Annotated in this window: 53 protein-coding genes (1 of these 53 running past the window's edge); 23 read left to right on the top strand and 30 right to left on the bottom strand. The window is 54.9% G+C overall.

All coding sequences use genetic code 11. The features are described 5' to 3' along the window. Positions 1-433, top strand: partial view of a peptidase T gene (pepT, locus tag EPE01S_RS04220; RefSeq protein ID WP_062743344.1) — the final stretch only. Its footprint begins 800 nt before the window's first position; 433 of the gene's 1,233 nt are visible here — the last part of the coding sequence; its start codon lies off the left edge, out of view; its stop codon occupies positions 431-433. A 388-nt stretch (positions 434-821) separates the two neighbouring features. Here the strand turns inward: pepT and EPE01S_RS04225 are convergent, their stop codons facing one another. From EPE01S_RS04225 to EPE01S_RS04260, 8 genes are all read right to left on the bottom strand, one after another. Then, positions 822-1,190: a VOC family protein gene (locus EPE01S_RS04225; protein ID WP_062743345.1), complete on the bottom strand. Its 369-nt coding sequence runs from the start codon at positions 1,188-1,190 to the stop codon at positions 822-824. Positions 1,191-1,407: 217 nt separating this feature from the next. Next, positions 1,408-1,728, bottom strand: coding sequence for a hypothetical protein (locus EPE01S_RS04230; RefSeq protein WP_062743346.1), 321 nt, complete (start codon positions 1,726-1,728; stop codon positions 1,408-1,410). Positions 1,729-2,037: 309 nt separating this feature from the next. Continuing rightward, entirely contained in the window at positions 2,038-3,285 is a 1,248-nt protein-coding gene (locus EPE01S_RS04235; protein WP_062743347.1) for a hypothetical protein, read from the bottom strand. 2 nt (positions 3,286-3,287) lie between these two features. Continuing rightward, positions 3,288-4,427 carry a hypothetical protein gene (locus EPE01S_RS04240; protein ID WP_062743348.1) on the bottom strand — a complete coding sequence of 380 codons (1,140 nt, stop codon included), beginning with the start codon at positions 4,425-4,427 and terminating at the stop codon, positions 3,288-3,290. 372 nt (positions 4,428-4,799) lie between these two features. After that, on the bottom strand, positions 4,800-5,093 hold the full coding sequence (locus EPE01S_RS04245) for a Y-family DNA polymerase (RefSeq protein ID WP_167550577.1): 294 nt from the start codon (positions 5,091-5,093) through the stop codon (positions 4,800-4,802). 29 nt (positions 5,094-5,122) lie between these two features. Next, entirely contained in the window at positions 5,123-5,824 is a 702-nt protein-coding gene (locus EPE01S_RS04250; RefSeq protein ID WP_062743350.1) for a helix-turn-helix transcriptional regulator, read from the bottom strand. Positions 5,825-5,894: 70 nt separating this feature from the next. Then, the gene (locus EPE01S_RS04255) at positions 5,895-6,671 is read right to left on the bottom strand and encodes a transporter substrate-binding domain-containing protein (protein WP_062743351.1); all 777 of its coding nucleotides are present in this window, start codon (positions 6,669-6,671) and stop codon (positions 5,895-5,897) included. 24 nt (positions 6,672-6,695) lie between these two features. Further along, entirely contained in the window at positions 6,696-7,865 is a 1,170-nt protein-coding gene (locus tag EPE01S_RS04260) for a methionine aminotransferase (protein WP_062743352.1), read from the bottom strand. A gap of 115 nt (positions 7,866-7,980) precedes the next feature. On the opposite strand from EPE01S_RS04260, the gene EPE01S_RS04265 reads away from it, so the two are divergent. Next, entirely contained in the window at positions 7,981-8,829 is an 849-nt protein-coding gene (locus EPE01S_RS04265; protein ID WP_062743353.1) for a LysR family transcriptional regulator, read from the top strand. Here EPE01S_RS04265 and EPE01S_RS04270 read toward each other — a convergent pair. Then, on the bottom strand, positions 8,826-10,472 hold the full coding sequence (locus EPE01S_RS04270) for a methyl-accepting chemotaxis protein (RefSeq protein ID WP_062743354.1): 1,647 nt from the start codon (positions 10,470-10,472) through the stop codon (positions 8,826-8,828). The two genes, EPE01S_RS04265 and EPE01S_RS04270, sit on opposite strands and share 4 nt — an antisense overlap. Positions 10,473-10,709: 237 nt before the next feature. Then, complete coding sequence (locus EPE01S_RS04275; protein ID WP_062743355.1) at positions 10,710-12,239, bottom strand: carboxylesterase/lipase family protein; 1,530 nt, start codon at positions 12,237-12,239, stop codon at positions 10,710-10,712. A gap of 165 nt (positions 12,240-12,404) precedes the next feature. Here EPE01S_RS04275 and EPE01S_RS04280 point away from each other — a divergent pair, with 165 nt between their 5' ends. Beyond that, on the top strand, positions 12,405-12,839 hold the full coding sequence (locus EPE01S_RS04280) for a DoxX family protein (RefSeq protein ID WP_062743431.1): 435 nt from the start codon (positions 12,405-12,407) through the stop codon (positions 12,837-12,839). A gap of 86 nt (positions 12,840-12,925) precedes the next feature. Here the strand turns inward: EPE01S_RS04280 and EPE01S_RS04285 are convergent, their stop codons facing one another. Further along, on the bottom strand, positions 12,926-14,251 hold the full coding sequence (locus EPE01S_RS04285) for an MFS transporter (RefSeq protein ID WP_062743432.1): 1,326 nt from the start codon (positions 14,249-14,251) through the stop codon (positions 12,926-12,928). A 346-nt stretch (positions 14,252-14,597) separates the two neighbouring features. Here EPE01S_RS04285 and EPE01S_RS04290 point away from each other — a divergent pair, with 346 nt between their 5' ends. Beyond that, positions 14,598-15,521 carry a LysR substrate-binding domain-containing protein gene (locus EPE01S_RS04290; RefSeq protein WP_062743356.1) on the top strand — a complete coding sequence of 308 codons (924 nt, stop codon included), beginning with the start codon at positions 14,598-14,600 and terminating at the stop codon, positions 15,519-15,521. 4 nt (positions 15,522-15,525) lie between these two features. Here the strand turns inward: EPE01S_RS04290 and smrA are convergent, their stop codons facing one another. Continuing rightward, on the bottom strand, positions 15,526-16,086 hold the full coding sequence (gene smrA / locus EPE01S_RS04295) for a DNA endonuclease SmrA (protein WP_072277403.1): 561 nt from the start codon (positions 16,084-16,086) through the stop codon (positions 15,526-15,528). A gap of 342 nt (positions 16,087-16,428) precedes the next feature. On the opposite strand from smrA, the gene fnr reads away from it, so the two are divergent. Both fnr and uspE read left to right on the top strand, forming a co-directional pair. Beyond that, positions 16,429-17,184, top strand: coding sequence for a fumarate/nitrate reduction transcriptional regulator Fnr (fnr, locus tag EPE01S_RS04300; protein WP_062743357.1), 756 nt, complete (start codon positions 16,429-16,431; stop codon positions 17,182-17,184). A gap of 116 nt (positions 17,185-17,300) precedes the next feature. Continuing rightward, a complete protein-coding gene (gene uspE / locus EPE01S_RS04305; RefSeq protein WP_062743358.1) occupies positions 17,301-18,251 on the top strand; it encodes a universal stress protein UspE in 951 nt (316 codons plus the stop codon). A 63-nt stretch (positions 18,252-18,314) separates the two neighbouring features. Here the strand turns inward: uspE and EPE01S_RS04310 are convergent, their stop codons facing one another. Continuing rightward, positions 18,315-19,718 (bottom strand): PTS fructose transporter subunit IIC, encoded by a 1,404-nt coding sequence (locus EPE01S_RS04310; protein ID WP_062743359.1) that lies wholly within the window; start codon positions 19,716-19,718, stop codon positions 18,315-18,317. 277 nt (positions 19,719-19,995) lie between these two features. Here EPE01S_RS04310 and EPE01S_RS04315 point away from each other — a divergent pair, with 277 nt between their 5' ends. Next, positions 19,996-20,463 carry a DUF2946 domain-containing protein gene (locus EPE01S_RS04315; RefSeq protein ID WP_244634616.1) on the top strand — a complete coding sequence of 156 codons (468 nt, stop codon included), beginning with the start codon at positions 19,996-19,998 and terminating at the stop codon, positions 20,461-20,463. A 198-nt stretch (positions 20,464-20,661) separates the two neighbouring features. Then, positions 20,662-20,931 (top strand): DUF2534 family protein, encoded by a 270-nt coding sequence (locus tag EPE01S_RS04320; protein ID WP_062743361.1) that lies wholly within the window; start codon positions 20,662-20,664, stop codon positions 20,929-20,931. A gap of 75 nt (positions 20,932-21,006) precedes the next feature. Here the strand turns inward: EPE01S_RS04320 and pntB are convergent, their stop codons facing one another. After that, a complete protein-coding gene (gene pntB / locus EPE01S_RS04325) occupies positions 21,007-22,395 on the bottom strand; it encodes a Re/Si-specific NAD(P)(+) transhydrogenase subunit beta (RefSeq protein ID WP_062743362.1) in 1,389 nt (462 codons plus the stop codon). Positions 22,396-22,405: 10 nt separating this feature from the next. Next, positions 22,406-23,935 (bottom strand): Re/Si-specific NAD(P)(+) transhydrogenase subunit alpha, encoded by a 1,530-nt coding sequence (pntA, locus tag EPE01S_RS04330; protein WP_062743363.1) that lies wholly within the window; start codon positions 23,933-23,935, stop codon positions 22,406-22,408. A 517-nt stretch (positions 23,936-24,452) separates the two neighbouring features. Between pntA and ydgH the strand changes: the two genes are divergently transcribed. Further along, on the top strand, positions 24,453-25,403 hold the full coding sequence (ydgH, locus tag EPE01S_RS04335) for a DUF1471 family protein YdgH (RefSeq protein WP_062743364.1): 951 nt from the start codon (positions 24,453-24,455) through the stop codon (positions 25,401-25,403). A 208-nt stretch (positions 25,404-25,611) separates the two neighbouring features. Then, complete coding sequence (locus EPE01S_RS04340) at positions 25,612-27,003, top strand: amino acid permease (RefSeq protein ID WP_062743365.1); 1,392 nt, start codon at positions 25,612-25,614, stop codon at positions 27,001-27,003. Between the two features lie 3 nt (positions 27,004-27,006). Here the strand turns inward: EPE01S_RS04340 and EPE01S_RS04345 are convergent, their stop codons facing one another. Continuing rightward, positions 27,007-27,438 (bottom strand): hypothetical protein, encoded by a 432-nt coding sequence (locus EPE01S_RS04345; protein WP_174522406.1) that lies wholly within the window; start codon positions 27,436-27,438, stop codon positions 27,007-27,009. A gap of 175 nt (positions 27,439-27,613) precedes the next feature. On the opposite strand from EPE01S_RS04345, the gene rstA reads away from it, so the two are divergent. From rstA to EPE01S_RS04370, 6 genes are all read left to right on the top strand, one after another. Then, entirely contained in the window at positions 27,614-28,342 is a 729-nt protein-coding gene (rstA, locus tag EPE01S_RS04350) for a two-component system response regulator RstA (protein ID WP_062743367.1), read from the top strand. Next, entirely contained in the window at positions 28,339-29,628 is a 1,290-nt protein-coding gene (rstB, locus tag EPE01S_RS04355) for a two-component system sensor histidine kinase RstB (RefSeq protein ID WP_062743368.1), read from the top strand. Before rstA ends, rstB begins: the two co-directional genes overlap by 4 nt. Positions 29,629-29,647: 19 nt before the next feature. Beyond that, positions 29,648-31,132, top strand: coding sequence for a carboxypeptidase M32 (locus EPE01S_RS04360; RefSeq protein ID WP_062743369.1), 1,485 nt, complete (start codon positions 29,648-29,650; stop codon positions 31,130-31,132). Between the two features lie 184 nt (positions 31,133-31,316). Then, positions 31,317-31,841, top strand: coding sequence for an acid resistance repetitive basic protein Asr (gene asr, locus EPE01S_RS04365; protein ID WP_062743370.1), 525 nt, complete (start codon positions 31,317-31,319; stop codon positions 31,839-31,841). Between the two features lie 90 nt (positions 31,842-31,931). After that, positions 31,932-32,012, top strand: a complete 81-nt coding sequence (gene ydgU, locus EPE01S_RS24210) for a small membrane protein YdgU (RefSeq protein ID WP_455580261.1) — start codon at positions 31,932-31,934, stop codon at positions 32,010-32,012. Positions 32,013-32,129: 117 nt separating this feature from the next. Then, on the top strand, positions 32,130-32,936 hold the full coding sequence (locus tag EPE01S_RS04370) for a trypsin-like serine peptidase (protein ID WP_062743371.1): 807 nt from the start codon (positions 32,130-32,132) through the stop codon (positions 32,934-32,936). A 135-nt stretch (positions 32,937-33,071) separates the two neighbouring features. Here EPE01S_RS04370 and hrpA read toward each other — a convergent pair whose 3' ends face one another. Further along, positions 33,072-36,971, bottom strand: a complete 3,900-nt coding sequence (gene hrpA, locus EPE01S_RS04375) for an ATP-dependent RNA helicase HrpA (protein ID WP_062743372.1) — start codon at positions 36,969-36,971, stop codon at positions 33,072-33,074. Positions 36,972-37,206: 235 nt separating this feature from the next. Here hrpA and EPE01S_RS04380 point away from each other — a divergent pair, with 235 nt between their 5' ends. Continuing rightward, the gene (locus EPE01S_RS04380; protein ID WP_062743373.1) at positions 37,207-37,812 is read left to right on the top strand and encodes an FMN-dependent NADH-azoreductase; all 606 of its coding nucleotides are present in this window, start codon (positions 37,207-37,209) and stop codon (positions 37,810-37,812) included. Positions 37,813-37,877: 65 nt separating this feature from the next. Here EPE01S_RS04380 and EPE01S_RS04385 read toward each other — a convergent pair whose 3' ends face one another. From EPE01S_RS04385 to EPE01S_RS04395, 3 genes are read right to left on the bottom strand one after another with little or no spacing between them, the layout of a single operon-like run. After that, the gene (locus EPE01S_RS04385; RefSeq protein ID WP_062743374.1) at positions 37,878-38,201 is read right to left on the bottom strand and encodes a YdbL family probable chaperone protein; all 324 of its coding nucleotides are present in this window, start codon (positions 38,199-38,201) and stop codon (positions 37,878-37,880) included. Between the two features lie 13 nt (positions 38,202-38,214). After that, entirely contained in the window at positions 38,215-38,406 is a 192-nt protein-coding gene (locus EPE01S_RS04390; protein ID WP_062743375.1) for a YnbE family lipoprotein, read from the bottom strand. Continuing rightward, entirely contained in the window at positions 38,390-41,020 is a 2,631-nt protein-coding gene (locus EPE01S_RS04395) for a YdbH family protein (RefSeq protein WP_062743376.1), read from the bottom strand. Before EPE01S_RS04395 ends, EPE01S_RS04390 begins: the two co-directional genes overlap by 17 nt. A gap of 190 nt (positions 41,021-41,210) precedes the next feature. On the opposite strand from EPE01S_RS04395, the gene EPE01S_RS04400 reads away from it, so the two are divergent. After that, complete coding sequence (locus EPE01S_RS04400; protein ID WP_062743377.1) at positions 41,211-42,206, top strand: 2-hydroxyacid dehydrogenase; 996 nt, start codon at positions 41,211-41,213, stop codon at positions 42,204-42,206. 111 nt (positions 42,207-42,317) lie between these two features. Here the strand turns inward: EPE01S_RS04400 and EPE01S_RS04405 are convergent, their stop codons facing one another. Continuing rightward, positions 42,318-42,590: a putative hemolysin gene (locus EPE01S_RS04405; RefSeq protein ID WP_062743434.1), complete on the bottom strand. Its 273-nt coding sequence runs from the start codon at positions 42,588-42,590 to the stop codon at positions 42,318-42,320. A 182-nt stretch (positions 42,591-42,772) separates the two neighbouring features. Here EPE01S_RS04405 and EPE01S_RS04410 point away from each other — a divergent pair, with 182 nt between their 5' ends. Further along, on the top strand, positions 42,773-43,429 hold the full coding sequence (locus tag EPE01S_RS04410) for an MgtC/SapB family protein (protein ID WP_062743378.1): 657 nt from the start codon (positions 42,773-42,775) through the stop codon (positions 43,427-43,429). 117 nt (positions 43,430-43,546) lie between these two features. Continuing rightward, positions 43,547-43,834, top strand: a complete 288-nt coding sequence (locus EPE01S_RS04415; RefSeq protein WP_062743379.1) for a putative quinol monooxygenase — start codon at positions 43,547-43,549, stop codon at positions 43,832-43,834. A gap of 68 nt (positions 43,835-43,902) precedes the next feature. On the opposite strand, the gene dbpA is transcribed toward EPE01S_RS04415, so the two are convergent. The 5 genes from dbpA to zntB form a co-directional block, all read right to left on the bottom strand. Continuing rightward, on the bottom strand, positions 43,903-45,282 hold the full coding sequence (gene dbpA / locus EPE01S_RS04420) for an ATP-dependent RNA helicase DbpA (protein WP_062743380.1): 1,380 nt from the start codon (positions 45,280-45,282) through the stop codon (positions 43,903-43,905). A gap of 557 nt (positions 45,283-45,839) precedes the next feature. Continuing rightward, positions 45,840-45,977 (bottom strand): hypothetical protein, encoded by a 138-nt coding sequence (locus tag EPE01S_RS23580; RefSeq protein ID WP_162900971.1) that lies wholly within the window; start codon positions 45,975-45,977, stop codon positions 45,840-45,842. A 90-nt stretch (positions 45,978-46,067) separates the two neighbouring features. After that, entirely contained in the window at positions 46,068-46,961 is an 894-nt protein-coding gene (ttcA, locus tag EPE01S_RS04425; RefSeq protein WP_062743381.1) for a tRNA 2-thiocytidine(32) synthetase TtcA, read from the bottom strand. A gap of 182 nt (positions 46,962-47,143) precedes the next feature. Continuing rightward, positions 47,144-47,293 carry a proline-rich small protein YnaL gene (gene ynaL / locus EPE01S_RS23585; RefSeq protein ID WP_167550578.1) on the bottom strand — a complete coding sequence of 50 codons (150 nt, stop codon included), beginning with the start codon at positions 47,291-47,293 and terminating at the stop codon, positions 47,144-47,146. A gap of 279 nt (positions 47,294-47,572) precedes the next feature. Beyond that, positions 47,573-48,556: a zinc transporter ZntB gene (gene zntB / locus EPE01S_RS04430; protein WP_062743382.1), complete on the bottom strand. Its 984-nt coding sequence runs from the start codon at positions 48,554-48,556 to the stop codon at positions 47,573-47,575. A 342-nt stretch (positions 48,557-48,898) separates the two neighbouring features. Here zntB and bglF point away from each other — a divergent pair, with 342 nt between their 5' ends. Together bglF and EPE01S_RS04440 are read left to right on the top strand one after the other, a co-directional pair. Beyond that, on the top strand, positions 48,899-50,782 hold the full coding sequence (gene bglF / locus EPE01S_RS04435) for a PTS beta-glucoside transporter subunit IIABC (RefSeq protein ID WP_062743383.1): 1,884 nt from the start codon (positions 48,899-48,901) through the stop codon (positions 50,780-50,782). 20 nt (positions 50,783-50,802) lie between these two features. Then, a complete protein-coding gene (locus tag EPE01S_RS04440; RefSeq protein WP_062743384.1) occupies positions 50,803-52,197 on the top strand; it encodes a glycoside hydrolase family 1 protein in 1,395 nt (464 codons plus the stop codon). 50 nt (positions 52,198-52,247) lie between these two features. Here EPE01S_RS04440 and bioD read toward each other — a convergent pair whose 3' ends face one another. The 3 genes from bioD to EPE01S_RS04455 form a co-directional block, all read right to left on the bottom strand. Further along, the gene (gene bioD, locus EPE01S_RS04445; RefSeq protein ID WP_062743385.1) at positions 52,248-52,913 is read right to left on the bottom strand and encodes a dethiobiotin synthase; all 666 of its coding nucleotides are present in this window, start codon (positions 52,911-52,913) and stop codon (positions 52,248-52,250) included. Positions 52,914-53,035: 122 nt separating this feature from the next. Further along, entirely contained in the window at positions 53,036-54,253 is a 1,218-nt protein-coding gene (mlc, locus tag EPE01S_RS04450; protein ID WP_062743386.1) for a sugar metabolism global transcriptional regulator Mlc, read from the bottom strand. A gap of 224 nt (positions 54,254-54,477) precedes the next feature. Next, positions 54,478-55,377 carry a LysR family transcriptional regulator gene (locus EPE01S_RS04455; RefSeq protein ID WP_062743387.1) on the bottom strand — a complete coding sequence of 300 codons (900 nt, stop codon included), beginning with the start codon at positions 55,375-55,377 and terminating at the stop codon, positions 54,478-54,480. 102 nt (positions 55,378-55,479) lie between these two features. Here EPE01S_RS04455 and ynfM point away from each other — a divergent pair, with 102 nt between their 5' ends. After that, positions 55,480-56,748: a multidrug efflux MFS transporter YnfM/SxtP(Kp) gene (gene ynfM, locus EPE01S_RS04460; protein WP_062743388.1), complete on the top strand. Its 1,269-nt coding sequence runs from the start codon at positions 55,480-55,482 to the stop codon at positions 56,746-56,748. Between the two features lie 6 nt (positions 56,749-56,754). Here ynfM and EPE01S_RS04465 read toward each other — a convergent pair whose 3' ends face one another. Then, entirely contained in the window at positions 56,755-57,621 is an 867-nt protein-coding gene (locus EPE01S_RS04465) for a LysR family transcriptional regulator (RefSeq protein ID WP_062743389.1), read from the bottom strand. Between the last annotated feature and the right edge of the window lie 50 nt (positions 57,622-57,671).

Consider the following 57,671-nt stretch of genomic DNA (forward strand, 5'->3'; position numbering starts at 1 on the left):
GTTTAATGATATGCAGGCCAACGCCAGCGAGGCGCACCTGAAAGCCTCCATTCGTGATTTCGATCTGGCCAGCTTTGAGCAGCGTAAACAGCAGATGCATCAGGTGGCGGAGATCATTCGCCAGGCCTATCCGACCGGCAAGGTCGCCGTGTCGATTTCAGATACCTACAGCAACATCAGCAATGCGATCGGCGACGACAAGCGCCCGATTGACCTGATCTTTGCCGCGATGAAGGCACTGGAAATTGAACCGAAGGTGATCCCGATGCGCGGCGGCACGGATGGTGCAGCGCTGTCTGCAAAAGGGTTATTAACGCCGAACTTCTTTACTGGCGCGCATAATTTCCACTCAAAGTTTGAGTTCCTGCCAATCCCGTCCTTTGTGAAGTCTTACCAGCTGGCTGAGAAAATCTGCCTGCTGGCAGCGGAGTAATTTCTAGTGGGCCTACCGGGAAATACGGCCTTCCGTGGGGCTCAAGGATCCCTTTTTTTGTGGCTGACAGTTTGGCTTCAGGTCTGAGGCCAGTTTGAGCACGCCGGATCGGCAAAGTCCGCATCCCTGCGGGCCTCGGCACGCGACGTCCTGTCGCGTGACGTCCGGCTTACCTCAAACTGGCCCCATCCCCGCAGCACGGTTGCACGCTGTCGGTTTTAAAACCGGCAACCCGATGTGCCGTCAACAACCGGTGCGTCGGTGAACGAAGCTGACGAAGGGATTCGCTGCGAGTGTACGATGTGCCTGACGCAAGCCCTCGACCGCTCCGCCCACTTCGGGTAAAAGCGAAACACCCTTGACGTTGACCTGCACCCGCGAGTACGCCTCATTCCTCATAAACATACACACGTAGACGATGCCCGTCCGGGTCGCAGGCGGTAAAGGTATATCCGAAATCCAGCGTTGCTGGTGGGTCGAGGATCTCAACGCCCCACGCCTGCCATTGGCTGAAGAGACTATCCACTTCGTCACGACTCTCTGCGGTAAACACAATCTCCGACTGGCTGGTTCCGGCACTCACCGGTGGCGTCACCCCGGAGGCGATCCACAGCCCGAGACGACCGCCAGACGGCAGGATAAACATGGCAAAAGTGGATGATAATTCGACGGCATCAACGTTCAGTATCCGCTGGTAAAAGGCCGCGCTGTTAGCCGGGCTGGCAACATACAGAATGGTGAAATCAAGTGCTTTCATTTGGGGTTTCCCGTTTAGTGACTGGACGGGAACAGACTAGGCGATGCGACTGACAGTTTTTGTCAGTAGGCTATCTAACGTCAGCCAAATAGCCCTATGAGACTGGTTGGGCTGAATGGGTAGATGCTAATTCATGCATGAGGTAGTTCAGGGGTTGGGGCATTTAGCATGCAGATTTATGTAGCTTAGCTGGTTAACCTTATCTCCCAGCAACGACTCAGAATTGATTGTGCAAAAAAATTTCTTCTGCCAGATCACCGTGATAGATCGTTCGGATAAATAAAGTGTCATCCTTAATTGTATAGCTTCGCTGGATATCCGTCGGCCGCTCACCATACCAGCGGGGTTCAACAAGAGTTTCATCCAATATTCCAATAGTATGGCCATCTGTAGAACGACAACGATACGAGAAAACCTTACCATCCTGTGGTCGCGCGTACTTCACTCGTGCAGAGCCATCTTCGACCTTTGTCGCAACCATGATAGAGATATCACGCTGGAGCATGACGTTTAAAGCTGCACGACAGATGTCTGTCATTAGGTATTCATTACTTGCAGCCCATAGCTGTACAGGCATCATACAGAGCAGGACAAACAATCTTGTGGTTATCATGATGGAATCTCATAATGGACATTCGTACTATATCGACTACGGAAGACCAAACTTTAGGTCCAATATCCTTTCTTTAGAAGATTTTTCCCTTTAAGTTCACGATGGACTTAAGAATCCAAGTTTCCGGAAATGATTTTTGAATGCTCTATACCGACTTTCTGCAGATACAGTTTGAATCCTTATGCTGTATAGAAAGTTAGGCAACTTTGCTTATTTCTAGTTGCCGTTTTCCTCCTAAGTTTGGTTAAGAATACTCATTTCTCGGTGCAAATCTGTATTCGACAAAACAGCCCTAATAACAGACAAGAGTAGTCTTTCCCCAAATTCAGATATAAACCCTTCATCTGAGTAGCTAAATACATACTCACTTATTCGGTTATGAGCAATTGAACATCGAATACGATATATCCAATATGATATAATTTTTACAACAAACCCATTAAACAACTCAGCATCATCCTTTGGGATAAATTTAACTTTATTACCACCATGAATTATTTGGGTTGATAATGATGATGATGTATAATTGCTTTCTGAAAGAAATTTATTATGAACGGCCCAACGTGAGTCATCTGACAACGGATTACCTTCTTTACTATACTCCTGAAACATATCTTTAGCTATAGACTCGTAGTTTAACACTAAAGCCATAGAATTTACGATCTCAGAAAAATCAGTAACATAGTTTTTTATTATATATTCTAAATGGGAAACCTCATTACCCTTGCTACATATTTTCAATGCTTCCGCATACCCTTTCAAATCATTAGTATTAATTGATTTTAATTTTGACACCCTAACGGCATCAAATAATAACTCCAGTTGATGATAGTATTTTAGATAGCGCTCAAATGTACTTAAAGAATAGATAGCCAGAACCATGGACTCATCATGATTCATCGAAGGATATTGATATTTATTCTTTATTTTTATAGTGCAAGGTGCTCTCACCTTACCAATTGGCTTTTCTTTGTGTGTATACCCCCCCCATAACTCAGATGTATTCATTATAGAAAGATAATGCTCGTACTGATCGGACTCTACAACAACATAATGCTTGCTAAATTTATATTCAGTGTCATACACACCTGTACAAATTGAATCATAGAAGAATGCGAAAAGTCTGTTCTCAGACAGTGAATGGATTGATTCTACTTCACCATCAAGATCCATTAAGCATAAAGTTGCAATTAATTGATTATCTTCATTATGAATCTCAACATCTTGAGACAAAGATGTATCAATTGACTTTTCAATTTCAAAAACAGGTATGACCACTTTGCCATTAGCACTCAAATGCTTATTATCAATTATTACAAGATCGAGAGGAGGTGCTACCTCACCTACCAGAGAAATATCTCCTTCCTGAAACTCAGGTTGTATTCGCTGTGCAAATTCATCTGGTTGCAAATCACTTAGCATACTTTCATATAACTCAATGTATCTGTTTTTTAATTCCACAGTAAGATTTAAGTTTTCCATGTTCATTCTGCCGCTAATGGCCAACAGTTGCTTAAATGAGTTTCACCACACTCTCTTATAAACTCTTTAAAGCCAGTATGAATTAATTTCCTAGTTATGAAACCCATATTTGCTTTTTTAGAAAACTGCCCTATTTTGACATTGTTGAAATTAACTAAACCTAATGGGTCTTTATCGCCATTCCGTACTCTTATGAATAGAGATTCTATAGCCTCATCAACGCGACTTTTCTTGTCATTTTTCAAACTTTGTTGAATCGCACTAAATAATGACATCATTACATTTTCCGAACCAAACCAAATTTGCGCATCACCTAAGTTAATATTATGCTCTTCTTCCAGAGGTTGTACATTAGAATAAATATCCCAAAACATTCTATCTAATTCAACAAATTTTTTTAAATAAGAAATGTATTCTTCAAACTGTGCTGTAAGTTCACTTTCAGATAAATCAAATGATCCTTCATCTATAAGCTTTTGAGCAACTAAATTCTCTTTGTCTGACTCATGTGAGGATGTAATAAATGCATGATACGATGAAACAATGTTACTCAGATGGTATTTGTTGGGTTGCGTCCTGCGTTTTGTATCTTTCTCCGTAAAAATTTCTATTGAAGGTATCTCAGGAGCGATTGTTTCTTTCAGGGACATAAATAACAATTCGATCTGATGTCTCATAGACATTGCTTTTTGCCCTGAGTTGAGAACTATCATTCTATAAATCAATTTACTAAGATTAGGTTCAAGCCAGTATTCTAACAACAAAGTCTGGTTTTCTTTAAAAACTACACCACTCTCCCTAAGATCATTTAATATATATGTTCTTTGAAGACCATCTAGAATATCAACCACGCCATTACTTGAAAGTAAGCTCTCAATTTCCTTTTCATCATTTAAATTATTTATAATATTCTCCACCAAATGATGCTTTACTGATAGTGTAATGGAGGGCAAGAGTGCACCTTCAACAATATCCTCTTTTAATCGCTTATATGCTTTATGCGTTTCTCTTTTCCTCTGAATACTAAACTCACCAAAATCACCGCCAACAATGTCCAAATACTTTTCAGGGGAAGCCTGGCAATATATTACATGAGTATCACTCTTCAGATCCTTTGTATTACCGATAACTTTAAATGTCATAACGCAACCTTAGTCCAAGATTTCATAAAATTAACTAGTTTATAGTTTTCTTAAGATAAGTATAATAGACTTAAACGTAATGTTAAAGAATAAATTCCCTTAATGTATAAATCACATTTTGAAACTGCGTTTCAAAAAATAATGAATATTCGATAGCATAATATACCGCGCACATAGCCGTTTCTCCTCATGACCAGTGATACGTGCACCGAAAGAACGAGAACAGACAATATGCCAAACGCTTCAAACTTAACACAGGGTTCGATACGTGATTCAAGTAAAGTTCGCTCCAGAACAACATTGAATTTTCTGCGTATGCTCCGCGCTAAGCTCTGTCCGCAAGGTCCAGTGCAATTTTCAATACTTATCAGGTTAAACGTCACCCACTTTAATCATGCTAAGCCGTTTTAGCTGGCGATCAAGGTCCACCATTCCACCCGTTTTCTTCCAAGTCTTGGCAGCATAGTTGGCCAGCTTCGCAAGCGTTTTAGTGTGAGCAATGCCCATGCCGACAGTGAGATGAGTTTCACGTAAAATACGGGCTCTAACATCACACCCGACTTGCTCCAACAACATGCAGTTGCTGACGCATGTCATGTTCAAAAAAGCTTCGTCGATGTAAAAGAAAAGATGAATGGGTATGGAGTGAATTACCCAAGCAGGCAAGGGTTTACAGGAATAGTGCTCAATCTTTGTCAGTAGCCAAATCCCTGAGCAGAAATATTATGGCGTTCCCGCCACGCTTTCATCAGTTGTGTGCGAGCACGTGGATACCGCTGCGCGGTGACCTGCAGGTGGGTGAAACGATCAAGGCGAAAATGGCGGTAATCATCGCGTGTTTCGCACCAGGCTACGAGCACCTGAACAGAGTCAAAAAAACCAATCGCAATGGGCCAGACTCTGCGCCGGGAGCTAACGTCTTTCAGATCAAGGTAGTCGATTTCTATGATGTTCTGCCGGCTGATAGCCTGACGTAATGCGCCAACGTCGATACTGATAGCCAACTCCGCCTTCGCCGGGCCAACCATCAGCGGGGATAGTTCCAACTGCGAACGCAGTTCGGGTGGCAAAACGTCGGCAATCTTGCTTAATGCGGAGTGCGCCGCGGCGGCGAGTTCGTTATCGGTCCGGCGCGCAACCCAACGGGAACCGAGTACCAGAGCCGCAATTTCCGCGGCGTTAAACATTAACGGCGGCAGGGTAAAGCCGGGTCTTAATACATAGCCCAATCCGGGTTCACCCACGATATCCGCCCCTTGTTGCTGCAAAGTGGCAATATCACGGTAAAGCGTTCGCGTACTGACATGCAATTCACTGGCAAGTTGTTCAGCCGTAATGGGGAAACGGTGGTTACGCAAAAGTTGCAGCAGATCGAGCAGACGTTGAGCACGTGACATAGTGGTTATCGGCGGTTCGGGGAGGATGTCAGGGACGGCCAGCAGGGCTGGCCGCCGGAGTGGCGTAACGTTACTTCACCGCCACATCAATACCCGGGAAGAACTTCGCGGCCAGTTTGGTCACGGTACCATCGTTTTGTATCTTAACGATAGCGGCATCCAGCGCTGCTTTCAATTTGGCATCGTCTTTACGCAGACCAAATCCAATGCCGACACCGAGTACCAGCGGATCTTCCACGGCCTTACCGGCGAAACTAAATGCTTTCCCCTGCGGTTTTTCCAGGAAGCCAGACTGACCGGCAGCCGACATCACCAGGGTTCCGTCCAGGCGTCCCGCGACCATGTCGTTGTAAACCTGGTTCTGATCCTGATACGGTGTCACCGTCACACCCTGCGGCTCCCAGTGTTTTTTCGCATAGGTTTCCTGCACGGAACCCTGCAAGACACCGATGTTCTTGCCCTTCAGGCTCTCCACGGTAGGCAGCAGCCCCGACCCTTTTTTGGCAATCAGCATGTTGGGGATGCGGTAAATCGGCTGAGTAAAGCCGATGCTTTTCATGCGGGCTTCAGTGATGTTCATCGCCGAGTTGATGGCGTCGAATTTTTTCGCCGCCAGTGCCGGGATCAGGGCATCAAAACTGCTTTCCACCCAGCTGCACTTGAAATTGCCCACCTGGCAAATCGCTTTGCCCAGCTCGATGTCAAAGCCTTCCAGCTCGCCTGAGGCGTTGCGGCTTTCAAAGGGCGGATACTGTGACTCCAGACCGTAGCGCAGCGTATCCTGCGCCAGCGCTGACACCGACGACAGCAACCCGACTGCCACAAACAACGCATTCAGTTTTTTCATTCATTTACCCTCAAGGTGATGCTGTTAGCGAGGCTTGACCTGACAGAGTGCGCGTGCGCCTGCCTGCAAGGTGGCTTCGTCTTTTGCGAAAGAGAGACGGATCAATTTGTTGTCTGTCCCATCGGTATAGAACGCTGACAGCGGAATAGTCGCCACGCCGTGATCAACGATCAGCCGTTTTACCATTTCACTGTCAGACTCGTCACTGAAATCTGCATAGCTGGCCAGCATAAAGAACGATCCCGCCGATGGCAGCAGCGTGAACGGTGAGTCCTGCAGCAGGCAGGCCAGCTGATCTCGCTTACGCTGATAAAAGTCGCCCAGCCCCAGGTAGTGCGCCGGTTGCTGAAGATACTCAGCAAAGGCCACCTGCATCGGCGTATCGGCCGAGAACATCATAAACTGATGCACTTTCACCACCTCCTCCATCAGCGCTGCCGGGGCCAGCAGATAACCGATGCGCCAGCCGGTAACGTGAAAGGTTTTCCCGAAGGAGGAGACGATCACACTGCGCTGCGCCAGCTCCGGATGGGTGGCCATGCCGTGATGCTGACGGCCGTCAAACAGGATATGTTCGTACACCTCATCCGACAGCACGACGATATCGGTATGGCGCGTCAGCGCCGCCAGACGGTGCAGATCCTCCGCGCCCAGTACCTGGGCGCTGGGGTTGTGCGGCGTATTGATGATGATCATGCGGGTCTTCGGCGTAATAGCAGCCGCCACCTCATCCCAGTTAATGGCAAATTCCGGCACCTGTAATTTCAGGCCGACCGGGATTGCGCCCTGCAAGCGCACGATCGGCGCGTAGCTGTCGAACGCCGGTTCAAAGAAGATCACTTCATCCCCCGGATGCACCAGCCCGGCGATGGCCGAATAAAGCCCTTCACTGGCACTGGCGGTGATCAGAACTTCACTGGCGGCATCATATTTTTGCCCGTAGAGCGTACCGACTTTGGCCGCCAGCACCTCTCTCAGCGCGGGCAGCCCGGTCATGGTCGCATACTGGTTATGCCCCTGCTGCATGGCTCGGGTTACCCCCTCTACCAGCAGCGGATCGCACGGAAAGTTCGGCGCGCCCTGTGAGAGGTTAATGGCGTTATGCAGCGCGGAGAGCTGGCCTATTACTGAAAAAATCGTGGTGCCAACATCCGGGAGTTTAGAACGCTGCTGCACCGCAGAAGTGAGGGTCATGGCGACTCCAGTCGGGAAAAGAGTGATGATGCCAGTTCTACGTGGCGGCACTTGAGGCGACAAGCGAATTGTTGTCATAATAGCTATGACTTTTTCTCATTGCTCAGAGAACCCGATGTCTCAGCGTCCGCTGCCGTTAAATGCTATCCATGCTTTTATTGTGACCGCCCGTCACCTTAATCTGACGCACGCCGCCGGCGAGTTGTGCATCACTCAGGGAGCGGTGAGCCGCAAAATCGCCGCGCTGGAGGCCTGGCTGGGGTTCCCGCTGTTTGACCGCCACGCGCGCGGCCTGCACCTGACGCCGCAGGGGGCCAGCCTGTTGCCCGCGTTGCAGAGTGGTTATCAGCAGATGCACGATGCCGCACAGCAAGCCAGCAGGCAGCACACCACCATCCGACTGAAAGCACCCACCTGTGCCATGCGCTGGCTGGTACCGAAACTGGTCGCACTGGAAAAAGCGCGCCCTGAGCTGCACGTTTCGCTGACCACCACCGTGGATCACCACAGTCAGTTAGCGCATTTTGATGCGGCGATCCTCTACGGCAGCAGCCCGCGCAACAGCGTACTGCTGTTCGAAGAGGCGCTGACGCCGGTGATGGCACTGTCGCTGCTGCCTGCCAGGCCGGCGATCGACACGCTGTCCGGGATGACATTTCTGCATCCCACCGCCGACAGCCGCGACTGGCAGCTGTGGTTACAGGCGCAGCAATGCACGCTGGTGATGAAGCGGAATCAGCATTTTTCCACGATGGATCTGGCGATCAGCGCGGCCATTCAGGGATTTGGCGTGACGGTGGCCGATGTGACGTTAATTGCTGAGGATCTGAGGATGCGACGTCTGGTGGCACCCTTTGCGGGCAGTGTGAAAACGGGCGCGGTCTACAGTCTGATCCGACGCCCGTCTGCTCTGTCGCCACCGCTGCTGGATGAGCTGGTGGCATGGTTAAGTCAACCGTCTTAGAAGGAGACCCATTCGTCAGCGGCGCCAGCCTTCGGCGCACCCGAGCTTCTCAGCGGACTTTTCAGCGCCGCTGGCCGGGCAGCCGCATGACCCGCAGGCGCACTGCTGGCTGTCAGGCGGAATTTGGCCACCGACAGCGTCAGCTCTTCCGTCTGGCGTTCCAGCGCACTGGCTGCCGCCGAAACCTGCTCAACCAGCGAGGCGTTCTGCTGGGTGACGCTGTCCATTTCGGAAATCGCCGTTCCGACCTGAGAAATCCCCTTGCTCTGCTCTTCCGAGGCGGAGGCAATCTGCTTCATGATCTCCGTGACTTCTGCCACCGACTGCAAAATATCGTCCATGGTACTGCCCGCTTCACCAACCAGCTTAGATCCGGTATCCACGCGGGAGACGGAGTCGGCAATCAGCGTTTCAATCTCTTTTGCCGCCCCGGCACTGCGCTGCGCCAGATTACGGACTTCACTGGCAACCACGGCAAAACCACGCCCCTGCTCTCCCGCACGGGCCGCTTCCACCGCCGCATTCAGCGCCAGGATATTGGTCTGAAAAGCGATGCTGTTAATGACCGTGGTAATTTCAGCGATTTTCTTCGAACTGCCGGCAATGCCCTGCATGGTGCTGACCACTTCACTGACCAGTTTGCCGCCCTTACTGGCGGTTAAAGAGGCATTATCTGCCAGCGAACTGGCCTGGCGGGCGTTATCGGCGTTGAATTTCACCGTCGCAGTCAGTTGCTCCATGCTGGCTGCCGTCTGCTCCAGGGCCGAGGCCTGCTCTTCCGTACGCGAGGAGAGATCGTTATTACCGGAGGAAATTTCTGCGGCACCGCGATGGATATTTTCAGTCCCGCTGCGGATTGAACTGACCGCATCACGCAGGCTGTCCTGCATTGCCCGCAGCAGCGGAACCAGCTTCCCGACGCAGTTGCGGCCGAAATCATTGACGGGCTGGGTCAGGTCACCATCGGCAATCACGCGGAAGTGTTCCCGAATGGTGGCCAGCGGACGCACCAGCATCACCACCAGATAACGATCGGTAAACAGCAGGATCAGCAGTCCGGCAATCACCGCCATCACCAGTACCGCTTTGGTGGTGTGGGTCAGATGATCGACCGTGATGCGCGTGGCATCGAGCTTATCGGCAGCGGCGGTATTAAATTTTTCCACACTGGCACCGAAATCGCGGCTGAGGGCTGGCGTCACGCTGGCAGCGTGGCGACGATAGTCATCCGGCGATCCCTGCTGTGCCAGACGCACCTGGGGCGCAACCCCCTCATCCAGCAGCTTCTGCCAGCTGGCAATCGCACTGGCGGCATACTGCGCATCCAGCGGGCCCGGTGACTGTTGTTTGAAATCGGCCAGCAGCGTGGTCATGTTATCCAGCGCTTTCTGCACCGACGCCATGTCCTCCGGTTTTTTGGATTCTGTGGCACGGGATAAACGCGTGATAACGCGGAAATACTGGTCGTTACCTTTGCTTAAGGTGCTCATCTGACCGACCAGATGGCGATCGACGGCATTGCCCTCGCTCAGCTGGTTCAGGGAATAAACGCTGTACAAGCCTACAGCGCCCCAGAGCAGGCAGAAAATGCCTAAAATCCACAATAATACTGCGCGGATTGTATAATTTTTTAAGAATTTCATAGTGACTCCGTGACCTGGTGATACCGATTAAAATGTTGTTATCTGAGGGCTATCACCCTTAGTTATCGGCACGGAAGCAGAGGAAACTCAAAAAATTAACACGACTTATATTGCAGCATTTTTGCCCTTAGTTTTCCCAGGGTAAATCATAACTTATTGCTATGATGCGGTTTTATTACAGTTTAGGGCATTTTAAATACAGCAGAATATATTAAGTATCAGGCTGGTAATGCGGCGCTATTCATGGCGCAGATGGACAAATGCCTTCATCAGCAGACGAAACACCTGCATTCTGCGTCGCATAAAGCGTTTTTCAATGGCGATCCCCGCCTGGCCATTCTGACCGAAACGCAGGGTGATATCCTGCCGGGGGCGCCAGGCAGGCCAGTCCGTTTCGCCGCTAATCTGGGGTGAAAATACCGTCACATCCCGCGCAAAACGCAGCCAGTATTCACTGACACGCCATGAAAAATCCCGGTCTGCCGCGGTGAACGGGCGGGCACTCTCCGTCGGTTCCATCTGCGCCAGCGTATTCAGGACATAGGGAATTTCATTGCCGTGCCAGGTCCCGTGCGCGTAAAGATCGCGCGCGTTCTCTGATACGTAATCAAAGTAATAGCGCCAGGTTGGTGTGCCTGTGCGGTGCTGGGCCAGCGCCGCCACATAGCCCAGAGTGGTAAAGGTCATATCCCGGGCCACCTGTCGCCCGAGCTCCGCATCATCCCACACGTCACGGTACAGTAACTTGATCAGCCGCAGCGCCAGCGGATGCTTCGTACGCATATCCGCGATCACCTTTGCTGCATCCACGCCAAAAAAGGCCAGCACGCTTGCTTCATCACTGTTGTTGCCAATCATCAGCGGCAGCCGCTGCTGTTGGCCGGAGGCGAAAGCGCTGAGCATCGGCTGCGGCAGAACGCAGTCCCCGTGGATCGCCACCGGCCCCAGGGTGAGCGAGCGCGCCAGCGGCCAGAACGCATCCGCTGGCAGGGCGCGCAGTTGCTCCGCGCTGGCATCCTGCAGATCGAAATGACGGGCCAGCGCTTCGCCTTTTTGCAGGGCTTCTGCCCGGGAGACGTCCGGGACGCTGTAGGCACTCTGTACAATCCCCTTATGGAACAGTCCTTTTGCCATCGGTGAAGCAAACAGGGACAGTACGCTGCGGGCACCGCTGGATTCGCCCATCAGCGTGACGTTTTTCGGGTTTCCACCAAAGGCCCGAATGTTGCGCTGTATCCACTGCAGGGCAGCGATCTGATCGAGCAGCGCAAAGTTATTCACCACCTCGCCGTCAGCATACTCGCGGTCCAGCGCCGGATGCGCAAAGAACCCCAGATGCCCCAGACGGTAGTTTAGTGTGACAACCACGGCGCCGCGTGCCGCCAGGGGTGCCCCCAGATAGGGCGTTAACCCGCCGGATCCCACGGTGTAGCCTCCACCGTGGATCCACACCATGACCGGCAGCGGTGTGGATGGCTCTGCGTCCGGCGTCCAGACGTTCAGATACAGGCAATCCTCGCTGAAACCCCCGGGGTCCCCCCCGCCTACCGCCAGACAATATTCCAGGCTCTGCCAGCTGGCAGGCCCCCACGCTGTCGCTTCTTTTTCCCCTTCCCAAGGCGTGACTGGTTTTGGCGCTTTCCAGCGTTGTTCACCCACGGGGGGCGCGGCGTAAGGAATGCCCTTAAAGACGAAGACGTTCTCCTCCCTCTTCCCGCGCAGGCAGCCTTCTGCCGTCATAATCCGTAATGTCTGTTCGTTTTTCATGGGGGCTTCCGTATGATATCCGCGGTAATTATTTGCAGACTAAGAGAGAAAGTCCATCATGCCGTGTCATTTGCAGATTATGCTGATACAAGCACCGTTTGAACGGGTGCGATGATCGCCAGCTGCTGGCGGCAGAGTTCCGCCCTGACCTGCAAGGATCACATTATGTTTACCGCTATAAATAATGGTTTTTCCCGTCTCTGTGACCATCCGGACCTGGGCCGGCTGGTATTGCGCGTGTCACTCGGCGCACTGCTGCTGTTTCACGGTGTATTTAAAATTGAGCACGGGGTCGGCTGGATCGCCCGACTGCTGCATGCACAGGGTTTGCCCGGTTTTATTGCCTATGGCGCTTACATTGGGGAAGTACTGGCACCGGCGATGATTATTGTCGGGCTGATGACGCGCCCGGCGGCGTTTATTATTGCCGTAAATCTGGTGGTGGCGACGCTGCTGGTGAAAAGCGGTGCGGTGTGGGATCGCACCGGGGTCGGAGCCTGGGCGCTGGAAGGAGAAGCACTTTACCTCTTTGGCGCGCTGGCGGTGATGTTTCTTGGCGCAGGCCGCTTTACGCTGGTCAGTAACAGTAGTTTGCAATAGGACGGGCTGACCGGGAAAAAGGCCAGCCACAGACGCTGCAGGGGGCGACCTTTTTATTCGGTCGCCCGGTGCACCCAAATGCTTCTTCAGCTTACCCGCTGGTAGCCGTAGCGGTATTTTGCCACCAGCATCAGCGTAGTCAGCACGGCCGGGATGGCCAGGAAGGAGAAGACGTCGGTGATATTCCAGCCAAGCGACAGCATTTGCGCCCCGGCAAAGGCACTGAGGATGGCGCCGATGCGCCCCACGCCATGCATCCAGCTGGATCCGGTGGCCCGCGCATGGGTCGGATAGTAGCTGGCTGACAGCGCATTCATCCCGGTATTGGCTCCGTTGAGACAAAAACCGCTGCAGAACGCCACCCCGCCCAGCACCCAGACTTCAGCGGGCGCATAACCGATACAGACGGTAGCTATCGCACCGGTGAAATAGATCGCCGCCAGCGCCAGGTTGGCATTAAAACGGTCCATCATCCAGCCCGCAAACAGCGAACCCACCGTTCCGCCCGCCTGATACATGGCGGTCACCAGCGCGGCCTGTGTCACCGTCATGCCCACGTCTTTCACCAGCGATGGCAGCCACGAGCCAATCAGGTAGACCAGGAACAGCCCCATAAAATAGCTGCCCCACAGCATCAGGCTGCCAAACAGATAGCGCCGCGACACCACAATCTTGACGGCCCCTTCACTGCTCGCGGCCTCACTGCGGATGAACACGCTATTTTCATCCACGTGTCCCGGGTGCATTTTCTCCACGATCTGGCGGATCCGGGCTGTCGGGTGGTTGCGGGCAATCATAAAGCGCACAGACTCGGGTAAACCACGCAGCAGCAGCGGTACCAGCATCAACGGCAGCACGCCGCCCATGATCAGCACCGCGTGCCAGCCATAGTTGGGGATCAGCCATGAGGCCGCGAAGCCCCCGGTGGCGGCACCAAAGGTAAAGCCACAGAACACGACGGTGATGAGAAAAGCGCGGCGGCGCTCAGGGGAGTATTCCGCCACCAGCGTGCCGACGTTCGGCATCGCCGCCCCCAGCCCCAGCCCGGTGAGGAAGCGGAAAAGCATCATCTGATCCAGGTTTTGCGAGAACGCCGTGGCCAGCGTCCATAAGCCGAAGAAAAAGACGCTGCTGATAATAATGACGCGACGACCGAAGCGGTCGGCCAGGGGGCCGGCCACCATGGCCCCCAGCGCCAGGCCAATCAGCGCCGCACTGATCACTGCGCCAAGCTGATGGTTGCTTACCCCCCAGGCACTTTTCAGCGCAGGGGCAATAAAGCCCATCAGGGCGATATCCATACCATCCATGGCAACAACGGCAAAACTCAGGGCGATAATGCGTTTCTGATAACGACTCAATGTGCCCTGATTAATCAACGTACGGATATCGATGGCTGCGGTACTGTCCACTTCGCGCTCCATAACAGGCAGTATTAACCCCTGGCGGATAACGATTAGCGCAAAGGTTGGTAGAAAAAGTGTCGGTTATCATAACGGATTGTTATGCAATACTCCTGGGAAAATATGCCTGTCTTGCGCAAAACCCTGCCCCAGCTAAGCCCCCTTTTCTCCGGGAGTTTTCCCCCTTTTGGGTGGGGGATTAATAATCACTGCGTATGGTGCGCATCAGTTATTCCTACCAGAAGTAATGGATACGCCTTAAAACACGCTAAATGTTAATCAAATTTTGCAATAAGGTTAACAAAACAATCACTGAGATCTTGCCAGTCTGTCCGGGCCGTTATTACTCTGCTGTATGGACAAAAAATATCAGTTTAATCAGCGTATTCGGCTGCGCCATTTACATACCTTCGTCGCCGTTGCGCAACAGGGGACGCTGGGGCGTGCCGCTGAAACCCTGTCTCTCAGTCAGCCCGCACTATCGAAAACCCTGAACGAGCTGGAAGAGCTGGCTGGCGTGCGGCTGTTCGAACGCGGCCGTCTGGGCGCGCAGCTGACCACCATGGGAGAACAGTTTCTCACCCACGCGGTGCGTATTCTGGATGCGTTAAACCACGCCGGACAGTCGTTTACGCTGCCGCAGGAAAAATCGCCGGAAGTGATGCGCCTCGGGGTGCTGACCACAGTGGCGCTCGGCATGTTGCCTTCCATTCTTCATCGTTTTCATCAGCAGCAGCCGCAGGCCATTATTCAGGTCGCGACCTTACACAACAATGTCCTGATTGCGGCGATCAAAGCGGGGGAATTTGACGTCGGTATTGGCCGTATGGCCGATCCCGGGCTGATGACCGGGCTGACCTATGAACTGCTGTTTCTGGAGTCATTGCGCCTGGTCGTGCGGCCGGATCATCCGCTTTTAAGTGACAACGTCACGCTGTCGAAGGCCCTCTCCTGGCCGGTGGTGATCTCTCCCGAAGGCACGGCACCGCGCCGTCTCGCTGAGGCGATGCTGAAAGAGCAGGGCTGCGTGCTGCCGGGCACACTGGTGGAAACCTCTTCAACCTCACTGGCCCGTCAACTGGCACTGCGTTATGACTATGTGTGGTTCGTGCCGTCGGGGGCCATCAAAGAGGACTTACTGCACCATTCGCTTGCCGCGCTGCCGGTTGCTTCACACGGGCCGGGGGAAGCTATCGGGATCATGACCCGCTCTGGCGAGAAGCTGACCCTCAGCGCCGAGATCCTGCTGGCGACCATCCGTAAATCACACGCCGGATAATCTCTCAGCGGCTACGTTTGGCATGGCGCTCACGATTTTCCTGCCGGGCCTGATCGTTTTTTCGCAGGCCCACATAACATGCTCCGCTGCCTCCGTCCTGCGGCGCGGCACAGCAAAAGGCCTGCACCTCCTCAAACTGCGGCAGCCAGCGCATCAGATAGCTGCGTATCACATTGGCATGTGAGCGGTCATCCCGCCCTTTACCATGAACGATCAGCAGATTCCTCAGTCCCTCATGGGAGGTCTGGCGTATAAACAGATAGAGAGACTGGCGGCACTGCTCGACGGAGTGGCGGAGTAAATTCAGGGTCGCCTCCGGCGGATATTTCCCCTGAGACAGTTTGTCCAAGACGCCTTGCTGGATCCCTTCTGCTCTGAATTCCAGCGGCACCGTCAACGGCACGATATCCAGCAGGCCAGTGGTCAGCGGATTATCCCACTGGATATCCGTCGATACGGCCGTTTTCGACGTCGGGGGTTTCAGCCACAGCGTGCTGTCACAGTCTTTCAGCGGCCTGACGTCCTCCATCGCTTGTAGAAACAGTGATTGCTCATCAAGTTTGATGGTCATCATTCGCCCTCTTTCTCTTCACGTATATGGCGCAGAAACGGTGTCGTTGCCGGAGTGAGTTTAGCAAAAAAGTGCCTTTATCATCAGCTCCCCCTACAGGCACAGATCGGTAAGAGCACTTTATTGATTTGATTAAAAAAGTGAGAGTACGTTTAATTCTTCCCTGAAAAATACGAATCTTCCGATCGCGAGGTTATTTTTTACACAAATTTCACAACAGTTTAATTAATAAATAACGTCCACATATTTATTGTGCCTAAAACAAGTCAGATGAGTTCCCTTGACCCGGTGAAAAGTGCTAAATTGATGTCAGTCAATTATCATCGAGCGTACACTATGATTCCGGAAAAGCGAATTATCACAAGACGCATACAATCGGGTGGCTGCGCCATTCACTGCCAGGATTGCAGCATCAGTCAGCTTTGTATCCCCTTCACGCTTAACGAGCACGAGCTGGACCAGCTCGATAACATCATTGAGCGTAAAAAACCGATTCAAAAAGGGCAAACCCTGTTTAAAGCCGGTGACGAATTACGTTCCCTTTATGCGATTCGCTCCGGAACCATAAAAAGTTACACCATCACCGAACAGGGTGATGAGCAGATTACCGGCTTCCATCTGGCGGGCGACCTGGTCGGTTTTGACGCCATCAGCGGCAGTCAACACCCCAGCTTTGCTCAGGCACTGGAAACGGCGATGGTCTGTGAAATTCCCTTTGAAACCCTCGACGATCTCTCAGGCAAAATGCCCAGTCTGCGTCAGCAGATGATGCGTCTGATGAGCGGTGAGATTAAAGGCGACCAGGAAATGATCCTGTTGCTGTCGAAGAAAAATGCGGAAGAGCGTCTGGCCGCCTTTATCTACGGCCTGTCACGTCGCTTTGGTCAGCGCGGATTCTCACAGCGAGAGTTTCGTCTGACCATGACCCGTGGTGATATCGGTAATTACCTGGGGTTAACGGTGGAAACCATTAGTCGCCTGCTGGGCCGCTTCCAGAAAAGTGGGATGCTGGCAGTAAAAGGCAAATATATCACCATCGAAAATCATGAAATCCTTTCAGAGCTTGCGGGCCAGAGCCACACTGCCGCCTGATGGCTGCCGGATCAATATTTCTTATTTTATTGATCCGGCAACAACTTTTTCCTTTCTTCCTTTAGAGCGATTGGGCTATCTTTAAACTGACACGCTCAGTGTAAGGAGAAACCGTTATGGCTCAGTATCAAAACATTCTGGTAGCAATCGATCCGCAACAGGACGACCAGCCCGCTCTTCGCCGCGCTGTCTACCTTAATCAGCGTCTTGGCGGTAAAATTACCTGTTTCCTCCCCATTTACGACTTCTCCTACGAGATGACCACGCTGTTATCGCCTGATGAGCGGGTGACCATGCGGAAAGGGGTCATCAGTCAACGTACAGAGTGGATCCGCGAACAGGCACAGGCTTATCTCGCCGCCGGTGTTCAGATTGATATTAAAGTGATCTGGCACAATCGCCCTTTCGAAGCGATCATCCTGGAAGTGCTGAACAACAAACACGATCTGGTTATCAAGATGGCTCACCAGCACGACCGGTTGCAGTCGGTGGTGTTTACCCCGACAGACTGGCACCTGCTGCGCAAATGCCCGTGCCCCGTTTGGATGGTTAAGGATCAGGTGTGGCCAGAGGGAGGCAAAGCCGTGGTGGCGGTTAACCTGGCCAGTGAAGAACCCCATCACGATCCGTTAAACAGTAAACTGGTGAAAGAGACCCTGGCGCTGGCCGAGCGGGTCAACCATACGGAAGTCCATCTTGTCGGCGCCTATCCTGTCACCCCAATCAATATTGCAATTGAACTCCCGGACTTTGACCCCAGCGTCTATAACGACGCCATCCGGGGACAGCATCTGGTCGCGATGAAAGCACTTCGTCAGTCGTTCTCCATCGATGAAAAGTTTACCCACGTTGAAAAAGGGCTGCCTGAAGAGGTGATTCCTGAACTGGCTGCACATCTTGACGCCGGCGTTGTCGTGCTGGGTACCATCGGCCGTACTGGCCTGTCGGCGGCATTTTTAGGTAATACGGCCGAACAGGTTATCGATCACCTGCGCTGCGATCTGCTGGCCATTAAGCCTGACGGGTTTGTCTCCCCCGTTGAGCTTGACGATGATGAAGAGGATTAACCTGCCGTCCTGATGGGGCAAACCTGCCAGACAGGTTCGCCCCTTTTCTCCCTTCCCTCCCCCTTATGATGCCGTCACCTCTGTCACATCCTTTTTCAGGAACCACAGGATCACGGCCGTCAGCAGTGACCCCGCCGCGATCGCCAGCAGATAGGCCGCCAGGTTGGCGATCACGTTAGGAATAAACATGACAAAAATCCCGCCGTGAGGCGCGCGTGAGGCACAGCCCATTGCCATTGACAACGCCCCGGCCAGGCCTGAACCCGCCACAATAGCCGGGATCACCCGCAGCGGATCCGATACGGCGTAGGGAATGGCCCCTTCGGTGATAAATGACAGCCCGAGGATCCACGTCACCTTTCCGGTTTCACGTTCGCTGCGGCTGAATTTATGCCGGAAAAGCACGGTAGCCAGGGCAATTCCCAGCGGGGGCACCATCCCCGCGGCCATACAGGCGGCGATCGGGCCATAGATGCCGCTGGACATCAGGCCGATGGCAAACATGCAGACGGTTTTATTTAGCGGGCCGCCCATATCAAAGGCGACCATCATGCCAAACAGCAGGCCGAGGATAGCGGAGTTAGTCTGCCCCAGAGCATTGAGGAAAGTGGTCAGCCAGCCCAGCAGCAGCTTAATCGGCTCTCCGATCAGCCAGACCATTAACACTCCAGTGATCAGTACGCTGAGCAGCGGCACAATCAGAATTGGTTTCAGACCGGCCACCGCCTGCGGCAGGCGGATATGGCGGACGATCAGCAGCGTCACATAGCCCGCAATAAATCCGGCCAGAAGCGCACCGAGAAAGCCCGAACCGGTATGGATGGCCATCATCCCGCCCACCGCCCCGGAGACAATGCCCATTTTACCGCTGATCGACTGGCTGATCCCCAGGGATAAAATCGGCAGCATCAGCGCAAAGGCCGATCCGCCGCCAATATCAGATAACATTTTTGCGATGGGGCTGAAATGCGCATCACCCGGCGTGGCAGCGGTAATGCCAAAGGAGAAGCTGAGGGCAATCAGGATCCCCCCCGCAACGACAAACGGGATCATCAGATTGACGCCAGTGATCAGATGCACATAGAACGTGGCGTACCAGCGCGTGCCATGGGTCACCGGCACTACATCCCCCTCCTGTGTGGGCGCGGCCTGCCGGTGTGGAATCAGTTCGCCGGTGGTGATCGCGTTCAGCAGGCCTTCGGCGTCTCTGGCCGCACGGGCAACCGGGACCTCAACAATGTTTTTATCCTGAAAACGCGCCATATCCACTTTTTTATCGGCGGCGATCAGAACAATATCTGCGGCAGCAATATCATCCGGGCTGAGAATATATTTGCTTTCAATGGCACCCTGCGTTTCAACTCGCAGGGACAGACCCAGTTTTCTGGCGGCTTTTTTTAAATTACTTTCGGCCAGATAAGTATGGGCCACCCCGGTAGGACAGGCGGTGATGGCGATAATATTCATGGGTATTCTCCGGTAACAAGTAAATAACTCACGGTTCCGGCCGGAGTCTTATCTAACCAGAGGGTGAAAGGGAAAACACTACCAAACCCTGTCCCGGGATCGGGACAAACCCTGTACTACGAGGCAGCAATATTTGCTGTCTTGAATCTTCACTCAATGCTGAAAAGCGTGGCAGAAAATAAGCGCTGACCTGGGCGTGACGAATAATGATCGTTAACATTCCTTGGGAAAATCGCTACACTCTCGCCACCTTTTGATTCTGCTCTGGGTTGACTGTTTGGTCTCATTGTATCGCCTGTCGCAGCGCCGGATACCTGCACTGATCGCTATGTTAGCGGTCCTGTTGCTGTTTATTGCTCCGGATATCTCTCAAACGCTGGAGCATCAGCGGATGTCTGCGTCGGTGGCCTCAGTGAACCCTGCGCTGATGACCATGCATGATATGCCCATGGGCACCCTGTCCCATGACGGTATGCCCCTCCTGCACGCTCACCCGTCCTCCGCTGAACAGGGAGTGCCTTTGGTAATGCCCGGTGGCGGGGGAATGATGGATGATTTCGCCTGCGGCTACTGCCAGCTACTGGTGCATTTACCCTTACTGCTGTACCTGTTTATTCCGTTAATCTGGCTGCTGTTTCGCCTGGCCTCACCGGCACCCGCAGCGCGATACAGTTCCTGGTTTGCGTCCGCTTTTTTCCCCGGCCTGTCACAGCCACGTGCCCCACCCGGCTGCTGTTCGTCGTGATAACGGCGTGCAGAACGTCATCCGCAGTGCCCGTTACGGTTGCGCACAGGGGGATCATTTCCTCTCTGTCAGGCAGTCCACGGGCTGCGCTACAATACCCACCTGCAAACCGCCGAAACCCGGATTAATCCATCAGGCGGGTGGGGATGGGCAAAAAGCGAAGATTACATTTCAGGAAATCGTACAGGAGTACACACCATGTCATTATTCCCTCCCGGCAAGAAACGCCGGAATTTCTTTATCGCCCAGGCCTGTCTGTGGGTCTGCGTGGCGATTGTGATGACCAAAGCGATCATTGGTGGAGCCATTGAAGAGTACAACATGCCCTTCTCGACGTGGCCGGTTGAACTGTATGTCTCTGAGTTCTTCATGATCATGATCTACAGTTCCGTTTTCACCCTGCTGCTCTCTATCCCACTGTGGTACTGGTTTATCGGCGAGCAGGAGCCTGAAAACAAGAAAGGCTGATCACCGTCGGCGATCAGCCTTGTCATGGGCGACCTTTTCTTCCGGTCGCCCTGTTTTTTCACCCTGTCAGCGCAATTATAACGCCTTCAGAATCGCTTCTACGGTCGCTTTCGCATCACCGAACAGCATCTGCGTATTCTCTTTAAAGAACAGTGGGTTCTGTACGCCAGCATAGCCGGTATTCATTGAACGCTTAAACACCACCACATTCTGCGCTTTCCACACTTCCAGCACCGGCATACCGGCGATAGGGCTGCGGGGATCTTCCTGCGCCGCCGGGTTGACGGTGTCATTCGCGCCGATGACCAGCACCGTATCGGTATCGCTGAAATCGTCGTTGATCTCATCCATTTCCAGCACGATGTCATACGGTACTTTGGCTTCCGCCAGCAGCACGTTCATATGGCCAGGCAGACGCCCGGCCACCGGGTGAATACCGAAACGCACCTTAATGCCGCGCTCACGCAGTCTGGCGGTAATTTCAGCCACCGGATACTGCGCCTGCGCCACCGCCATACCATAGCCCGGCGTGATAATCACCGAGGTGGAATTTTTCAGCAGTTCTGCGGTGCCTGCGGCGTCGATTTCACGATAATCCCCCATCTCCTCGCTTTCACCGGTCGAACTGCTGTCAGTGCCAAAACCTCCGGCAATGACGCTGAAGAACGAACGGTTCATCGCCTTACACATAATGTAGGAGAGAATGGCACCGCTGGAGCCGACCAGTGCCCCGGTGACAATCAGCAGATCATTGCTGAGCATAAAGCCCGCGGCCGCGGCTGCCCAACCGGAGTAAGAGTTCAGCATAGACACCACTACCGGCATATCCGCACCGCCTATGGATGCCACCAGATGCCAGCCAAAGGCCAGCGCGATCAGCGTCATCACGATCAGGGCAAACGTCTGCGTCCCCACGCTGTCGGTACGCACAAAGATGATCAGCAACGCGAATGAGACCACCAGAGCCAGCAGGTTCAGCCTGTGGCGATGCGGCAGCGCCAGCGGTTTTGATGAAATTTTGCCGCACAGCTTGCCAAACGCCACGATAGAACCGGTAAAGGTCACCGCCCCGATAAAGATGCCAATAAAGATTTCAGTCAGGTGAATATTTTCCATCACCGGCAGCAGTCCCGGGCCGTGGTCAAGATAGCTGTTAAAGCCTACCAGCACCGCCGCCAGCCCGACAAAGCTGTGCAGCATCGCGACCAGCTCGGGCATTTCGGTCATTTCTACTTTTTTCGCCAGACGAATACCGATAGCACCGCCAATCACCATAGCCAGCAGGATCCAGGCGACGTTGCCGGTCTCCGGGCCAAAGATGGTGACGACCAGCGCCAGCGCCATTCCACTGATGCCAAAAATATTCCCCTGCTTCGAGGTTTCATGCTTAGACAACCCGGCAAGGCTGCAAATAAACAGGATCGCAGCAATGATATAGGCTGCAGTCACTAATCCGCCAGACATGGACTACCTCTCAGTTTTTACGGAACATTTTCAGCATACGCTGGGTGACGGTGAAGCCGCCGAAGATATTGATGCTGGCAATCAGCACGGCCACAAAGGACAGGAAGCTGACCCAGCCGCCATGGCCAATCTGCAACACTGCGCCGACGACGATAATGCCGGAGATAGCATTAGTCACCGACATCAGCGGCGTATGCAGCGCATGGCTGACATTCCACACCACGTAGTAACCGACGACGCAGGAGAGCGCAAACACGGTAAAGTGCGACAGGAACTCAGGCGGAGCCACATTAGCCAGCCAGCCAAACAGCACAATGGCCAGCACGATCAGGCCATATTTGCGTAGCGGCGACACAGGCTTCTCTGCCGGTTTTTCCACCGGCCCAGCCGCTTTGGCCGCCTTTGGCGCAGCAGACACCTGAATCGGCGGCGCAGGCCAGGTGATTTCGCCATCGCGGATCACCGTCACGCCACGAATCACCACATCATCAAAGTCGATGGTGATCTCGCCGTTTTTTTCTTTACACAGCAGCTTCATCAGGTTGACCAGGTTGGTGCCATAAAGCTGTGAAGACTGGGTTGGCAGACGGCTTGGCAAATCGGTATAACCAATGATTTTTACGCCGTTGGGGCTGGTGGTAATGGTATCCGCGACAGTCAGCTCACAGTTACCGCCGTTTTGTGCCGCCAGATCGACGATCACACTCCCCGGTTTCATGGATGCCACCATCTCGGCCGTAATCAGCGTCGGCGCAGGTTTCCCCGGGATCAGCGCGGTGGTGACAATAATATCGACCTCCTCCGCCTGGGCGGCAAAGAGTGCCATCTCAGCCTTAATAAAGGCCTCTGACATCACCTTGGCATAACCGTCGCCGCTGCCTGCCTCTTCCTCAAAGTCCAGCTCAAGGAATTCGGCACCCATACTCTGCACCTGTTCTTTGACTTCTGGGCGGGTATCAAAGGCTCGCACGATGGCCCCCAGACTGCGTCCGGCACCAATGGCGGCGAGACCGGCCACGCCCGCACCGATCACCATGACTTTCGCCGGCGGCACTTTACCGGCGGCGGTAATCTGCCCGGTGAAGAAACGGCCAAACTCATGCGCCGCTTCAACGATCGCACGATAACCGGCGATATTCGCCATGGAACTCAGCGCATCCAGAGACTGGGCACGGGAGATACGCGGCACGGCATCCATGGACATCACGGTGACGTTACGCGCCGCCAGCTTAGCCAGCAGCTCGGGATTTTGTGCCGGCCAGATAAAGCTGACCAGGGTGCTTCCGGCGCGTGTCAGCGCGATTTCTTCGTCGGTTGGCGCGTTGACCTTCAGAATAATGTCGGACTGCCAGACCGTCACCGGGTCGGTGATGGTGGCTCCGGCAGCCTCAAACGCTGCATCTTCAAAACTGGCCAGCTTACCTGCGCCGCTTTCCACAGCTACGCTGAAGCCCAGGGCAATGAGCTGCTCTACCGTTTTCGGTGTGGCAGCCGCACGGGCTTCGTTAGGTAACCGCTCTTTGGTGATACCAATAAGCATAATCTTCCCTTTCTTCAGAGAGTACGAAGGTGTGTTCTCCTGTTTCCGGCCTTTATGGCCGAAACACAGCCTGTTTCAAACTGCTAATAACCTACTGAATATACGTAATTCGATCCAGCCGCAGAGGGGGCGTTCGACGACTAACCTATAAAAATTCAGTTCTTACCCCTGCAAGCGATATATTGAGCCTGAATCAAGGGGTTTCGAGCGCATAACGTGCTACGATAAAATTTAACAATTTAAGATTTTTCACAGTAAAAAACATTGATTAACAAAGCGTTAACGTTATAAGTGTTAGCATTTACCACCTTAAGTGGTAAATAAAAGAATAGCGACACGATTCAGCCAGATTTCTTACTTATTCTGAAATCAGGAATGGGGCTGGCGCGCATTCCACACAAAATGGCTGAGACAGCGAACATTATTACATGTAATAATCATCCGCTAATCTGTTACACATCAAGAGTCCAGCACGTTTTCGTACTCATTTTTTGCGTAAGGCGAAGGATTAATTTTTATGAAGCTGAAGAACACCATTCTGGCATCAGCCCTGTTATCACTCACGGCGCTCTCCGCTCATGCAGCACAGGAACTGACGCCGGAGAAAGCCGCTGCGCTGAAACCGTTTGATCGGATCACCATTAACGGACGTTTCAATGCCCTGTATGAGGCCAGTGACGCCGTATCGAAACGTGCTGATGCGCTGGGAGCCGCCTCCTACTACATTCAGGGTATCAATGATACTAACGGCAATGGCGGCAACTGGAATGTGACCGCTGACCTCTATCGTGCCGATGCCCCTGCTGCGCCAAAAAACAAAGATCGCATTATCAACGGCGTGCGCGAGCTGACCAAATCAGAAGCCTTCACCCTTGAGCCTTACGATACCGTCAGCGCGAGCGGCTTCTTCCGTAGCCAGCCTGACGTGAATGACGCCATCACCCGGGCAGCAAAAGAGAAAGGCGCGGCCTCCTTCTTTATCGTGCGTCAGATTGACACGAACAGCGGTGGCAATCAGATGATCACCGCCTATATCTATAAGTCAGATGCGCCTAAACGTCAGGTCCAGTCTCCTGACCTGATCCCGGCCGACTCTGAAGCCGGTAAAGCGGCGCTGGCGGCGGGCGGTGCGGCGGCGAAGAACGTCGAAATTCCGGGCGTCGCCTCCAATGAGTCACCGAGCAAAAATGTCGGACGCTTCTACGAGACGCAGAGTTCCACCGGGAAACGTTATACGGTGACGACGCCTGACGGCAAAAGCGTGCAGGAAGTGAATGCGATTACGGCCGCGCAGATGCAGCCGTATGATAGCGTGACCTTCACCGGCCACTTCAGCACGCCGACGGAGGTTTCTGAAGAAGTAGGCCGCCGTGCGATTGCCAAAGGCGCCAAGTACTATCATGTCACCCGTCAGTGGTCCAGCCAGAACGGCGGCAACCTGACCGTGTCGGCCGATCTCTTCAAGTAAGTCTTTTTTCAGGGCAGCGCATTGCTGCCCTGTCATTCTGAATAATCCCCGTCTGAATTTGCATAGTAAGTCATTGCATCCTGCCGCCGCTGTCCGTAAAATCCCCCGCCACTTTCAGGCGTTTCGTTGCCTTTTTTGACCTGACATCCTGAGTTAAATCCAACATGGTCGTTACAACTGGTATTTTATTCTGTAACCGGAGTTTTTTTTGGACAAAAAGTTAGGTCTCACCGCGCTGACGGCGCTGGTACTCAGCTCAATGCTTGGTGCGGGGGTATTCAGCCTGCCGCAAAATATGGCGGCGGTCGCCAGCCCGGCCGCACTGCTGACTGGCTGGGCGATCACCGGTGTCGGGATTGTCCTGCTGGCACTGGCCATGCTGCTACTCAGTCGCTTAAAGCCCGAACTGGATGGGGGCATTTTCACCTATGCTCAGGCGGGGTTTGGTGAGCTGATTGGTTTTTGCTCAGCGTGGGGATACTGGCTTTGCGCGGTGATCGCCAACGTCTCCTACCTGGTCATTGTCTTTTCGGCCATGAGCTTTTTCACCGATTCGCCGGGTCACGTGATTTTTGGTGACGGCAATACCTGGCAGGCTATTCTTGCGGCCTCGGTGCTGCTGTGGCTGGTGCACGGCCTGGTGCTGCGCGGCGTTCAGACGGCAGCCAGTATTAATCTGGTCGCTACGCTGGGTAAACTGCTGCCGCTGGGGTTGTTCGTCCTGCTGGCCATTGCCGCTTTCCACTACGACCGCTTCTCCTTTGATTTCACCGGTCTGGCGCTGGGTAAACCCGTCTGGCAACAGGTGAAAGACACCATGCTTATCACCCTGTGGGTGTTTATCGGGATTGAGGGGGCGGTGGTGGTTTCCTCCCGCGCCAGAAACCGCCGTGACGTTGGCCGTGCCACGCTGCTCGCGGTCAGCGCCGCGCTGGTGATTTACCTGCTGGTCACCCTGCTGTCACTCGGTATTGTCCCGCGTGCCGAACTTGCAGAAATGCGTAACCCCTCGATGGCCGGTCTGATGACCTCGCTGATTGGCCACTGGGGTAATCTGATCATTGTCGGTGGGCTGATTCTCTCCGTCTGCGGCGCCTATCTCAGCTGGACGATTATGGCGGCAGAAGTCCCGCTGGTGGCCGCGCTGCATGGGGCATTCCCTCGCGCACTGAGCCGTCAGAATGAACGCGGTGCCCCTGCGGCCTCGCTGTGGCTGACCAACGGCTGCGTGCAGGTGTGTCTGATCCTGATCTGGCTGACGGGTTCTGATTACAATACGTTGCTGACGATCGCCTCTGAAATGATCCTCGTGCCGTACCTGCTGGTGGGGGCCTATCTGTTTAAAGTGGCGCGCCATTTACATAAACCGGGCGCCATGATGATTGCGGTGGGGGCCAGCGTCTATGGGCTGTGGCTGCTGTATGCTTCCGGGCCTGTGCATCTGCTGCTGTCTGTGGTGCTGTACACGCCGGGTATGGCGCTGTTCGTCTTTGCCCGGCGCGGAGGGCGCGGCGAAACGGCCCTGCTGAAAAGGGAAAAAATAATGATGGTCATGCTGGGGGTGGCCGCGCTTCCCGCCGTATGGATACTGGTCCGCTGAGGATCAGTGTGCCAGCAGCGGGAGCATGACGCTCAGTCGTTCGTCCCGCTGCTCAAGATCGACCGGCCGGGCGTACTCCTGACGGATCGCGATAAGCTGGGTTTCTGACAGGGGATAAGGCAGCTGGATATCAAACGCTTCAATCTGCTGCTGATGCGCCAGGGTAATCAACCGGGCAATATTTATCTCATCGCTGACCTGAGTCGAAATAATTTGCAGCGCCAGATCTTTTAACGGGGCTTCAGACGCCTGGGGTTCGCTGGAGGGTTTGCGGGTAATCATACCAAAAAAGGGGATCACCCCATAAATAGCGTCGACGAAGCTCCAGCGTTTCTTACAGGACGCGGACAGGAATTCGATGTAGTTGAGGCAGATGCGATCACTGTACTGTGCTGAAGCCAGCTTCTCTTCTGACACTCTCTTCTCCTTATCCATTCGACTTAAGCCCCCCCTTGCAGCGGGTTGAAGGGTACGCCTTCGCAGGCGGGGAATATAATGACATATCCGGCCAGGATTGTACTACATTCCCCCTACTATTTAACGCGGATTAATGGTCGTTATGCTCAGGAAAGGATAAGCTGTCGTTCTCTTTAGCCAGATAATCAGCCCAATGAACAAAATTGTATTTGTTGAAGACGATCAGGATGTCGGTGAACTGATTGCTGCCTATCTGGGGCGGCATGACATTGATGTTATTGTTGAAAATCGTGGCGATCGCGCAGAAGAAACCATCGCTGCGGCTAACCCCGATCTGGTGATGCTGGACATCATGCTGCCCGGTAAGGACGGCATGACGCTGTGCCGGGATTTACGCACGCGCCACAGCTGGACAGGGCCGATTGTGCTGCTCACCTCGCTCGACAGCGACATGAACCATATCCTGTCGCTGGAAATGGGCGCAAACGACTATATTCTCAAGACCACGCCACCGGCGGTACTGCTGGCGCGTCTGCGTTTGCATCTGCGTCAGGCAGGGGTCAGCGGACAAAATGAAGAGATTGCGCCAGGTATTGCCGGGCAGAAAGCCCTGCGCTTCGGTACCCTGAGTATCGATCCGATTAACCGTCAGGTGATGCTGTCAGAGGAGATCGTTGCCCTGTCAACGGCGGATTTCGACCTGCTGTGGGAGCTGGCCACCCACGCCGGCTCTATTCTCAACCGCGACGCGCTGCTGAAAACCCTGCGCGGCGTTACCTACGACGGGATGGACCGCAGCATCGACGTGGCCATCTCCCGCCTGCGTAAAAAGCTGCTCGACAGTGCCACAGAGCCTTACCGGATTAAAACCATCCGTAATAAAGGCTACCTGTTCGCGCCACACGCCTGGGATGCGCAATGAAAAAACTGTTTATTCAGTTTTACCTTCTGCTGTTCGTCTGCTTCCTGGTGATGGCCATGCTGGTCGGACTGGTTTATAAATTCACCGCCGAACGTGCCGGCAGACAGTCGATGGACGATTTAATGAAAAGCTCGCTGTATCTGATGCGCAGCGAGTTGCGTGAAATTCCGCCGCGCGACTGGAATAAAACCATTGATAATCTCGACCTCAATCTGTCGTTTAAGCTGCACATTGAGCCGATGAGTAAATATCAGCTTGATCCCGGAACGCTGCATCGTCTGCGCTCGGGCGAGATCGTGGCGCTGGATGATGAATATACCTTCCTGCAGCATATTCCCCGCAGCCACTACGTTCTGGCAGTGGGGCCCATCCCCTATCTGTTTTATCTGCATGAAATGCGCATCCTCGACATCGCCCTGCTGGCCTTTATCGGCATTTCGCTGGCCCTGCCGGTGTTTATCTGGATGCGTCCGCACTGGCAGGACATGCTAAAACTGGAAAACGCCGCGCAGCGGTTCGGCCAGGGGCATCTGGATGAGCGCATACATTTTGACAGTGCTTCCAGCCTGCTGCGCCTGGGCGTGGCGTTTAATCAGATGGCCGATAATATCAACACCCTGGTCGCCAGTAAGAAACAGCTTATCGACGGGATAGCCCATGAGCTGCGCACTCCGCTGGTACGCCTGCGCTATCGCCTGGAGATGAGTGATAATCTTACCGTGGCAGAATCTGCCGCGCTGAACCGGGATATCGGCCAGCTGGAATCGCTGATCGAAGAACTGCTGACCTATGCCCGCCTTGACCGGCCGCAGGTTAATCTCAATTTACAAACGCTGGATCTCGCCCGCTGGTTAGACGAACGGCTGGAGGATATCCGCTCCGTTCATCCGGAATTTGATATTGTCCTGGAAACGCCGCAACGCGAAAATATCGGCGTGGCCGACACCCGCCTGATGGAGCGCGTGCTGGATAATCTGGTCAATAATGCCCTGCGTTACGCCAGTCAGCGGCTGCGGGCCAGCCTGTGGTTTGACGGCGAGATGGCCTGTCTGCAGGTGGAAGATGACGGCCCGGGTATTCCCCTGGATGAACGTCAGCGCGTATTTGAGCCTTTTGTTCGCCTCGACCCCAGCCGCGATCGTGCCACGGGCGGCTGTGGGCTGGGCCTGGCGATTGTCCACTCGATAGCCCAGGCCTTTGGCGGCTATGTCACCATCGACAGCAGCCCGCTTGGGGGGGCCAGCGTGCGTTTCTGCTGGCCGGTGACCCCTGATCTCCACTCTTAATCCGTTAATAAGGAATTCTATGTCTTCTGCCTATGCCAACCTGACACGTACCTTCCAGCGCCTCTCCCGCTTTGGCCATCTTTCTGCTATTGCCGGATGGGATATGATGACCATGATGCCTGCCGGCGGCAGTCAGGCACGCGGGGAAGCCCTGGCCGAACTGAGCGTGCTGCGTCATGAGATCCTGACGGCAAAAGAGGTGGGTCTCTGGCTGCAACAGGCACAGCAGGAAGATCTGGATGATGTGGCACAGGCTAACCTGTTTGAGATGCAACGTGCCTGGCAGCAGGCTTCCCTGCTGCCTGCGTCACTGGTTGAAGCCAAATCCATTGCCGGATCGCGCTGTGAACATGCCTGGCGCACACAGCGTCCGGCAAATGACTGGACGGGGTTTGCCGCCAATCTGAAAGCGGTGGTCAAACTCAGCCGCGAGGAAGCGGAGATCCGCGCTCAGGCCAGCGGCCATTCCCGCTATGATGCCCTGCTGGACGTATTCGAGCCCGGTATGACCAGCGATAAGCTGGATAAAACCTTTGGCGACCTTAAGCAGTGGTTGCCTGACCTGCTGCAAAAGATCGTGGATCAGCAGGCGGGCGAAAAAGTTGACCGCCCGGCCGGCCCCTTCCCGCTGGCCTCGCAGCAGGCGCTCGGTCTGGCCATTATGCAGCAGCTGGGCTTTGACTTTAATGCCGGTCGTCTGGATATCAGCGCCCATCCCTTCTGCGGTGGTGTGCCGCAGGATGTGCGTATTACCACCCGCTACAAAGAAGACGAGTTCATCAGCGCCATGATGGGGGTGATCCATGAAACCGGTCATGCCCGCTATGAGCAAAATCTGCCGAAGCAGTGGGCTGATCAGCCCGTATCGCTGGCACGCTCAACGGCAATTCATGAGTCGCAGAGCCTGTTCTTTGAAAAACAGCTGGGCCGCAGTCCGGCATTTCTCAGCCTGATCCGCCCTCAGGTACAGCAGTTGCTCGGCGACAGCCCGGCGCTGAAGGAAGACAACTTCATTGCGCTGAATCAGCGTGTTAAACCCGGACTGATCCGTGTTGATGCGGATGAAGTGAGTTATCCGGCGCATATCATTCTGCGCTATGAAATTGAACGTGCTCTGATTGCCGGCGAGATAGAGGTAGACGATATTCCGGCGCTGTGGGATGAGAAAATGCTGGCGTTGCTGGGTCTGGACACCCGGGGTAATTATCGCGACGGCTGTATGCAGGACATTCACTGGACTGATGGTGCGTTCGGCTACTTCCCGACGTATACGCTGGGGGCAATGTATGCGGCACAGCTGTTCCAGGCCCTGAAGCGCGCTATTCCTCAGGTGGACGAGCAGATCCGCCAGGGCGATCTGCAGCCGGTGTTTCACTGGTTACAGCAAAATATCTGGCAGCATGGCAGCCGTTTCAGCACCCGTCAGCTGATGGAAAATGCCACCGGAGAAGATCTGAATCCGCACTATTTCCGCCAGCATCTGGAAAGCCGCTACCTGAAATAACCGGGAATTTACCCCACCCCCTGTGCAGCCCGTACAGGGGGAGATACCCTCCTCTGCTCGCTTGTACAATCGGTTACACGCCGATACCAATCACTCACGGAAAGCCCTCGCTGATTCCCTTATAGTCTTTTCACCGGCCCCAGAGTGGGCTGACACCTGAACTAAACACCTTGAGGGTTTTGCAATGAAAAAATTATTTGCTCTGGTTGTCGCTGCTACAATGGGTCTGTCTTCTGTTGCTTTCGCTGCTGATACAACGGCTGCACCTGCTGCTACCGCTGCACCGTCTGCTGCTACTACCACGACAACGGCTCCAGCTCCAGCGAAAGCCTCTGTTAAACACACCAAGCATGTGAAAACGCATAAAAAAGCTGCTGCCCAGAAAGCTCAGGCCGCTAAAAAACATCACAAAGCGAAAAAAGCAGCCGACCAGAAAGCTCAGGCGGCTAAAAAGCACCACAAAGCCGCTAAAAAACCTGTCGCACAGAATGCTCAGGCCGCTAAAAAACACCACAAAGCGGCCACCAAGCCGGTAGCACAGAAAGCTCAGGCCGCTAAAAAGCATCACAAAGCGGCCACCAAACCAGCTGCACAGAAAGCTCAGGCCGCTAAAAAGCACCACAAAGCCGCTAAAAAACCTGTTGCACAGAAAGCGCAGGCTGCTAAAAAACACCACAAAGCTGTAAAGAAAACCGCACCTAAAGCGTAAGACAGACGGACGGGGTGCCCGCCACCCCACGCACATGAATTAACTTAAACACCCGGTCTTACCGGGTGTTTCTTTAAGGAGTTTCGGATGATGGTGCGTCGCTATTTATTCGAAATCATTCTGACTGTTATGATTATCTGTGGGCTGATTGCCGCCAGTTTTTACTTATAATGGTGGCGTGTAGTGTGCTGATATTTCATATTAATCTCCCTTTTCCAGCACTATCCGTCTATAGTTACGTCTCTAAGATAAATACTGATATCCACGCTTTTTCAGCCTGAGAAAAATATGCGTCTGACCGCTGTGTTATTGATGGGTTGCCTGGCTTTTTCGTTTTACACACACGCTGATGATGATGAGCGGAGCGCCGCCGACACGAAAACGTTGTTCTTCGGTCAGGACGATCGCCTGCCGGTCCGTGATACCGCCTCCGCCCCCTGGGAAGCGATTGGTCAACTGGAAACCGCCAGCGGTAACCTGTGCAGTGCCACGCTGATCGCCCCTCACCTGGCTCTGACGGCGGGACACTGCCTGCTGGCCCCGCCAGGCAAACTGGACAAGGCCGTGGCGCTGCGTTTTATTTCCAGCGAAAAGGCGGGTTGGCGTTACGAGATCCATGACATTGAAGCCCGGGTTGACCCGGCTCTGGGGAAAAAACTGAAAGCTGACGGTGATGGCTGGATCGTCCCCGCTTCTGCTGCCCCCTACGATTTCGGTCTTATCATTCTGCGTAACCCGCCATCGGGTATTACGCCTGTACCGCTGTTTTCCGGTTCGCGAAAAGATCTCACTGCCGCGTTAAAAATTGCAGAGCGACGGGTGACACAAGCGGGTTATCCGGAAGATCATCTTGATACGCTCTACTCTCACAGCGACTGCCTGATCACCGGCTGGGCACAAAAAACCGTCCTGTCGCATCAGTGCGATACCCTGCCTGGCGACAGTGGTTCCCCGCTGCTGTTAAAAGTGGATGGCGAGTGGCAGTTGATTGCGGTGCAAAGTTCGGCCCCGGCAGCCAAAGACCGCTATCTGGCGGACAACCGCGCTATCGCCGTGACCGCGTTCCGGGACAGTCTGGAAGCGCTGGCACAGTAAAAGACGCGGGCGATTGCCGCCGCACTGGTGGCACAATAGCACCCGGACAATCCCCTGCGGCTGACCGGGCCGGATAATGATGACGCAACAGACATCCGTCAACGTTGCCTCCCCGTTCCTCCGGGCAGGCAAAATTTACTGTATCACCTGTTCCATCGCCTGCAGGATGCGTTTTTCTGAGATGGGATAAGGCGTCCCCAGTTGCTGAGCGAAGAAGCTGACACGCAGCTCTTCAATCATCCAGCGGATGTCCTGAACCTCTTCATCATCCTTACGCTCTGGCGGCAGCTTGTTAAACCACTGCGTCCAGGCCTGCTGCACGGACTCCACCTTCAGCATCCGCGCCCTGTCGCTGTGCGGATCGACTGCCAGCTTTTCCATCCTGCGTTCAATCGCCTGCAGGTAACGCAGCGTGTCACCCAGCCGTTTCCAGCCGTTGCCGGTGACAAAGCCGCGATAGACCAGACCGCTCATCTGCGCTTTGATATCCGACAGCGCCAGCGCCATGGTCATATCCACGCGCCCTTTCAGACGCTTATTGATAGCAAAGACTGACGTCAGGATCTGCTCGACCTTTTTGGCGATCTCCACCACCGTATCATTGAGCTCTGCACGTACTTTATCCTGCAGCCGTGTGTAGCCCTGTTCCTGCCAGGTAGGGCCACCGGCCTCAGCAATCAGTTTATCGACGCCACAGGCAATACAGTCATCAATCAGATCCAGTACTTTGCCGTAGGGGTTAAAATAGAGTCCCAGCTTGGCTTTATTCGGTAACTTTTCGTGCAGGTATTTAATCGGCGAGGGAATATTCAGCAGCAACAGGCGTCGTTGCCCGCGCCACATCGCTTTTTGCTGTTCATGCTGAGAGTCGAACAGGCGGATAGCCACGCTGTCCTTTTCATCCACCAGAGCGGGCCAGGCCTTCACGCTGTAACTGCCACGCTTCTGCTCAAAGTGGTCGGGCAGGTCGCCAAAGCTCCAGAGATGGAGCCCACTCTGCTCCAGACCGTCATCTGCCACCTGGGACAGCGTTTCCTGTACCTTGCCTTTCAGCTGCAGTTTTAACGCCGAAAGGTCTTTGCCTTCTGCCAGCCTGCGATTATTTTCATCGACGATACGGAAGGTCATTTTAAGATGATCGGGCACCTGTTCCCACTGCCAGGCATCACGATCCAGCGTCAAGCCTGACATCCGGCGGAATTCACGCTCCAGGGCGTCAAGCAGTGACATCGCCAGCGGCGTCACACGACCGAGAAAAGCATCCGCATAATTGGGCGCAGGAACAAAGTTACGGCGTAACGGTTTCGGCAGCGATTTGATCAGGGCAATCACCAGCTCACGACGCACGCCCGGGATCTGCCATTCAAAACCTTTTTCCTCGACCTGGTTGAGCAGCGGCAGCGGCACGTATACCGTCACCCCGTCAGCGTCAGCCCCCGGTTCAAACTGGTAGCTCAGGCGCAGCTTGAGATTGCCCTGATGCCAGAAGTTGGGGTAATCAAGCTTGCTGACGTTCTCCGCGCCCTGCTTAATCAGCATTTCCCGGGCAAAGTTCAGGCGCTCAGGCTCTTCACGACTGGCAGTTTTCCACCAGTTATCAAAATGCCGGGCGGAGATCACCTCGGCGCCAATGCGCCGATCGTAAAACTCAAACAGCGTTTCATCATCGACCAGAATATCGCGCCGGCGTGACTTATGTTCCAGCTCCTCAACCTCTGCACGCAGTTTCAGGTTGGCCCTGAAGAACGCGTGACGCGTCTGCCAGTCACCCTCAACCAGCGCATGGCGAATAAACAGCTCACGCGACAGCACCGGGTCAATCGGGCCATAGTTCACCTTACGTGCCGCCACGATCGGCAGACCGTAAAGCGTCACTTTTTCAGTGGCCATCACCGCCCCCTGGGCTTTCTCCCAGTGAGGCTCACTGTAACTGCGCTTGAGCAGGTGCTGTGCGACCGGTTCGATCCATTCCGGTTCGATACGGGCGGCAATGCGCCCCCAGAGGCGGCTGGTTTCTACCAGTTCAGCCACCATCGTCCACTTCGGCGGCTTTTTAAACAGACCTGATCCCGGGAAAATGGCAAAGCGGGCGTTACGCGCGCCGGTAAACTCCTGCTTGTCGGCATCTTTCTGTCCGATATGCGACAGTAAACCGGTGAGCAGCGCCGTATGGATCTCCCGTATTTCAGCCGGTTCACTGTTGACCGGCAGGCCCAGTTCCCGAACCACCTGGCGCAGCTGCGTGTAAATATCCTGCCATTCACGTACCCGCAGGTAGTTCAGGTAGTCCGTTTTACATAAGCGACGGAAGTGGCTGGATGACAGCGCTTTTTGCTGTTCCTGCACGTAATTCCACAGGTTCACAAAGGCAATAAAGTCCGAGTCTTTATCGGCAAAGCGCTGATGCTTCTCGTCCGAGGCCTGCTTTTTCTCTGCAGGACGTTCGCGCGGATCCTGAATAGACAGCGCGGCGGTGATGATCATCACCTCACGCACACAGCCATATCTCTGCGCTTCCAGCACCATTTTCGCCAGGCGGGGGTCAACGGGCAGCTGCGCCAGCGACCGTCCTGAGGGCGTCAGTTCATAGTGCTGGTTTTCCCGCAGGGTGATGGCCCCCAGTTCTTCCAGCAGGCGCACGCCATCCTGGATATTACGCGGGTCGGGCGCTTCGACAAACGGGAAGGCAGCAATGTCGCCCAACCCCAGCGCGGTCATCTGTAAGATCACCGATGCCAGGTTGGTACGCAAAATTTCCGGGTCGGTAAACGCCGGCCGGCTGAGGAAATCATTCTCGTCATACAGGCGAATACAGATGCCTTCTGAAACACGGCCGCAGCGTCCTTTACGCTGGTTAGCGGAGGCCTGAGAGATTGGCTCAATCGGCAGCCGCTGCACCTTCGTACGGAAGCTGTAGCGGCTGATACGCGCCGTACCCGGGTCGATTACATATTTGATGCCTGGTACGGTCAGCGAGGTTTCTGCCACGTTGGTCGCCAGCACGATGCGCCGCCCGACGTGAGACTGAAACACACGGTTCTGCTCGGCGTTGGACAGGCGGGCAAAGAGCGGCAGCACTTCCGTATGCGGCAGGTCGCGCTTCATCAGTGCATCTGCCGTATCGCGGATTTCCCGCTCGCCGCTCATAAAGATCAGAATATCGCCGCGGCTTTCCTGGCCCAGTTCATCCACCGCATCGAAAATAGCCTGCAGCTGATCGCGGTCGGTATCTTCAGCATCTTCCACCACCGGGCGGTAGCGCACTTCGACCGGATAGGTACGCCCGGATACTTCAATTACGGGCGCATTATGGAAATGGCGTGAAAAACGCTGCGGATCGATCGTCGCCGAGGTAATAATCACTTTCAGATCGGGACGCCGGGGCAGCAACTCGCGCAGGTACCCCAGCAGGAAATCGATGTTCAGGCTGCGTTCATGCGCTTCGTCGATAATGATGGTGTCGTACTGCATCAGCAGGCGATCCTGCTGGATCTCCGCCAGCAGGATACCGTCGGTCATCAGTTTGACCTGGGTGGTCTCACCGACCTGATCGTTAAAGCGCACCTTATAGCCGACGCAGCCGCCTAACGAGGTTTCCAGTTCGGCCGCAATGCGATCGGCAACGGTTCGCGCCGCCAGGCGTCGGGGTTGCGTATGGCCAATCAGCCCACGGATACCCCGCCCCAGCTCCATACAGATCTTCGGCAGCTGAGTGGTTTTACCGGAACCGGTTTCCCCGGCCACAATCACCACCTGGTGATCGCGTATCGCCTCTGCGATGTCCTGCTTCTTCTGGCTGACAGGCAGATTTTCCGGATAGCGGATAGTCGGCGTAGCGGCACGGCGGGCGTTGATGCGCTGCTCTGCCGCTGCGATATCCCCTTCCAGCGTCTCGATAAGTGCCTGGAGGGACGCGGGGTTTTTTATTTTTTTTGCCCCGTGCAGGCGGCGCTGCAGACGCTGGCGGTCGCGCAGCATCAGCGTATCCAGCCGGGTAAAGAGCGGCGTCAGGGCAGAATGTGGCATGTCAGACATGGTAGTAAAACTCGCTTTGTCGCCGTTAAAAGGGGCAACATGGATTAAACAGGGGATCAGAATTTTGCGTAGTGTAGCACAGACAACCACTTAGCGTTTTATCTGCCCCCGGCGTCTTATTCAATATTTTCGAACATTGATATCGAAAACTCGCACTTACACTGTCCGGCATTTATCCGTAGAGTGTCTTCCATTGAGCGGAACGTTATCCGCATGACACAACAGGAAAAACGCCATGAGCAAAGTATTAGTACTGAAATCAAGTATTCTTGCCGGTTATTCACAGTCTGGTCAGCTGGCCGACCACCTGGTTTCTGAATGGAAAGCCGCTCATCCGGGCGATGACGTCACCGAACGCGATCTGGCTGCCAACCCAATTCCGGTGCTGGATGGCGAGCTGGTCGGCGCACTGCGTCCTTCCGATGCAGCCCTGACCCCTCGTCAGCAGGAAGCGCTGGATCTGTCTAACGAACTGATTGCTGAACTGCAGGCGCACGATACCATCGTGATCACCGCCCCGATGTACAACTTCAACATCCCGACGCAGCTGAAGAACTACTTTGACCTGGTTGCCCGTGCCGGCGTAACGTTCCGCTATACTGAGCAGGGACCAGAAGGCCTGATCAAAGGGAAAAAAGTCGTGGTTCTGTCTAGCCGTGGCGGGATCCACAAAGATACCCCAAGCGATCTGCTGACCCCTTACCTGACCCTGTTCCTGGGCTTCCTGGGGATGAGCGACGTGCAGTTCGTGTTCGCTGAAGGGATTGGCTACGGTCCGGAAGTGGCTGCCAAAGCGGCCAGCGATGCAAAAGAAGTGATTTCGCAGATTGTCACTGCCTGATAGCGTTCGAACAGGTTGAGCTTACCCTCCTCAACCTGCGTGGTGGCACTGTGTCGGTGCCACCGCTACTTCTGTAACCACTGACCGTTGATTCCCCGTACATACTCCCCTGTTTTCGCCCGCTCTATCAGCTTTTTACCGGCAATACCGGCCACTTCGCGCGTGCTGAGGTTATTTTGCTGCGCCAGTCGTTGATACTGATGTTCACGTCCTTCATTAATTTGCTTCACCAGCGTCAGGGTTTCCGCATCCTGCTGTACGGCGGCAATATAGCCATTCAGCGTTTCCCCTACCCGCCCCTGTTGCCGCGCCTGATCGAGCGTCAGCGCCATCGCCGCTGATGACATCAGCAGACAACCCAGCAGTATGCCGCAGTAAAGTCGTTTCATGGTGGCACTCTCCTCAGAACAACCCGCTCTGGTTTTTTAATAACGCTTCCACGTCTTTATCCACCTTGATATGAATTTCATGTTCAATTTTGACATTCATATTGATGGTGATCGGTTCTTTCGGCGCGGCCAACTCAATGCGGGGGATACACCCACAGAGCAGGATCGCAACGCTGGCGATCCACAGGTTAGTCAGGGCTTTCATCACTGGTTTCCTTTTGCGACGGCAGGGTGGCATTCTGTTCCACCCACGATTGCAGGTTATCGCCAAAGCGCAGGCTCCGCCAGAGCTGGAACAGATTTTCCTGCTGCGTGTAATTGAGCGAAACCCGCTGATTTCTTTGATTGAAACGGCTGGTGCCATCCACTTTGGCGGCCATATTCATCACCCCGAGATTATCGAGGTCAAGGGTGGCCCAACTGCGGGAAATTTCCATATAGCGCAGCCAGTCGATAGCCAACCCGGCGGCCATATTATTGCTGCTGATGGCATCAGCCATGTCTTTATCCATACGCACGGTCAGCGGCCCGTTGTTGGCCACCCAGCCATCTTTAATCAGCCAGCGGGAGTTGTTCAGCCACAGCGGCAGCGCACCGTTGATATGACCGGACATCGCTACCTGCTTCAGCTTCATGGCGGTGACCAGCTCCGACAGGCTGAGGTGCGTTACTTTGATGGTCGCGACTTCTGTCTGCGGCATCTGCAGGCTGGCAAGACTGAGTGTGCCCCCTAACAGATCCAGGCTGACGTCGCTTAACGTTAGCGGATAACGCTCGCTCCAGGGATACCAGCCCTGCAGATCTGCCGCAATATTCTGCATGGCAAACTGGTTTTTAATCTCCCGGATACGCAGCGATACCGGGCCACGGGCCCCAAAATACCAGCGATGATCTTCAAGGCGGAAAGGCAATGAGAAATCGACGCCATCAAATTCATTGTCCGGCAGCAGTGCGCTACCGTTGCTGACCAGCCAGTGCCCACCCGCTTTCAGCCCCTGATCGCTCGCGGCTGAGAACGCCACCTGGGCTTTCAGCGTCCCTCCCTGAATGGCCAGCTTGAGGTCAGGGCTGATCAGCGGCTGAAATACCGTCAACGGTTGCTCCGGCCACCACATCTGGCCGCGCAAGCGGTCGCCATCCCAGCGACCGTTCACCTGCACCGGGCCTATCCGCTTCGCCTGCAGGCTGCCACGGAACAGGAACCACGCGGGATCGCGCCCCTTCACCACCAGCTTCAGTGTCGAGGGAGGCAGGTAGCCTCCACCACCAAAGCGGGTGTCTTTCGCTTTAAGTTTAAGCTGTCCGTTAAAGGAGGGCGCATCCGGATCTCGCTGCCAGCGGATCGGCGTGTCCAGCGACAGCCTCGGAGCAGACATGGTGACGCTGCCGTAGGCCAGCCGATCGAAGCCGGTGGACAACGACGAGAGTTCAATTAACCGATCCTGCCAGCGCCCGTGACCTTTGACATCCCATCTGGCCGCCAGCGGCATCAGATAGCCATCGCCCCAGTAACGCCACAGCCACTGGCCTTTATCCGGCCAGAATGCCTTGGCACGTCCGTCCAGGTGCAGGCGAAAACGTCCCGTTTCTGCATCATGAGCGCTGAGAATGGCCTGCAGGCGGCCCTCGATCCCGGCAGAGGAGATCGAAACGCCCGCCAGCGGCCAGCGAGCCTCATCCACCTCCAGCGTGGACAGCAGTCGCCCTTTCATCCGCAGTAACGCACCCGGCCGCATCAGCACCTGCGGGTCGAGCAGCGGCCCCTGAAGCTCCCCGGGCAGGCCGGCAAAAAATTGCAGTCTGTCCAGTTTGCTCTCCCCAGTCAGACGAAACGGCAGCTGGCTGTTGACCCAGTCCAGACGACCGGGGCCCAGAGAGAGCACCACATTGCCTTTGCCCCCGCGACCCTGAGTCAGCATATTGAAGCGGCCCGCCACTTCCGTTGCCGCCAGCCCCTGCGTCCAGCCGTCGGCCGTTAAGGCGAAACCGCCAGAGAGCGGCTGTCCGGCCCATGGCCAGTTCCACCGCCCCTCACGGACTGAAACTCGTTCGCGGGTAATATGCCAGGGCAACGTCAGCAGCGGCTCAGGCTGTCTGCTGGCCGTTACCACCAACGATCCCTGCTGCTGCTGCCAGCTTAATTTAAGATGCAATGGGTCCGGCACGGCAGTCAGCGCCAGATCGCCCTCCAGCGCCCCGTTTTCAGGCACCGTATCGGGGATCGCTGGCAGGGTCAGCGTACCGCTCAGTCTGACGGGTTCAGGCACGCCAGGGGCCTGCAGGGTAACCGTGTTCAGCGCCAGCTGCTGCCCGTTAAGTTCGGCATCCAGCGACAGATTTTTACCCTGATAACGCAGGTGCTGCCGACGGGGATCCAGTTCGAGCTGGAGCTGACCGGCCCAGGTCTGCCAGGGGTCAATGCTTAACTGCCCGACGGTGACACGGGCGGCAGGTAGCAACTGCTGCCACTGCGCCAGCGTGCGCGGTGCGCTGTCGTCGTCTGCAGTTGCCAGCTCGCTGGCACAGGCCGAGCGTAGGGTCGCCGTATCAACGGCAAGCTGCCAGCGCCCCTGGCGATAGCCGAGCGTCACACCCTGCACATCGGCCAGTTCACAGTCGCCGGCGTAGTAATGGATACCCGGCAGATGCAGCGCACCCTTGCGCCAGCGGGGATTACCATCAAGCGAGATGGTGGTATTGGCAGGCAGCCAGATGCCCGCCAGACGGGGAAGCCACTGGCTGATGGTCAGATAAGTACCGATCAGCAGCAGGGCTGTGACGATCAGTACCGCAAGCGTAATTTTCCAGCCCCGGTTCATGGCTGCCACATCCTGTTCACTCCGTGATTATCCTGTGAATGATGGCACGGAAAGCCAGCAGGGTGAAGTTTTTCACCATTAATCAATCGATTCGCTGTTTTTTACATCAGCTAACCGCTCAGCCCCTCCCGCAGGGGAGATAAGTTGTTACACTGCTGTATTACTTACGCACGGCTAAAGGAAAACGGCGATGAAACTTGCGGTATATAGCACCAAGCAGTATGACCGGAAATACCTCACACAGGTCAATGAAGATTACGGCTTTGAACTGGAGTTTTTCGACTTTCTGCTGAGCGATCATACGGCGAAAAATGCCGTAGGCTGCGATGGCGTCTGTATTTTCGTCAACGATGACGGCAGCCGTGCAGTCCTTGAGGAGCTGGCTGAACTCGGCGTTAAGTTTATTGCCCTGCGCTGTGCCGGTTTCAATAATGTCGATCTTGATGCTGCGCGCGAGCTGGGCATCCAGGTGGTCAGGGTGCCGGCTTACTCGCCTGAAGCCGTGGCCGAACATGCAGTGGGAATGATGATGACCCTGAACCGGCGTATTCACCGTGCCTACCAACGCACCCGCGATGCGAACTTTTCCCTCGAGGGTCTGATTGGTTTCAATATGCACGGCCGCACCGCCGGGGTCATTGGTACCGGTAAAATTGGTATTGCCGCCATGCGCATCCTGAAAGGTTTCGGCATGAAACTGCTGGCCTTCGATCCCTACCCCAGCCCACAGGCGCTGGAGCTGGGCGCGGAGTACGTGGATATCAAAACCCTGTTCAGCCAGTCCGATGTCATTACCCTGCACTGCCCGCTGACCGAAGATAATCATCACCTGCTGAACAGCGCAGCGTTTGCCCAGATGAAAGATGGCGTAATGGTGATCAACACCAGCCGGGGTGCCCTGATTGATTCACAGGCGGCAATAGACGCGCTGAAGCAACAGAAGATTGGTTCCCTGGGGATGGACGTTTATGAAAATGAACGTGATTTATTCTTTGAGGATAAGTCTAACGATGTGATCCAGGATGATATTTTCCGCCGCCTGTCCGCCTGCCATAACGTGCTGTTTACCGGGCATCAGGCCTTTCTGACGGCAGAAGCCCTGACCAGTATTTCGCAGACGACCCTGGAAAACCTGCGTCTGCTGGAAAAAGGGGAAGTCTGCGATAACGTGGTCAACGCGGGTTAATCCTTTAACCACGCACTGATACCGACGACAAACTCAGCGATGGATCGCATGCCGACCGGTCAATCCGGTCGGCAGCGGCGCCTCAGACACCGATAAGCTGCGTTACGTCACTCAGCGTGCGCAACTGCCGTTCATCAGCGCACTTTCACCGCAGCGACGCCCGTTTGCCATCTGGCACATTCCGACTGAACTGCCGTCCAACTGACGGGATAATGCCAGCGTACCGCCGGCGTTTGAACAGGCGCTCTCTGCCAGGTCAGCCATGACCACCCGGGTCGGCACATGGGCCGCTGTGGCCTGCTGAGGCGGTTCATTATCACTGTCACTGCTACAGGCTGAGAGTAATAAAGCGGCTGCCGCCAGCAGAAATGTCGCTGCTTTCATCTGGTAAACTCCGGGTAGTGGGCGCTGAAATGCGAAAGCCAGCATATGCTACGTTCCCTGTCAGGTCGATAGTTGTCACGCTTTTTTACAAAATGGTCTTCAACGAAATATCAATAGCCTGCCGTCTTATTTTATAACTAGCTGTTTGAGTGAAGAGAATAAGCGCGGTGAGGGGCCGTTTTATGATTATCGATTTGTTATTACGCATCGCCCTGGCGGGGGCACTGGGCGGCCTGATCGGGCTTGAACGCCAGCTGCGTGCAAAAGAAGCGGGGCTGAGAACCCATATTCTGGTCGGTATTGGCAGTGCCATGTTTATGATCGTCTCGAAGTATGGTTTCGACGACATTCTTGCCCAACATCACGTCGGCCTCGATCCCAGTCGTATCGCCGCTCAGGTCGTCAGCGGTATGGGGTTCCTCGGGGCCGGGACAATTATTATTCAGAAACAGGTGGTGAAAGGCCTGACCACCGCCGCCGGGCTGTGGGTCACGGCCGCCATTGGCCTGGTGATAGGCAGCGGCATGTATGAAATCGGCGTCTATGGCACACTGCTGGCGCTGCTGGTGCTGGAAACGTTCCGCCGCATCAGCTACTGGCTGATTGGCCGTCACCATACGCTGATTTTTCACCTGAAGGCAAAGAGTGTGCCGCTGGTGCTGATGGCATTACAGCATCAGCAGGTGCGCACGGGCCAGGTCTCGGTGGTCAACCGGGATGCCGAAAGTGGGCTGTGTGAGATGATGGTAGATGTGACATTGTCACGCAAACGCGAACCCCATGAGCTCTATGATGCGCTGCTGGAAATCAAAGGGGTGCAGTCAGTAGAAATGCACTGAAGCCTGAAAAGATCATGTCAGCCAGGCAGAATCGTGCCAGGCTGGGAACAATACGTTTGGGTTCGGATGGACACGACGTCATCTGCACCGTTTTTAACTTTGTTACAGGAGAGAAAAATGTCTGATAAATCGATTATGGTGGTGGCCACCTTTGCTGCGGCAACCGGTAAAGGCAATGAACTGTATGACGTGCTGAACCGCTGCGTGGCCCCGAGCCGTCTTGAGGAAGGCAACGTGCATTATGATTTGTACCGCAGCGTGGAAAACAGTGACCTGTTCCTGTTTCACGAAACCTGGAAAAGCGCTGATGCCATTGAGCTGCACGAATCGCAGCCTCATTTTCAGGCCCTGCTGGCAGGTGTAAAAGATCTGCTGGCCGCACCGCCCGTGATCACCAAAATGTAAACGGTGGTGATGTGGGTCGATCGTGACAAACGATCGACCCTTTACCGCCCTTCTTTCCCTTCAGCGGTTTATTTCAGTAAACGCGCCCGGCACGATTTCCCTTTGATCTTCACATCTTTCAGCTGCCCCATCACCTGACGCGCCTGTGACTGACGGATGGCAACATATGCCTGTGTGGGCCCGATATCAATCTTGCCGACCTGATCGCCGGTCAGCCCGCCGTCACCGGTCAGGGCACCGAGAATGTCACCCGGTCGGATTTTCGCTTTACGGCCGCCGTCCAGACTCACCGTCACCATCTCTGCCGGCAGCGCTTTCGCTGCAACAGATTTCAGTTCAGCAACGTTACGCCAGACCAGTTTCTGCTGCAGATAGTCTTCCAGCGCATGGGCGCGAACCATCTCATCCTGGGCGACGAAACTGACCGCACACCCTTCCTGGCCGGCGCGGGCAGTACGTCCAATACGATGGACGTGCACCTCCGGGTCAAAGGAGAGCTGATAGTTGACCACCATCGCCAGCGACTTGATATCCAGCCCGCGGGCGGCCACATCGGTGGCGACCAGTACGCGGCAGCTGCCGTTGGCAAAACGGATCAGAACCTGATCGCGGTCGCGTTGTTCAAGGTCGCCATGCAGCGCCAGGGCGCTGATATTGCCGGACTCCAGCGCATACGCGATATCGTCACATTCCCGTTTGGTGTTACAGAACACCACGCAGGATGCGGGCTGACGGTCACTCAGCAGGCCCGTCAGCGCAGTCAGTTTTTCCCGCGGGCCAGCCTCGTAGAAGGTTTGTTCGATAGACGGTAAATCGGAGACATCGCCGGTTTCGACGGTCAGCGGATCGCGCTGAATGCTCTGGCTGATCTGGGCGATACCCTGCGGCCAGGTGGCGGAAAACAGCAGCGTCTGGCGGGCCTGCGGACAGTGGCGAATAATACTGTCGATATCGTCGCGGAAGCCCATCTCCAGCATGCGGTCGGCTTCATCCAGCACCAGCATATTGATGCCATCCAGCTTCAGGGTTTCACGCTTAAGATGGTCAAGAATACGCCCGGGCGTGCCGACAACAATCTGTGGGGCATGCACCAGCGAATCACGCTGCGCGCCGACCGGCTGGCCCCCGCACAGGGTGAGGATTTTGATGTTGGCGGTAAAACGCGCCAGACGGCGCAGCTCTTTAGCGACCTGGTCGGCCAGTTCGCGGGTCGGGCACAGCACCAGCGCCTGAGTGACGTACTGGCTGGCATCCACGCGATGCATGACACCCAGACCAAAGGCGGCGGTTTTACCACTGCCGGTTTTCGCCTGCGCGCGCACATCCCGCCCCGCAAGAATAGCAGGTAGCGATTCAGCCTGAACAGGCGTCATGTCGAGGTAGCCCAGTTCGGTAAGATTTTCGATCTGGCTGGCGGGAAGTTGGGTCAGGGTAGAAAAAGCAGTCACGGAAGAACTCTCTGATAAAACGGACAGGATTATTGGCGCTGATTGTAGCAGATAACCGCAGGGGACGGGGAGAAAAGCGCTGGCGATAACGTCGCGCAGCGCTGTGTATTTTGTAGTCCGACTAAGATAAAACCAACGCGATTAACAGCCAGAAGATCAGACAGGCTGCCACCATCGCAATCCAGGTATTTCTCCGGTTCCATTTCATATGTATTCCTTCTCCTTCCTTTCGTTCTTAGCCGTCATGTCGACATATTCACGGCATAAGACGAAAGTCTCGGCGGCAATTATAGTAAAGCCTGGCCCTGAATGTCGCCTGTTTATTCGTATTCCGGGCGTAAGTTAAGGCTCAGGGAGTTTTCCTGACGGGCAGGCGCTCTGAGAAGAAAAAATTAGCACTGACGCTTACGGTGTTAACGGCATCCGGGCAGGAAACTTGAGGGATTTAATCAATTTCATCATCGGATAAGGTTGCGGGGAGTGATATTTAGCGGGAGGGTGCCAACAGCGGAACCCCGTCCTGTCAGCAGATGTGACAGGACGGGTGACTGACAGGATTAACGATCGTTGAACGGATCTTTTTTATCGTCGTCGCTGTCATCCCGCGTGCGCGGAATTTCACCGTGCTCGTTGGGATTATCCCTGGCCGGATGCGGATCTTTTTCCGGTTTGGTTTTTGATTTATCCTCTGACATTACGCCCTCCTCTTGCCTGGATAGAGTAAGCGTAGTTGATAGCGCGCCGCTCTTCAATTAACGCAGGTCTATGAATGCCTGCGTCAGCGATTACAGGTTAGCAACATCTATATAGAGCGATTTATCTATATTGGTCGACGAGACGGTAGCTTCAGTAAAGGCATACTCTGCTCTGTCACCACTGCGATCCAGCGGCAGGGCCTCGAAATCGAACAGTTCCCTGTCGGCTAACTGGCTTGGGCTGATGTTCTGGATCGATTTAAAGACGCTGTCGACCCGACCCGGCGTTTTTTTATCCCACTCGGTCAGCATAGCTTTGATCGCCTGCCGCTGAAGATTCTCCTGAGAACCGCACAAATTGCAGGGAATGATCGGAAAATCTTTATATTCTGCCCAGGCAATCAGATCTTTTTCCCGGCAGTAGGTCAGCGGACGAATAACGACGTTACGTCCATCGTCAGAACGCAGCTTGGGCGGCATCGCTTTCATTTTCGCGCCGTGGAACATATTGAGGAACAGCGTCTCAACAATGTCATCCATATGGTGGCCAAGGGCGATTTTGGTCGCGCCAATTTTCTCGGCAAACGAGTACAGCGTGCCACGCCGCAGACGTGAACATAAACCACAGGTGGTTTTTCCTTCCGGTATCTTTTCCTTCACCACGGAATAGGTATCTTTATCCACAATGTAATAAGGGATATCCAGGCTGTCGAGATAGGCGGGTAAAATATGTTCCGGGAAGCCAGGCTGTTTCTGATCCAGATTAACCGCAATCACCTCGAATTTGATCGGGGCTACTTTTTGCAGGGCGAGCAAAATATCCAGCATGGCGAACGAGTCCTTGCCTCCGCTCATGCAGGCCATCACAACGTCATTCTCTTCAATCATGTTGTAATCAGTGATGGCAAGGCCAACATTTCTTCTTAGACGCTTCTGGAGCTTATTCATCTCCAGGGTTTCTTTTCGTACATCGACTTGATTCATAAATACTTCTCTGGATCCTGATGGCTTTAGAACGACGTAATTCTGATTACAGTTTAAGGGGGGACATTATACGGAAGTTTCCCAGCCCGGGAAACATGAGAAATAGCGGGAAAATCTCGCTGTCCGGCGCAGGCGGGTGATGTTCTCTTCCCGCCTTAAGCCAAACCGGGCCGGGTCACCGCTTACTGGTAAGGTGGCGGATCAATAATTGGATGGGGATCGGGCGGCGGCGGATCGGGTAATGGCTGAGGTACCGGCGTCGGGCCCGGTACGGGAACGGGGTCGCTTAGTGGTTCTGACAGGCGAATCGACGTTTTCAGGTCAGTTAACATGTCTTCCTCCTCATACGGTGTAGGAATAGTAAGCGTAGGACATCTGACGGCGCTGGCAAACGCGCAAAAAAAAGCCGGCTGATAGCCGGCGTCGTGCGAATTAAATGTGCTATGCATTAATTCAAAAAAGGAAGTAAGACAATATGGAGCGCAACGCCCATCGCTTGACGTTGCATTCACCTGCGAGAAAGAGTTTGCCCTGATCGACGCCAGCATTTATTGACGTCGATCAGCTTTCATCGCGTTATTGCGCCCCGCTCCCTGACTCATTCTTATTAATCACAACCATTTACGTTTACGTAACCACCAGGCAACGCCGATGACCAGCAGCATCAGTAACATACAGAAAGCGGGAAAACCGTAGCGCCATTCACCGCCTGGAATCCCCCCCAGATTGACGCCAAACAGCCCGGTAAGAAAGGTCGTCGGCAGGAACACCATCGCCAGCAGGGACATGGTATAGGTTCTGCGGTTCATGGCCTCGGCCATTACGGTGGTAATTTCATCGGCCAGCACGCCGGTGCGTGCCACACTGGCATCCAGATCGTCCAGCCCGCGCCCTAAACGATCGGCGATATCCTGCATCCGGCGGCGATCGTCATCACTCATCCACGGCAGGCGCTCGCTGGCAATACGGGAAAACACGTCACGCTGGGGGGCCATATAGCGGCGCATGATAATGAGTTGTTTACGGATCAGGGCCAGTTCACCGCGCGGCGGCACCTGCTGATCCACGACCGCATCTTCCAGATCGATAATTTTGTCGTGCAGTTCCTCAATAAACTCGCTGGTGTGATCGGTCAGCGCATCACAGACATCCACCAGCCAGCTGCCGCCATCCACCGGGCCAATCCCGTTCTTCAGGTCGGTGAGCACTTCATCAATGGCAAACACCTTGCGCTGCCGGGTGGAAACGATCAGCTTTTCGTTGATGAATACGCGGATCACCACCAGCTGCTCCGGCCGCGATTCGCTATTGAGATTAATACTGCGCAGCGTAATCATCGTGCCGTCGCTCAGGCGGTTAACGCGCGGGCGCATACTGTCTCCGCCCAGCGCGTCACGCACCGAGTCAGGCAGAAGTGGGGTCGAGGCCAGCCAGTCCGCGCTTTCACGGTGGGTATAATTCAGGTGCAGCCAGCATGGCTTGTCACAGGTCAGCACATCGCTGTCGTCAATCGGGATTAACCCGCCCTTCCCATCCAACTGACACGAAATGATCGCATCAGAGACCTGCAATGATTTACCCGCAATGACGTCCACGTTTGTATCACCCTTAGCCTAATCAATGCGATACAGTCTAGCCTGAAGGAGGCCAGTTGCAAAATGTCCCCTCTCCAAAAGCCGCAGGCCCTCAGTCATCAGGCGTGCCATCAAAAAGTCGATCCCCGTCACGAAAAAAAGTTATTCCCTTCCTGCCCCCTTGCTAACTGGCTGAGAACAGGGAAATATCGCTGCAGCATAAACAGGATTGCTACTGATTTTCAGGCAAAACCTAAACCGCTTTAATGCGCCTTTCTGGCGACGTTGAAGCGGTTTAGGTTTTTTTTTGGCCTGAATTCACTAACAGGCCACAGACAACGATGTCGGAACCAGGAGCATACGATGACGTACCAGCTTTTATCAGAAGAGATCCTGCAGGGAGTGGGCGGCAAAGAGAACGTCACTTCCGTCATGCACTGCGCTACCCGCCTGCGCTTTAAACTGAAAGACAGCCGTAAAGCCAACACAGCCGCGCTGAAGGCCAATGCGGGTGTGATTATGGTGGTGGAAAGTGGTGGTCAATATCAGGTGGTGATTGGCAACCATGTCAGCGACGTGTATCAGGCACTGATGTCCACTGCCGGCCTGAGCGAGGGGAGCGAAGGCTCCCTCAATACGGAGGAAAAGGGGTCACTCTTCGCCCGCTTTATTGACATCGTTTCCGGGATTTTCACCCCGTTTGTCGGTGTGATGGCGGCGTCCGGTATTCTGAAGGGACTGCTGGCACTGGCGCTGGCCTGCGAAGTGATGACAGACACGACCGGCACCTATATTACCCTCTCGGCGGCCGGAGACGCGGTGTTCTACTTCCTGCCGATTCTGCTCGGCTACACCGCCGGGAAGAAATTTGGTGGTAACGCATTCACCACGATGATTATCGGTGCTGCTCTGGTTCACCCGATGATGATGGCGGCGTTTACCGCTTCTCAGGCAGGCAGTCCTCCGCTGCACTTTTTCGGCATCCCGATGATCCTGATTAACTACAGCTCTTCCGTTATCCCGATTATCTTCGCCGCCTGGTTCTCCTGCCTGATCGAGCGTGTGGTGCATAACCGCCTGCCGGGTGCAGTGCGAAACTTCACCACGCCGCTGATTTGTCTGGCTATCGTCGTTCCAATCACCTTTATGCTGATTGGCCCGGTCGCGACCTGGGTAAGTCAGATGCTGGCGGCGGGTTATCTTCATGCCTACAGCTTCAGCCCGACCTTCGCCGGGGCCTTTATGGGCGCTTTCTGGCAGGTCTGTGTGATCTTCGGCCTGCACTGGGGTCTGGTGCCGATCATGCTCAACAATCTTGCCGTTCACGGGGCAGATACCCTGCTCCCGCTGCTGATGCCGGCGGTACTGGGCCAGGCCGGAGCAACGCTTGGCGTGCTGTTGCGTACCCGGGATGTCAGGCTGAAAGGGATTGCAGCATCCGCCTTTAGCGCCAGCCTGTTCGGAATTACCGAACCTGCGGTGTACGGCGTTACCCTGCCGAACCGTCGTCCGTTTATCTTTGGCTGCATCGGCGGCGCGCTGGGTGCCGCTGTGCTCGGCTTCTTCCACACCACCAGCTATTCATTTGGCCTGCCCTCGGTGTTTACCTTCAGCCAGGTGGTGCCGAAAACCGGTTTTGATGCCAGCGTTGTCGCCGCTATCGTCGGCGCGCTGATTGCCTTTATCTTCGCGGCCCTCGCTACCGCGCTGTTTGGGCTGTCGGTGGTGAAAGAGACGGAGGCAGTGACACCGGATCTTCCCGCTGCTGCCGTCAGTCCCGATCTGCTGCATAAGCAGACGCTGTCCAGCCCGATGAGCGGTGCTGTCGTGGCGCTGGAACAGGTGCCGGATGAAACGTTTGCCAGCGGGCTGTTGGGAAAAGGCATGGGGATCCAGCCGACTGAAGGCCGTGTACTTTCTCCGGTCAACGGTACCGTGGCATCCCTGTTCCGCACCCGCCACGCCATTGGTCTGGAAGCGGAAGACGGTGCTGAAATCCTGATCCATGTCGGCATCGACACCGTCAAACTCGATGGCCTGTATTTTACGGCTCATGTCAGCCAGGGCGACAGCGTTCGCGTCGGTGACCTGCTGCTGGAATTCGATATCCCGGCCATCCGTGCGGCGGGCTATGACCTCACCACGCCGGTACTGATCAGCAACAGCGACGACTACATTGATGTGCTGCCCGCCAGCTCACGGCACGACGTGGCCGCTGGCGAGCCGCTGCTGACGCTGATTAAATAATCATTTATAAGGAGAGCACAATGACACAACGTTTCCCTCAACATTTCCTCTGGGGCGGCGCCGTTGCCGCAAACCAGGTCGAAGGCGCATGGCAAACCGATGGCAAGGGTGTTTCCACCTCAGATTTACAGCCTCAGGGTATTTTTGGTCAGCGTGTCACGCGTCAGGAGGGTGATTTTGGTATCAAGGATGTGGCCATTGATTTCTATCACCGCTATCCGGAAGATATCCGCTTATTCGCCGAAATGGGCTTTACCGTACTGCGGACCTCCATTGCCTGGACGCGCATTTTCCCCGAAGGGGATGAAACGCAGCCGAACGAGGCCGGACTGGCCTTTTATGATCGCCTGTTTGACGAGATGGCGAAATACAATATCGCGCCGCTGGTTACTCTTTCCCATTACGAAATGCCGTATGGACTGATTAAAAAATACGGCGGCTGGGGCAATCGTAAAACCATCGACTGCTTCGTACACTATGCCGAAACGGTCTTCGCCCGCTATAAAGATAAAGTGAAGCACTGGCTGACCTTTAATGAGATCAATATGTCGCTTCACGCGCCGTTTACCGGCGTGGGTCTGCCGGAAGACAGCGATAAACAGGCGGTCTATCAGGCCATCCACCACCAGCTGGTGGGCAGTGCGCGTGCGGTGAAGGCCTGCCACCGGATTATTCCGGATGCCAAAATCGGCAATATGCTGCTGGGGGCCATGCTCTATCCGCTCAGTCCACTTCCGGCTGACCTGCTGGAGACGCAAAAGCAGAACCGTGACTGGCTGTTCTTTGGCGATGTCCAGACGCGCGGCTACTATCCCGCCTATATGACGCGCTACTTTAAAGAAAACGGCATCCAGCTGGAGATAACGGAGCAGGACAAACAGGACCTGCGTGAGCCGATCGACTTTATCTCCTTCAGCTACTATATGACCGGCTGTGTGACCACCAATGAAGAACAGAATCATAAAGCGCGGGCCAATATTCTGAATATGGTGCCGAATCCGCATCTGGCCAGTTCTGAGTGGGGCTGGCAGATTGACCCGGAAGGGCTGCGCTTCCTGATGAACGAGCTGTACGACCGCTACCAGAAACCGCTGTTTATTGTGGAGAACGGTCTGGGAGCCCGGGATACCGTCGAGGCTGACGGCAGTATCAATGATGATTACCGCATTGCTTACCTGAACGATCATCTGGTGCAGGTCCGTGAAGCGATTGAAGACGGTGTTGAAGTACTGGGTTACACCTGCTGGGGCCCGATTGATTTGGTGAGCGCTTCGAAGGCCGAGTTCTCCAAGCGATACGGCTTTATCTATGTCGACCGTGATGATCAGGGAAATGGCACCCTTGCGCGCAGCCGTAAGAAGAGTTTCTTCTGGTATCAGAACGTGATTAAAACGCACGGCGAATCACTGAAGTAATTCGCCCGGGATCATCCCCAGCCTTTGAAAAGGGGATGATCCCGCCGCCGTTATAAATCCAGCGCGGTCAGATCAAGATAGTGCGCCAGGTCACGCGTTTCCGCCCGGGGCAGATAGGGTAACTCCCCCAGCAAAGGGGCCGGAATTTTATCCCGCAGCACATCAATAATTTCGGCATAGTGCGCCAGGCCGGGGTTAATCCGGTTAGCCACCCAGCCTAAAAGTGGCAGCCCGTCATTGATCACCGCCTGAGCCGTTAGCAGCGCATGGCTGATGCAGCCAAGCTTAATACCGACCACCAGCACCACCGGCAGCTGTTCCTGTACCGCCCAGTCAGACAGCGGGCGCAAATCGTTCATCAGGCTTCGCCAGCCGCCCGTGCCCTCCACCACAATATAATCAGCCTGATCGTTCAGGGCATGCAGTCCGTGGCTCATTGTTGCGTGGCTGATCGGGGTAATACTGGTACTGATTTCGTCATCGAGCAACGTGATGGGATTAATCGCCTCATAGGGCAACTGTACTGATGAAGAGCGCTGAAGCACCAGAGCATCCTTATTTCGTGGTCCTTCTTCCGTTTGCTGGCTGCTTTTCGCGACCGGCTTGTAGCCTACGGCGTGTTTACTGTTTGTCGCCAGCTTTTGTAATAACGCACGCGATACCACCGTTTTTCCTACTTCAGTATCGGTTCCAGTGACAAATAAACGTTTCAACATGGTATGACTCCGACAGGCACAGCCTGGCCTCATTGATAATTTTCATACTCGGTAAATGAGCGAAAATTGTAGGGGAGTGCCGCAGGTCGGAGATTGCGTTAGCGCAATGTTTAGTGGATTTATCAGCCTTGTAGCAATTTGATTAATAATGACCCGTTATAGAGCGCATCTTTCACCAGTGCCGCCCCCGGCATGGTGCCAAGGTTAATAAAGGCGGTGGGCTCCACACTGACCTGTTTGCTGTAACTGGGTAAGGACTGTTGGCGAATACAGGTCGCAATGGCCGGATAAAGGATAGTTTGCGCGCGGTTAAGCGGCGACCCGATGAGAATTTTTTGCGGATGGAACAGGTTAACCATCACCGCCACAATACGGCCTACGCTATTACCTACGCCGGAAATGACATCGCAGGCCAGTTGATCCCCTGCCAGCGCGGCATCACAGAGCGCATCGATGGTAAGCGGCTGATTATGCAGCGTGGAACTCATGGACGCCTGCATCCGCTGTGTGACCAGTTCCAGCATACTGTCTGTGCTGGCTACCGTTTCCAGGCATCCGTGATTACCGCAGTAGCAGCGCTTGCCCCACGGATCGACCTGGGTATGGCCGATCTCCACCAGCGTGCTGCTGCCACCGTGCAACAGACGTCCACCGGTGATCACCCCGGCCCCTACGTTATGGTCAATCACCACCTGGAGAACATCACGGGCATCCTGCGAGGCACCAAACAGCGATTCGGCCATCGTCCAGGCACAGATATCATGCTGTATGTAGACCGGCAGACCGGTATGGCTGGCCAGCGAGGGCCCGAGAGGCATATCGTCAACATCATAATAAGGCATGCGGTGTACGATCCCGGTCTGGCTGTTCATAATGCCAGGCAGCGTGATAGCAATCGCAGTCAGGCGTTCCAGTTTATGCTGATGATGGATAAAGAACTGGTCGATCTGCCGGATGATACGGGTCAGCAGCGGAAGGGCATCTTCTGCAGGCAGGGAAAACTGCTGCTCCACCACCATTTTACTGCTGAGGTCACGCAGGGCGAGTGTGATGTCACCAGCGCCAATACGTACGGAGAGAAAATGCCAGGCCTGTGTGTCGAGCAACAGTCCGACGGCCGGGCGTCCACGGCTTCCTGGCTCCTGGAACTCCGTCTCCTGAACCAGGTGAGCTTCTAGCATCTCACGCACGATTTTTGTGATACTGGCCGGGGCCAGCTGCGCTTTTTTTGACAGCTCAATACGCGAGATGGGGCCAAACCGATCAATCAGTCTGTACACCGCTCCGGCATTAGTCTGTTTAATCTGGTCAATATGGCCAGGCTGACTGTCCGCAATCACACCCTACTCCCGCTTAATACCGTCAAAAAAGGCCTTTGTCACTCTTCTCAACCGGCCGACAGTCGTCAGAGGATGACGATGAGGGCCGCCCGAGCGGCGCTTATTTTCGCGCTTCAAAATAAAGCATCCGGCTCATGGTGAAACACTTATCAGATGGCGTCAAATATTTGATTCGATATGTGATTTGCCGCACATAAACCCTGTCTGGCTGCTCATGTTTTCCGCTATTTTTGTTGTGGGAACGGCAATAAGAGTTTCATCATCGACGCGACCACCGCCGGCATCTCCCGCTGCCGGGACCACACCAGCCACACTTCAGATTGCGCATCCTGTTCGGTCAGCGGTATCCACACCACGTCACTCAGGCGCACGCGGCGAAATGAAGCGGGAAGAATTGAGACCCCCAGTCCGGTTGAAACCAGTCCAATAATGGTCATCGCTTCGCCCACTTCCTGAGCGATATCGGGCTGGATCTGGTAACGCCCCAGCAGGGCCAGAATTTCGCCATACAGCGCCGTCCCCACCTGCGGGTCAAAGAACACAAAGGGCTCCTGCGCCAGCTCGCTCAGTGCGATACCCGGCCTGTCGGCCAGACGGTGGGCGCGATGAACCAGCGCGTACATCGGCTCGCGCAGCAGCAGCTGATGATCGAGGTTTTCCGGCAACAGCGTGTTGCGCATGACGCCCAGGTCAAGACGTCCTTCGCTGAGCGGGGCCAGTTGCTGGCGGGTGTTGATCTCCTGCATCTGGATATGTACTGCCGGGAAGCGCTGGCGAAAGGTGAATAACGCATCGGAGACCACGGTGATAAACGGGGCCGAGGAGGTGAAGCCAATACGCAGCTCCCCTTCATCTCCGCGATGCAGCCGGGAGGCTTTATCCGCAGCCTGTTCGACCTGCTGCAGGATATGACGGGCATCCTGCAGAAACTGCTGTCCGGCGGCCGTCAGTTGCACGCTGCGGTTGGTTCGGGCCAGCAGGCGAGCGCCGGTTTCCTTTTCCAGATTCTGAATTTGCTGACTGAGTGGGGGCTGAGAAATATTCAGCCGCTGGGCAGCCCGGCCGAAATGCAGTTCTTCCGCCACGGCGACAAAATAGCGCAGATGGCGCAGCTCTATATTCATAGGTTTAACATATCATTCGAGATTATTAATATATTAGACATCATAATCTCAGTTTCTTACCCTTTACAACGTCATCCCCCATGAACTTGCTAAGGAACCGTTGTGAACCGCTCATTGCCTGCCGTCAGACCGCCCGCTTCCGCTGACCGGGCCACTCCCGCCCTCCCCGGCCAGCCAGCCGCCGATAAGAATCTCATGATCAAACGCGGAACCCCTCAGTTTATGCGCGTCACGCTGGCGCTGTTCTCCGCCGGTCTGGCGACCTTCGCCCTGCTCTACTGCGTACAGCCAATCCTTCCCGTGCTGTCGCAGGAGTTTGGCGTCTCACCGGCAGCCAGCAGCATTTCCCTGTCGGTTTCAACGGGAATGCTGGCACTGGGTCTGCTGATCACCGGCCCGTTATCCGATGCGGTCGGACGTAAGTCGGTTATGGTCACCGCACTGATGCTGGCGGCGATTTTCACCCTGCTTTCTGCCACCATGACCAGCTGGCACGGCATTCTGCTGATACGTGCGCTGATTGGACTCTCCTTAAGCGGCGTGGCCGCTGTGGGCATGACCTACCTGAGCGAAGAGATCCACCCGAGCGTGGTGGCGTTCTCCATGGGCCTGTACATCAGCGGGAACTCGATTGGCGGCATGAGCGGTCGATTACTCAGCGGGGTGATTACCGACTTTACCAGCTGGCGCATTGCGGTGATGGCGATCGGCTGCTGCGCGCTGGCCTCCGCGCTGATGTTCTGGAAAATTCTGCCGCCCTCCCGCCATTTTCGCGCGGCATCGCTCAGGCCCCGCAGCCTGCTGATCAACTTTCGCCTGCACTGGCGTGACAGCGGATTACCGCTGCTGTTTGCCGAAGGTTTTCTGCTGATGGGGGCGTTTGTCACCCTGTTTAACTATATTGGCTACCGGCTGCTTTCCCCGCCCTATTCATTAAACCAGGCAGTCGTCGGGTGGCTGTCAGTCGTTTATCTCACCGGGTCATGGAGCTCACCGAAGGCGGGGGCGATGACGGCAAAATATGGCCGCGCACCGGTTCTGCTGTTTTCAACCGCGCTGATGCTGACCGGATTACTGGTGACGCTGGCGACGAGCCTCTGGCTGATCCTGCCGGGCATGATGCTGTTTACCGCCGGTTTTTTCGCGGCGCATGCCGTCGCCAGCGGCTGGATAGGTGTTCGGGCGCGCCGGGCCAAAGGCCAGGCGTCCTCACTCTATCTGTTTAGCTATTATCTGGGTTCCAGCGTGGCGGGAACGCTTGGTGGCGTGTTCTGGCATAACTTCGGCTGGCACGGCATTACCGCTTTTATCTCCATAATGCTGATCCTGGCGCTGCTGGCAGGCACCCGCCTGCACAGTAAAAAACTCTGATCCCATTCACCGTACCGGGTCGGGAGGACAGGCTCTCCCGACAATCTCCGCCAAAAAGTCCATCACCCTGATCGCCGCCGCTGAACGCCTGACTTCCGGGTAAGCGGCCAGCCAGATATCCCTGGCGGGGCCGGGTGAGACGACCGGCAGAGAAACTAGCGCAGCATCGGCCTCGCCCATGAAACAGGGCAGCACCACGGCCCCCAGGCCCGTCCGGGCAGCCTGCTGCTGTGCCATCAGATCGCTGGCACGAAATACCACGGTGCGGCCTGCCAGCAGGGTGTTCAGCCATTGTTGCTGGGTCACGTAGTCGAGCCGATCCTCATAGGCGATAAACGTCCAGTGCTCCGGTGAAATGGCACTGAACGCGGGGGCCGCATACAATCCAAAGCGCATCGTGCCAATACGCCTGATGAGCAGGTCAGGATCTTCGGGCCGCGTCAGACGAACGGCAATGTCGGCTTCGCCCTTATCCAGCTGTGCATGATGGGACACACCGGACAGAGACAATGTTATCCCCGGGTGCTGCTCCGTAAAACGCGCCATTTCAGGGGCAATCAGCCGGGCGGCGACGGCGGGTGACGCACTGACCCTGACCACTGTCTTTGTCGTCGCAGCCAGAGATAGGGCCTGAAGCTTCACCCGGTCGGCCATCCTGTTCATGTCCCCGGCAACGGCGGCGATCATCTGACCGTGTGCGGTCAGGGTGGTACGCCGCGGCAGCCTTTCCGTCAGCCGCAGTCCGAGGTCTTTTTCCAGCGAGGCGATACGGCGGCTCACCGTGGCATGGTCAACGTTCAGCACTTTTGCCGCTGCCGACATTGATCCATGACGAACCAGGGCCAGAAAATACGCCAGATCCTGCCAGTCCATCTCCGACTCCTGGTGCAAAAATTCACGTATATGGAAGTTTTATACGCGTA

It is taken from the genome of Erwinia persicina NBRC 102418 (genome assembly GCF_001571305.1).
In the GTDB taxonomy this organism is placed as follows: Bacteria; Pseudomonadota; Gammaproteobacteria; order Enterobacterales; family Enterobacteriaceae; genus Erwinia; species Erwinia persicina.

Excerpts from the sequence above, each read along its gene's own strand:
- bglF (WP_062743383.1), top strand. The coding sequence starts at position 48,899 with ATGACGTACCAGCTTTTATCAGAAGAGATCCTGCAGGGAGTGGGCGGC.
- bioD (WP_062743385.1), bottom strand. The coding sequence starts at position 52,913 with ATGTTGAAACGTTTATTTGTCACTGGAACCGATACTGAAGTAGGAAAA.
- hrpA (WP_062743372.1), bottom strand. The coding sequence starts at position 36,971 with ATGTCTGACATGCCACATTCTGCCCTGACGCCGCTCTTTACCCGGCTG.
- ydgU (WP_455580261.1), top strand. The coding sequence starts at position 31,932 with ATGGTGCGTCGCTATTTATTCGAAATCATTCTGACTGTTATGATTATC.
- EPE01S_RS04455 (WP_062743387.1), bottom strand. The coding sequence starts at position 55,377 with ATGAATATAGAGCTGCGCCATCTGCGCTATTTTGTCGCCGTGGCGGAA.
- EPE01S_RS04385 (WP_062743374.1), bottom strand. The coding sequence starts at position 38,201 with ATGAAACGACTTTACTGCGGCATACTGCTGGGTTGTCTGCTGATGTCA.
- EPE01S_RS04405 (WP_062743434.1), bottom strand. The coding sequence starts at position 42,590 with ATGAAAGCAGCGACATTTCTGCTGGCGGCAGCCGCTTTATTACTCTCA.
- pntB (WP_062743362.1), bottom strand. The coding sequence starts at position 22,395 with ATGTCTGGCGGATTAGTGACTGCAGCCTATATCATTGCTGCGATCCTG.
- EPE01S_RS04280 (WP_062743431.1), top strand. The coding sequence starts at position 12,405 with ATGTTTACCGCTATAAATAATGGTTTTTCCCGTCTCTGTGACCATCCG.
- EPE01S_RS04465 (WP_062743389.1), bottom strand. The coding sequence starts at position 57,621 with ATGGACTGGCAGGATCTGGCGTATTTTCTGGCCCTGGTTCGTCATGGA.
- EPE01S_RS04360 (WP_062743369.1), top strand. The coding sequence starts at position 29,648 with ATGTCTTCTGCCTATGCCAACCTGACACGTACCTTCCAGCGCCTCTCC.
- EPE01S_RS04310 (WP_062743359.1), bottom strand. The coding sequence starts at position 19,718 with ATGAATATTATCGCCATCACCGCCTGTCCTACCGGGGTGGCCCATACT.
- ydgH (WP_062743364.1), top strand. The coding sequence starts at position 24,453 with ATGAAGCTGAAGAACACCATTCTGGCATCAGCCCTGTTATCACTCACG.
- EPE01S_RS04415 (WP_062743379.1), top strand. The coding sequence starts at position 43,547 with ATGTCTGATAAATCGATTATGGTGGTGGCCACCTTTGCTGCGGCAACC.
- uspE (WP_062743358.1), top strand. The coding sequence starts at position 17,301 with ATGGCTCAGTATCAAAACATTCTGGTAGCAATCGATCCGCAACAGGAC.
- asr (WP_062743370.1), top strand. The coding sequence starts at position 31,317 with ATGAAAAAATTATTTGCTCTGGTTGTCGCTGCTACAATGGGTCTGTCT.
- EPE01S_RS04270 (WP_062743354.1), bottom strand. The coding sequence starts at position 10,472 with ATGAAATTCTTAAAAAATTATACAATCCGCGCAGTATTATTGTGGATT.
- EPE01S_RS04400 (WP_062743377.1), top strand. The coding sequence starts at position 41,211 with ATGAAACTTGCGGTATATAGCACCAAGCAGTATGACCGGAAATACCTC.
- EPE01S_RS23580 (WP_162900971.1), bottom strand. The coding sequence starts at position 45,977 with ATGTCAGAGGATAAATCAAAAACCAAACCGGAAAAAGATCCGCATCCG.
- EPE01S_RS04380 (WP_062743373.1), top strand. The coding sequence starts at position 37,207 with ATGAGCAAAGTATTAGTACTGAAATCAAGTATTCTTGCCGGTTATTCA.
- EPE01S_RS04255 (WP_062743351.1), bottom strand. The coding sequence starts at position 6,671 with ATGAAAAAACTGAATGCGTTGTTTGTGGCAGTCGGGTTGCTGTCGTCG.
- pntA (WP_062743363.1), bottom strand. The coding sequence starts at position 23,935 with ATGCTTATTGGTATCACCAAAGAGCGGTTACCTAACGAAGCCCGTGCG.
- EPE01S_RS04410 (WP_062743378.1), top strand. The coding sequence starts at position 42,773 with ATGATTATCGATTTGTTATTACGCATCGCCCTGGCGGGGGCACTGGGC.
- rstA (WP_062743367.1), top strand. The coding sequence starts at position 27,614 with ATGAACAAAATTGTATTTGTTGAAGACGATCAGGATGTCGGTGAACTG.
- ynaL (WP_167550578.1), bottom strand. The coding sequence starts at position 47,293 with ATGTTAACTGACCTGAAAACGTCGATTCGCCTGTCAGAACCACTAAGC.
- EPE01S_RS04290 (WP_062743356.1), top strand. The coding sequence starts at position 14,598 with ATGGACAAAAAATATCAGTTTAATCAGCGTATTCGGCTGCGCCATTTA.
- EPE01S_RS04225 (WP_062743345.1), bottom strand. The coding sequence starts at position 1,190 with ATGAAAGCACTTGATTTCACCATTCTGTATGTTGCCAGCCCGGCTAAC.
- EPE01S_RS04320 (WP_062743361.1), top strand. The coding sequence starts at position 20,662 with ATGTCATTATTCCCTCCCGGCAAGAAACGCCGGAATTTCTTTATCGCC.
- EPE01S_RS04275 (WP_062743355.1), bottom strand. The coding sequence starts at position 12,239 with ATGAAAAACGAACAGACATTACGGATTATGACGGCAGAAGGCTGCCTG.
- EPE01S_RS04230 (WP_062743346.1), bottom strand. The coding sequence starts at position 1,728 with ATGACAGACATCTGTCGTGCAGCTTTAAACGTCATGCTCCAGCGTGAT.
- EPE01S_RS04265 (WP_062743353.1), top strand. The coding sequence starts at position 7,981 with ATGTCTCAGCGTCCGCTGCCGTTAAATGCTATCCATGCTTTTATTGTG.
- EPE01S_RS04345 (WP_174522406.1), bottom strand. The coding sequence starts at position 27,438 with ATGGATAAGGAGAAGAGAGTGTCAGAAGAGAAGCTGGCTTCAGCACAG.
- fnr (WP_062743357.1), top strand. The coding sequence starts at position 16,429 with ATGATTCCGGAAAAGCGAATTATCACAAGACGCATACAATCGGGTGGC.
- EPE01S_RS04440 (WP_062743384.1), top strand. The coding sequence starts at position 50,803 with ATGACACAACGTTTCCCTCAACATTTCCTCTGGGGCGGCGCCGTTGCC.
- rstB (WP_062743368.1), top strand. The coding sequence starts at position 28,339 with ATGAAAAAACTGTTTATTCAGTTTTACCTTCTGCTGTTCGTCTGCTTC.
- ttcA (WP_062743381.1), bottom strand. The coding sequence starts at position 46,961 with ATGAATCAAGTCGATGTACGAAAAGAAACCCTGGAGATGAATAAGCTC.
- EPE01S_RS04395 (WP_062743376.1), bottom strand. The coding sequence starts at position 41,020 with ATGAACCGGGGCTGGAAAATTACGCTTGCGGTACTGATCGTCACAGCC.
- EPE01S_RS04235 (WP_062743347.1), bottom strand. The coding sequence starts at position 3,285 with ATGGAAAACTTAAATCTTACTGTGGAATTAAAAAACAGATACATTGAG.
- EPE01S_RS04370 (WP_062743371.1), top strand. The coding sequence starts at position 32,130 with ATGCGTCTGACCGCTGTGTTATTGATGGGTTGCCTGGCTTTTTCGTTT.
- EPE01S_RS04250 (WP_062743350.1), bottom strand. The coding sequence starts at position 5,824 with ATGTCACGTGCTCAACGTCTGCTCGATCTGCTGCAACTTTTGCGTAAC.
- EPE01S_RS04390 (WP_062743375.1), bottom strand. The coding sequence starts at position 38,406 with ATGAAAGCCCTGACTAACCTGTGGATCGCCAGCGTTGCGATCCTGCTC.
- EPE01S_RS04240 (WP_062743348.1), bottom strand. The coding sequence starts at position 4,427 with ATGACATTTAAAGTTATCGGTAATACAAAGGATCTGAAGAGTGATACT.
- EPE01S_RS04260 (WP_062743352.1), bottom strand. The coding sequence starts at position 7,865 with ATGACCCTCACTTCTGCGGTGCAGCAGCGTTCTAAACTCCCGGATGTT.